The organism is Frankia alni ACN14a (genome assembly GCF_000058485.1).
GTDB classification, from domain to species: domain Bacteria; phylum Actinomycetota; class Actinomycetes; order Frankiales; family Frankiaceae; genus Frankia; species Frankia alni.
In genome coordinates, this window is sequence record NC_008278.1 from 4,820,124 (window position 1) to 4,877,794 (window position 57,671).

50 protein-coding genes, 3 pseudogenes and 1 riboswitch (1 of these 54 only partly in view) are annotated in these 57,671 nt (G+C 72.1%); of the genes and pseudogenes, 28 read left to right on the top strand and 25 right to left on the bottom strand.

What is annotated here, in order from left to right:
* The 9 genes from FRAAL_RS19375 to FRAAL_RS19415 all read right to left on the bottom strand — a co-directional run.
* On the bottom strand, positions 1-236 hold the beginning of the coding sequence (locus FRAAL_RS19375; protein WP_083867027.1) for a Clp protease N-terminal domain-containing protein. It extends 457 nt beyond the left edge of the window; 236 of the gene's 693 nt are visible here — the first part of the coding sequence; its start codon is at positions 234-236; the stop codon falls past the left edge of the window.
* Positions 237-475: 239 nt separating this feature from the next.
* On the bottom strand, positions 476-1,549 hold the full coding sequence (locus FRAAL_RS19380) for an LLM class flavin-dependent oxidoreductase (protein WP_011605554.1): 1,074 nt from the start codon (positions 1,547-1,549) through the stop codon (positions 476-478).
* The gene (locus tag FRAAL_RS19385) at positions 1,546-2,151 is read right to left on the bottom strand and encodes an OsmC family protein (protein WP_011605555.1); all 606 of its coding nucleotides are present in this window, start codon (positions 2,149-2,151) and stop codon (positions 1,546-1,548) included. Before FRAAL_RS19385 ends, FRAAL_RS19380 begins: the two co-directional genes overlap by 4 nt.
* Positions 2,152-2,436: 285 nt before the next feature.
* Complete coding sequence (locus FRAAL_RS19390; RefSeq protein ID WP_041939505.1) at positions 2,437-3,051, bottom strand: TMEM175 family protein; 615 nt, start codon at positions 3,049-3,051, stop codon at positions 2,437-2,439.
* 153 nt (positions 3,052-3,204) lie between these two features.
* The gene (locus tag FRAAL_RS19395; protein ID WP_041939506.1) at positions 3,205-3,912 is read right to left on the bottom strand and encodes a metal-dependent hydrolase; all 708 of its coding nucleotides are present in this window, start codon (positions 3,910-3,912) and stop codon (positions 3,205-3,207) included.
* Positions 3,913-3,985: 73 nt separating this feature from the next.
* Entirely contained in the window at positions 3,986-4,483 is a 498-nt protein-coding gene (locus FRAAL_RS19400; protein ID WP_231861108.1) for a hypothetical protein, read from the bottom strand.
* Between the two features lie 232 nt (positions 4,484-4,715).
* Positions 4,716-5,711, bottom strand: a complete 996-nt coding sequence (locus FRAAL_RS19405) for an aldo/keto reductase (protein WP_011605559.1) — start codon at positions 5,709-5,711, stop codon at positions 4,716-4,718.
* Between the two features lie 318 nt (positions 5,712-6,029).
* Positions 6,030-6,629: an NADPH-dependent F420 reductase gene (locus FRAAL_RS19410; protein ID WP_041939507.1), complete on the bottom strand. Its 600-nt coding sequence runs from the start codon at positions 6,627-6,629 to the stop codon at positions 6,030-6,032.
* Positions 6,630-6,804: 175 nt separating this feature from the next.
* Complete coding sequence (locus tag FRAAL_RS19415) at positions 6,805-7,536, bottom strand: SDR family oxidoreductase (RefSeq protein WP_011605561.1); 732 nt, start codon at positions 7,534-7,536, stop codon at positions 6,805-6,807.
* A gap of 95 nt (positions 7,537-7,631) precedes the next feature.
* Here FRAAL_RS19415 and FRAAL_RS19420 point away from each other — a divergent pair, with 95 nt between their 5' ends.
* Positions 7,632-8,480 carry a LysR family transcriptional regulator gene (locus tag FRAAL_RS19420; protein ID WP_011605562.1) on the top strand — a complete coding sequence of 283 codons (849 nt, stop codon included), beginning with the start codon at positions 7,632-7,634 and terminating at the stop codon, positions 8,478-8,480.
* A gap of 178 nt (positions 8,481-8,658) precedes the next feature.
* Entirely contained in the window at positions 8,659-9,108 is a 450-nt protein-coding gene (locus FRAAL_RS19425; protein ID WP_041939508.1) for a peroxiredoxin, read from the top strand.
* A 19-nt stretch (positions 9,109-9,127) separates the two neighbouring features.
* Here the strand turns inward: FRAAL_RS19425 and FRAAL_RS19430 are convergent, their stop codons facing one another.
* Positions 9,128-9,892: a class I SAM-dependent methyltransferase gene (locus FRAAL_RS19430; RefSeq protein WP_011605564.1), complete on the bottom strand. Its 765-nt coding sequence runs from the start codon at positions 9,890-9,892 to the stop codon at positions 9,128-9,130.
* A gap of 734 nt (positions 9,893-10,626) precedes the next feature.
* Positions 10,627-11,091 (bottom strand): flavodoxin family protein, encoded by a 465-nt coding sequence (locus tag FRAAL_RS19440; protein WP_041940762.1) that lies wholly within the window; start codon positions 11,089-11,091, stop codon positions 10,627-10,629.
* A 131-nt stretch (positions 11,092-11,222) separates the two neighbouring features.
* Positions 11,223-11,335: riboswitch (SAM riboswitch) on the top strand.
* Positions 11,336-11,934: 599 nt separating this feature from the next.
* On the opposite strand from FRAAL_RS19440, the gene FRAAL_RS19445 reads away from it, so the two are divergent.
* The 11 genes from FRAAL_RS19445 to FRAAL_RS19490 all read left to right on the top strand — a co-directional run bounded on the left by FRAAL_RS19445 (position 11,935) and on the right by FRAAL_RS19490 (position 23,434).
* Positions 11,935-13,599: an ABC transporter substrate-binding protein gene (locus FRAAL_RS19445; protein ID WP_011605567.1), complete on the top strand. Its 1,665-nt coding sequence runs from the start codon at positions 11,935-11,937 to the stop codon at positions 13,597-13,599.
* Entirely contained in the window at positions 13,596-14,684 is a 1,089-nt protein-coding gene (locus FRAAL_RS19450; protein ID WP_011605568.1) for an ABC transporter permease, read from the top strand. The genes FRAAL_RS19445 and FRAAL_RS19450 overlap by 4 nt, the downstream gene beginning before the upstream one ends.
* A complete protein-coding gene (locus FRAAL_RS19455; RefSeq protein ID WP_157892151.1) occupies positions 14,681-15,607 on the top strand; it encodes an ABC transporter permease in 927 nt (308 codons plus the stop codon). Before FRAAL_RS19450 ends, FRAAL_RS19455 begins: the two co-directional genes overlap by 4 nt.
* Positions 15,604-17,466: a dipeptide ABC transporter ATP-binding protein gene (locus tag FRAAL_RS19460; protein WP_157892152.1), complete on the top strand. Its 1,863-nt coding sequence runs from the start codon at positions 15,604-15,606 to the stop codon at positions 17,464-17,466. Before FRAAL_RS19455 ends, FRAAL_RS19460 begins: the two co-directional genes overlap by 4 nt.
* Positions 17,463-18,593 (top strand): N-methyl-L-tryptophan oxidase, encoded by a 1,131-nt coding sequence (solA, locus tag FRAAL_RS19465; protein WP_011605571.1) that lies wholly within the window; start codon positions 17,463-17,465, stop codon positions 18,591-18,593. Before FRAAL_RS19460 ends, solA begins: the two co-directional genes overlap by 4 nt.
* A gap of 23 nt (positions 18,594-18,616) precedes the next feature.
* Entirely contained in the window at positions 18,617-19,849 is a 1,233-nt protein-coding gene (locus FRAAL_RS19470; RefSeq protein WP_011605572.1) for an LLM class flavin-dependent oxidoreductase, read from the top strand.
* Entirely contained in the window at positions 19,846-21,222 is a 1,377-nt protein-coding gene (locus FRAAL_RS19475) for an NtaA/DmoA family FMN-dependent monooxygenase (RefSeq protein WP_011605573.1), read from the top strand. Before FRAAL_RS19470 ends, FRAAL_RS19475 begins: the two co-directional genes overlap by 4 nt.
* On the top strand, positions 21,219-22,070 hold the full coding sequence (locus FRAAL_RS19480; protein ID WP_011605574.1) for a GNAT family N-acetyltransferase: 852 nt from the start codon (positions 21,219-21,221) through the stop codon (positions 22,068-22,070). The genes FRAAL_RS19475 and FRAAL_RS19480 overlap by 4 nt, the downstream gene beginning before the upstream one ends.
* 351 nt (positions 22,071-22,421) lie before the next feature.
* Positions 22,422-22,730 carry a nucleotidyltransferase family protein gene (locus FRAAL_RS19485; RefSeq protein ID WP_041940763.1) on the top strand — a complete coding sequence of 103 codons (309 nt, stop codon included), beginning with the start codon at positions 22,422-22,424 and terminating at the stop codon, positions 22,728-22,730.
* Positions 22,720-22,953 (top strand): HepT-like ribonuclease domain-containing protein, encoded by a 234-nt coding sequence (locus FRAAL_RS36170; RefSeq protein ID WP_011605577.1) that lies wholly within the window; start codon positions 22,720-22,722, stop codon positions 22,951-22,953. Before FRAAL_RS19485 ends, FRAAL_RS36170 begins: the two co-directional genes overlap by 11 nt.
* Positions 22,943-23,434: a DDE-type integrase/transposase/recombinase gene (locus FRAAL_RS19490; protein ID WP_372667067.1), complete on the top strand. Its 492-nt coding sequence runs from the start codon at positions 22,943-22,945 to the stop codon at positions 23,432-23,434. Before FRAAL_RS36170 ends, FRAAL_RS19490 begins: the two co-directional genes overlap by 11 nt.
* 31 nt (positions 23,435-23,465) lie before the next feature.
* On the opposite strand, the gene FRAAL_RS30610 is transcribed toward FRAAL_RS19490, so the two are convergent.
* Positions 23,466-24,734, bottom strand: a complete 1,269-nt coding sequence (locus FRAAL_RS30610; protein WP_083866852.1) for a restriction endonuclease — start codon at positions 24,732-24,734, stop codon at positions 23,466-23,468.
* A gap of 188 nt (positions 24,735-24,922) precedes the next feature.
* Positions 24,923-25,159, bottom strand: a pseudogene (locus FRAAL_RS19500) (flavodoxin family protein); the annotation flags it as partial.
* A gap of 158 nt (positions 25,160-25,317) precedes the next feature.
* On the opposite strand from FRAAL_RS19500, the pseudogene FRAAL_RS35100 reads away from it, so the two are divergent.
* Positions 25,318-26,301 (top strand): annotated as a pseudogene (locus FRAAL_RS35100) (BTAD domain-containing putative transcriptional regulator); the annotation flags it as partial.
* 2,163 nt (positions 26,302-28,464) lie between these two features.
* On the opposite strand, the gene FRAAL_RS31920 reads toward FRAAL_RS35100, so the two are convergent.
* From FRAAL_RS31920 to FRAAL_RS19520, 3 genes are all read right to left on the bottom strand, one after another.
* Complete coding sequence (locus tag FRAAL_RS31920; RefSeq protein ID WP_011605583.1) at positions 28,465-29,322, bottom strand: ABC transporter permease; 858 nt, start codon at positions 29,320-29,322, stop codon at positions 28,465-28,467.
* Positions 29,319-30,368, bottom strand: coding sequence for a daunorubicin resistance protein DrrA family ABC transporter ATP-binding protein (locus FRAAL_RS19515; RefSeq protein ID WP_041939511.1), 1,050 nt, complete (start codon positions 30,366-30,368; stop codon positions 29,319-29,321). Before FRAAL_RS19515 ends, FRAAL_RS31920 begins: the two co-directional genes overlap by 4 nt.
* A 186-nt stretch (positions 30,369-30,554) precedes the next feature.
* Positions 30,555-31,550 carry a GlxA family transcriptional regulator gene (locus tag FRAAL_RS19520; RefSeq protein WP_011605585.1) on the bottom strand — a complete coding sequence of 332 codons (996 nt, stop codon included), beginning with the start codon at positions 31,548-31,550 and terminating at the stop codon, positions 30,555-30,557.
* A gap of 204 nt (positions 31,551-31,754) precedes the next feature.
* On the opposite strand from FRAAL_RS19520, the gene FRAAL_RS19525 reads away from it, so the two are divergent.
* The 6 genes from FRAAL_RS19525 (at position 31,755) to FRAAL_RS19550 (ending at position 35,700) form a co-directional block, all read left to right on the top strand.
* On the top strand, positions 31,755-32,408 hold the full coding sequence (locus tag FRAAL_RS19525; RefSeq protein ID WP_011605586.1) for a cysteine hydrolase family protein: 654 nt from the start codon (positions 31,755-31,757) through the stop codon (positions 32,406-32,408).
* Between the two features lie 73 nt (positions 32,409-32,481).
* Positions 32,482-32,967: a nuclear transport factor 2 family protein gene (locus tag FRAAL_RS19530; RefSeq protein WP_041939512.1), complete on the top strand. Its 486-nt coding sequence runs from the start codon at positions 32,482-32,484 to the stop codon at positions 32,965-32,967.
* Positions 32,964-33,401 (top strand): nuclear transport factor 2 family protein, encoded by a 438-nt coding sequence (locus FRAAL_RS19535; protein ID WP_231861110.1) that lies wholly within the window; start codon positions 32,964-32,966, stop codon positions 33,399-33,401. The genes FRAAL_RS19530 and FRAAL_RS19535 overlap by 4 nt, the downstream gene beginning before the upstream one ends.
* Positions 33,398-33,607, top strand: a complete 210-nt coding sequence (locus tag FRAAL_RS19540) for an ovoperoxidase (protein WP_011605589.1) — start codon at positions 33,398-33,400, stop codon at positions 33,605-33,607. Before FRAAL_RS19535 ends, FRAAL_RS19540 begins: the two co-directional genes overlap by 4 nt.
* Before the next feature lie 81 nt (positions 33,608-33,688).
* On the top strand, positions 33,689-34,672 hold the full coding sequence (locus FRAAL_RS19545; RefSeq protein WP_011605590.1) for a ferritin-like domain-containing protein: 984 nt from the start codon (positions 33,689-33,691) through the stop codon (positions 34,670-34,672).
* 515 nt (positions 34,673-35,187) lie between these two features.
* Complete coding sequence (locus FRAAL_RS19550) at positions 35,188-35,700, top strand: DUF4234 domain-containing protein (RefSeq protein WP_011605591.1); 513 nt, start codon at positions 35,188-35,190, stop codon at positions 35,698-35,700.
* A 21-nt stretch (positions 35,701-35,721) separates the two neighbouring features.
* On the opposite strand, the gene FRAAL_RS19555 is transcribed toward FRAAL_RS19550, so the two are convergent.
* Positions 35,722-36,393: a cyclase family protein gene (locus FRAAL_RS19555; RefSeq protein WP_011605592.1), complete on the bottom strand. Its 672-nt coding sequence runs from the start codon at positions 36,391-36,393 to the stop codon at positions 35,722-35,724.
* A gap of 72 nt (positions 36,394-36,465) precedes the next feature.
* On the opposite strand from FRAAL_RS19555, the gene FRAAL_RS19560 reads away from it, so the two are divergent.
* The gene (locus FRAAL_RS19560; RefSeq protein ID WP_157892153.1) at positions 36,466-37,200 is read left to right on the top strand and encodes a hypothetical protein; all 735 of its coding nucleotides are present in this window, start codon (positions 36,466-36,468) and stop codon (positions 37,198-37,200) included.
* A gap of 681 nt (positions 37,201-37,881) precedes the next feature.
* The gene (locus FRAAL_RS19565) at positions 37,882-38,772 is read left to right on the top strand and encodes a DMT family transporter (protein WP_011605595.1); all 891 of its coding nucleotides are present in this window, start codon (positions 37,882-37,884) and stop codon (positions 38,770-38,772) included.
* Between the two features lie 37 nt (positions 38,773-38,809).
* Here the strand turns inward: FRAAL_RS19565 and FRAAL_RS19570 are convergent, their stop codons facing one another.
* From FRAAL_RS19570 to FRAAL_RS19580, 3 genes are all read right to left on the bottom strand, one after another.
* Positions 38,810-39,946, bottom strand: coding sequence for an AIM24 family protein (locus tag FRAAL_RS19570; RefSeq protein WP_011605596.1), 1,137 nt, complete (start codon positions 39,944-39,946; stop codon positions 38,810-38,812).
* A gap of 95 nt (positions 39,947-40,041) precedes the next feature.
* On the bottom strand, positions 40,042-40,719 hold the full coding sequence (locus FRAAL_RS19575; RefSeq protein WP_011605597.1) for an AIM24 family protein: 678 nt from the start codon (positions 40,717-40,719) through the stop codon (positions 40,042-40,044).
* Between the two features lie 61 nt (positions 40,720-40,780).
* A complete protein-coding gene (locus FRAAL_RS19580; RefSeq protein ID WP_011605598.1) occupies positions 40,781-42,172 on the bottom strand; it encodes a TerD family protein in 1,392 nt (463 codons plus the stop codon).
* Between the two features lie 250 nt (positions 42,173-42,422).
* Between FRAAL_RS19580 and FRAAL_RS19585 the strand changes: the two genes are divergently transcribed.
* The 3 genes from FRAAL_RS19585 (at position 42,423) to FRAAL_RS19595 (ending at position 46,093) form a co-directional block, all read left to right on the top strand.
* Positions 42,423-43,412 (top strand): aldo/keto reductase, encoded by a 990-nt coding sequence (locus FRAAL_RS19585; RefSeq protein WP_041939514.1) that lies wholly within the window; start codon positions 42,423-42,425, stop codon positions 43,410-43,412.
* A 384-nt stretch (positions 43,413-43,796) separates the two neighbouring features.
* Positions 43,797-44,324: a TauD/TfdA dioxygenase family protein gene (locus FRAAL_RS19590; protein WP_041939515.1), complete on the top strand. Its 528-nt coding sequence runs from the start codon at positions 43,797-43,799 to the stop codon at positions 44,322-44,324.
* A 272-nt stretch (positions 44,325-44,596) separates the two neighbouring features.
* Positions 44,597-46,093: an HNH endonuclease gene (locus tag FRAAL_RS19595; protein ID WP_157892155.1), complete on the top strand. Its 1,497-nt coding sequence runs from the start codon at positions 44,597-44,599 to the stop codon at positions 46,091-46,093.
* Positions 46,094-46,122: 29 nt separating this feature from the next.
* Here the strand turns inward: FRAAL_RS19595 and FRAAL_RS19600 are convergent, their stop codons facing one another.
* The gene (locus FRAAL_RS19600; RefSeq protein WP_041939516.1) at positions 46,123-46,692 is read right to left on the bottom strand and encodes an Ntn hydrolase family protein; all 570 of its coding nucleotides are present in this window, start codon (positions 46,690-46,692) and stop codon (positions 46,123-46,125) included.
* A gap of 204 nt (positions 46,693-46,896) precedes the next feature.
* Here FRAAL_RS19600 and FRAAL_RS19605 point away from each other — a divergent pair, with 204 nt between their 5' ends.
* Positions 46,897-47,676: a sporulation protein gene (locus FRAAL_RS19605; RefSeq protein ID WP_041939517.1), complete on the top strand. Its 780-nt coding sequence runs from the start codon at positions 46,897-46,899 to the stop codon at positions 47,674-47,676.
* Between the two features lie 175 nt (positions 47,677-47,851).
* Complete coding sequence (locus tag FRAAL_RS19610) at positions 47,852-48,562, top strand: methyltransferase domain-containing protein (RefSeq protein WP_157892156.1); 711 nt, start codon at positions 47,852-47,854, stop codon at positions 48,560-48,562.
* A gap of 704 nt (positions 48,563-49,266) precedes the next feature.
* Here the strand turns inward: FRAAL_RS19610 and FRAAL_RS19615 are convergent.
* The gene (locus tag FRAAL_RS19615) at positions 49,267-49,692 is read right to left on the bottom strand and encodes a GNAT family N-acetyltransferase (RefSeq protein WP_041939518.1); all 426 of its coding nucleotides are present in this window, start codon (positions 49,690-49,692) and stop codon (positions 49,267-49,269) included.
* Between the two features lie 363 nt (positions 49,693-50,055).
* Here FRAAL_RS19615 and FRAAL_RS36175 point away from each other — a divergent pair, with 363 nt between their 5' ends.
* Positions 50,056-50,628: a GNAT family N-acetyltransferase gene (locus tag FRAAL_RS36175; protein WP_372667069.1), complete on the top strand. Its 573-nt coding sequence runs from the start codon at positions 50,056-50,058 to the stop codon at positions 50,626-50,628.
* A gap of 99 nt (positions 50,629-50,727) precedes the next feature.
* Here FRAAL_RS36175 and FRAAL_RS19620 read toward each other — a convergent pair.
* The 3 genes and pseudogenes from FRAAL_RS19620 to FRAAL_RS19630 form a co-directional block, all read right to left on the bottom strand.
* Positions 50,728-52,731 (bottom strand): annotated as a pseudogene (locus FRAAL_RS19620) (S9 family peptidase); the annotation flags it as partial.
* Positions 52,728-54,512 (bottom strand): N-acetylglutaminylglutamine amidotransferase, encoded by a 1,785-nt coding sequence (locus FRAAL_RS19625; RefSeq protein ID WP_041939519.1) that lies wholly within the window; start codon positions 54,510-54,512, stop codon positions 52,728-52,730. The pseudogene FRAAL_RS19620 and the gene FRAAL_RS19625, both read right to left, overlap by 4 nt.
* Before the next feature lie 280 nt (positions 54,513-54,792).
* Positions 54,793-57,369, bottom strand: coding sequence for a carboxylate--amine ligase/circularly permuted type 2 ATP-grasp protein (locus FRAAL_RS19630; RefSeq protein WP_011605610.1), 2,577 nt, complete (start codon positions 57,367-57,369; stop codon positions 54,793-54,795).
* Positions 57,370-57,671: the final 302 nt, after the last annotated feature.

Genomic DNA, 57,671 nt, shown 5'->3' on the forward strand with positions numbered 1-57,671 from the left:
GGGATCTGCCGTGCTGACGTGTGCTCGCTCGCACCCACGGCCGCCGCGACCGCCGACCGGCCCGCCGCCAGCGTGAGTCCGAACGCACCCAGGACGGCGTCCGCCGGCGCGCTGTCCTCGTGGAGCAGGCCGAGCAGGACATGCTCCACGCCGATCCGGTCGTGGCCGAGCGACCTGGACTCCTCCTGCGCGTGGACGACGGCCCGCCGGGCACCGTCGCTGAATCTCTCGAACATCGGACCCTCCTCGGGTTCCCGTCCGCTCGACACCGCCGCGGCCGACCCCATCATCGATCACCTCGGGCAGCAGCCGCAGGCGATTCAGCCGGCACGCCGTTCCGATCACCCAGGCAGGTAGGGCCGAGAGAGGGTGAGAGGTAGGTCGCGTCGGCGAGTGTCTCGTCGAGCCAGTGCCGATGTTGGGCGTGGTGCGGGTCGGCGCCCGTCAGCCGGTCGTCGGCGACGCCGCAGCCGGATCAGTCGGGCGACCTGAGCAGGGGCAACAGGTGGTCGCCCTGGCGCTCGATCTCCCGCAGGTAGGGCGTGTCCGACAGGACGAAGTGGCTGATCCCCAGGTCGGCGTACCGGCTCAGGGACTTCGCGACGTCCGCCGCCGAGCCGACCAGCCAGGTCGTGCCGGCGCCCTCGCCGCCGATCCGGCCCGGCGCGGTGTAGAGGTTGTCGTCCAGGACCTCACCGCGCGTCTGCAGGTCGAGCAGGCGCCGCTGCCCGACGGCGTCGAAGCGGCCGCGGCCTTCGGGGAGGTCATCCTGGCGGGCAGCCAGGTCGGCGACCTTGGCCTCGGCATCGGCCCAGGCCTGCGCGGTGGTGTCGCGGACGACCGTGGTGACGCGCAGCCCGAACTCCAGCGGCGGGTGCTCGCGGCCCAGCTTCTCGCTCAGCTCCCGCAGGCGCGCGACGCGTTCGGCGATGCCGTCGAGCGGCTCACCCCAGAAGAGCTGCACGTCCGCCTCCGCGGCCGCGACCCGCTCCGCCGCGTCGGAGGCCCCGCCGAAGTAGAGCTTCGGGTGCGGCCGGCCCGGGCGCGCCCGAACCCGGGGACCGAGGGTCGAGCCGGTCACCTGGAAGTACTCGCCGCGGTGGGTGACGTCCTGTTCGGTCCACAGCCGGCGGACCAGTCGCATGAACTCGCTCGTACGGGCGTAACGCTGCGCCTGGCCCGCGTCGCTGTCGCCGTACGCGGCGAGCTCGTCCCGGCCCGAGACGATGTTGACCCGCACCCGTCCGTCCGACAGATGGTCGAGGGTGGCCGCCGCGGCGGCGAAGTGCGCCGGCCCCCAGTAGCCGGGACGCACGGCGATGAGCGGCTCGAAGCTGGTCGTACGCGCCACCAGGGCCGTGGCGACGGTGAAGGTGTCCGGCCGGTTCCATCCGGCGCCGAGCAGCGCTCCCCGCCAGCCATGCCGCTCGATCGCGACCGCCTGCCGGGTCAGCGTGTCCAGGCTGTTGTGGCCCGCCGCCGCGTCGTCGCCGCGGTGCCCGGGCCGGACCTCGTTGGGGATGTACCAGAGGAACTCCGCCGCGGTCATCCGCGGTCCCCCGCCCTCGCCTCGGCCGACGGTTCGGGTGCCGGTCCCCCGCTCGGGGTGTGCACCAGCGAACCGGCAATCGTCTGGGGGTTCGTGAACAGGGCGAGGAGCGGGCACTCCGCCTCGACGGTCTGGTACAGGGTCTCGATCTCCTCGGCCGTGGCCGGGGAGGTGACGGAGGCCTGGTAGGTGATGTTGTGCGGTTCCCGGGGCACGCCCTCGAAGCCCGGCCGGCCGGCCCGGGGTTCCATCTGGCCCTCGACCTCCACCCTGATCTCGTCGAGCGGGATGTCCAGGCGGGCGGCGACGATCTCGAAGACGTGGGTCAGGCAGCTGGCGAACACGCCGAGGACGAGCTCGGGTGAGCTGGGCCCGAGATCGTCACCGGCGTAGTCGGGGGGCGAGTCGCTGAGGATCTGATGGTCACGGATCCGAATCCGGCGGACGCCGCTGCGCCCGTCGGCGACGGACTGCGCCCGCAGCACCGCCGGACCCGAGAGGGTGCCCGCGGCGATCGCGTCCTCCCGTGCCAGCACGGCCTCGCGCTTGTGGACGAGAAACTCCCGCAGGCCAGGGCGCGCAGCGGTATCGGTCGTCGGCATGACGTTTCCCTCCAGGAACAGCGGTGCCCTCATGCCACACCACGCGGCCGGGCCAATGCAACACCACGCCATGCATCCGTAACACATGAACAACAATCGGGGCGCCTTCTCGGCTGCGGGTTCCGGAAATCGGATGCGCCAGGCTGCTGTACGACGTGTCGGCGGGGGATTCGTACCAGGTCCGCGCATCCCACGTCATGGACGGGCGGGTCGCCCGCGGGCAGGAGTCTCGCAGCAACGCGCCCACCCCGCCCCACAGGACGGCCTTGAGCGCCACGTTCCGGATCAGTCCAGCGAGCCGACATCGCGGACGGCGCGGCCGATGCGGCGGTCAGGGATGATCCAGATCAGCGCGACGATGGTGTAGCAGGCGGTCGCGATGATGACGCCGATCCTGCCGTGGGTGTCGACGAACAGCACGGACAGGATTCCGGCGAGATAGAACAGCGGCGAGATCCTGCCCTTGAGATCCCAGCCGACGGCCTGCCTGAGCCGGGAGTCGGGCCCGTGCGCCCGGATGACCACCTGTTGGAGCACGACGTAGGCACAGGCCGCAGCCAGCAGGTTCACACCGAAGAGGACGACCGGGAAGCGCGCATAGCCCGTCTCGTCCATCCAGGCGGTCGTGAACGGAAACAGCGACAGAAAGAAGAGCAGGCCGAGGTTCGCCCAGAGCACCCCGCCGGTCACCTGGCGGGCCAGCTGGAACATGTGATGGTGGTTGTTCCAGTAGATCCCGACGTAGACGAAGCTGAGGAGGTAACTGAGCAGGCCCTTCCCGGTGGTGTGCCACAGGTCCGCGAACGTGTGCCCCTCGGGGAGCCTCAGCTCGAGAACCATGATCGTGATGATGATGGCCATCACACCGTCGCTGAAGGCCTCCAGGCGACTGGTCCTCATCGGACTGCCCCCTCGGCGCCACGACCGACCATCGTCGTGCGGGCAGCCGCACTCGTTACCCCTGTCCACATACCGCCATGAGAGCATCCCCCCCGGTCAGGGCGCGTGGCCGGGAGTGGTAGCGACTCTCCGGCCGGCCGTGACGGGCCCGCGTCAGCGCAACCAGTGCGACGGCAGGGCGCCGCCCAGGACGTGCACCGTCATGACGACGATGGCGCACGCCAACAGGGGTACCACCACCATGCGTTCGGCCCTGCCGTCGGTGCGGGGTACCAGGACGACCTCCATCCGCCAGTGCACCGGCCAGAGCAGCAGGCAGCCTCGGGGGGTCAGGCAGTCACCGATCAGGTGTCCGAGGCACCCCAGGACGACCGGGTAGGCGACGAAGCCCATGTCCAGGCCGTGCATCAGGTAGACGGCGATCCCGGCCGTCACGCAGTCCTTCAGACCGGACCAGAACTCGTGCCCCTCGAAGTCCAGGCCGAGGCCGCGCAGCCCGAAGCCGACGAGGACGAACAGTGCCGCCCACCAGCCATACCGTGAATGGTCCGCCAACAGGCTCATCGCCACGCCCATGGCGAGCGCGAAGACCAGGGAGTGGGTGGCGTGCCGATGGCCGCCGCTGGCCCGGCTCACCCACCGGCAGATCGTCCGAGAGACCGGGCCGAGGGTGTTCGCGATCCGGCCGTTGGGATGGTCGATGTCGGGCAGCAGGCCCGCACCCGCGGCCACCACCCCGCCGGCGATCACCTGATGGGACGACAACGACAGTGCGTAGGTCCCCAGCCAGTCCTCCCGGCCCAGGAAGGGCACGACGGCCAGCCAGAGCGCCGCACCGCTCAGCGCGTGCGTCCGCCCCATCACCGCGGACAAACCTCATTGATCGGCATTCGGCGGACTCTAGCCTGACGTTTCCACCGGCCACACCGGGCATTCAGTCAGCAGGGGTGGCCAGCCACGCGCCCAGGTGGTCACCGAGGTCGAGGCGGCGCGGTACCCGCACGAGCTCGGCCGGCGTGGCGACCACCCCGAATGCGCGTAGCCGTTGCGCATGCAGAACCCAGTCCTGTGCCCCGCCGCTGCCCTCGACCGCGGCGAGGTCCGGCGGCAGCGGGTGGTCGACGTCGGCCCAGTCCGGCAGCAGGACCATGTAGACCATGCGCGCGATCTCCTCGATCGTCAGCTCGGACAGGAGCGCGCCGGGGGTCCTGCCACCGCCCGACATGCCCCAGCCCCGGTCATCCAGGAGGGTGATCTCCCGGCCGTCCGACAGCTCCGCGAACTCGTGCACCGTGAAGGAGAGCCCGCTGGCGGTGTCGATGTGGCCCGCCGGTACTGGGGCCGGCGTCGGAACCAGCCCCGGAACCGCGGTCGGATCCGGCACCATCCCCGGAGCCGGGACGAGCACCGGGCAGAGCGGGCCACCGGTCACGGACCGACCGCCCCCGGTACCACTCTCGCCACCGGCTGCGTCGGTGGCGCCAGGCGGGCATCGACGGAGAGAAGCCGTTGGGCCGGCCGAAGCGAGCTCGCACCACATGCGGATTCCCACGACGACAGCACTCACAGGACCATCATGGAGTCCCCGCAGCGCCTCGGTGAGATCATCACGCCCGCCCTGCGCAGGGACGCGGCGCACTGGCTGACGCAGAGGGCGGTCCCTGCTACCAGGCGAAATGCTCGGGGGCCGTGCGGTAGCCCGGGAAGATCTCGTCCAGCCGGGCGAGCGCCTTGTCGTCCAGGTGGACGTCGAGCGCCCGCACGGCGTCGTCAAGGTGCTGCTGGACACGCGGTCCCACGATCGGCGCGGTGACGGCCGGCTGGTGCAGCAGCCAGGCGAGCGCGACGTCACCAGGCTCGTGGCCAAGCTCGGCGGCGAAGTCCTCGTAGGCCTCGATCTGGGGGCGCCTGGCCTCCAGGGACTGCGCGGCACGGCCCTCCAGACGCCGCCTGCCCTCGCGCTCCTTGCGCAGCACGCCACCGAGCAGCCCGCTCTGCAGCGGCGACCACGGCAGCAGGCCCACGCCGTAGTGCTGCGCGGCGGGCAGCACCTCCAGCTCGATCTCCCGGGTGAGGAGGTTGTAGATCGGCTGCTCGCTGACCAGGCCGAACGTCCCGCGCTGGGCCGCGGCGGCCTGCGCCTGGGCGATGTGCCAGCCCGCGAAGTTACTGCTGCCGACGTAGAGGATCTTGCCGGCCGTGACGGCGACGTCGACGGCCTGCCAGATCTCATCCCACGGGGTATCACGGTCGACGTGGTGGAACTGGTAAAGATCGATGTAGTCGGTCTGCAGGCGGCTCAGGCTCGCGTCCAGGGCACGGCGGATGTTGAGCGCCGACAGCTTGCCCTCGTTGGGCCACTCCCCCATCGCGCCGTAGACCTTGGTCGCCAGCACGGTGCGCTCCCGGCGCCCGCCGCCCTGCGCGAACCAGCGGCCGATGATCGACTCGGTATGGCCCCTGCCCTCGCCGAGGCCCGACACGCCGGCCGAACGCAGGCCGTAGGCGTTGGCCGTGTCGAAGAAGTTGATCCCGTACCCGTGCGCCGACTCCATGATCTTGTGGGAGTCGTCCTCGCTGGTCAGAGGGCCGAAGTTCATCGTGCCGAGGCACAGGCGCGAGACGGACAGACCGGATCGACCGAGGTGGGTGAACTGCATCGCGGGCGGAGTCCTCTCGGTGGGGGATCAGCCGGCACCCACGCTCGGGCAGGCGGTATGCCGGCTCCATCGAGTCTGCACCTTCGAGCGTGCTCCAGGTCAAGCCGGCCGAGCACTACCCGTGCCACCGCCACCTGTGCCACAGCCGGCCGCGCCACCGTGGTCTGCTCATGCGCCCAGCAGACTCACGTCCGTTGGGGAGTCCACCGCGGCAGGGCCACCGCCGGTCCGTTGTGTGCTCCAGGCTGCGCTTCACCGGATCGTGGCTACGGCGGGGACTTGCCAGGGAGCGGGCGGTACCGGCCGACGCGACTGCTGTCAGCGCGTGATGGCGATGTTGAACCGCATCGTCTGCAGGGCCAGGTAGGTCGCAAAGAACAACGGCGCGGCGTGTTCGGTGGCTGTCGCACTGGCCACGCCCCCGAGGTCGAGGATGCTCTCCGTGGTCCAGCCCAGGTCGGCCAGCAACCCCTTGACGGCCGCCTTGGCGTCCTGGTTCTCACCGCTGACGAACACCGTTGCCTGCGAGAGCGAGGCCAGCGGGTCCACCATGATCGAGACGTTCATGGTGTTCAGAGACTTGACGACCCGGGCCCGGGGGAAGCGCGTCTGCACCCGCCGGGCGACGCTGTCGTTGGGGTAGGCCAGCGCCATGTCCGGCGTGAAGGCGGCCGACACGTCCAGCACGATCCGATCGGCGAGGACATCCTCCCCGATCCCCTCCAGCGTGGAAAGGACAGCAGTGCCAGGGATGGCGATGATGACCAGCTCGGCGCCCTGGACGGCATCCGTCTGACTGACCGACCCGGTGCGGTCCTCGGGGGTACGTGAACCGTAGGCCACCTCGTGGCCGGCGGACGCGAGCCGTGCTCCCAGCGCAGAGCCCACTTTCCCCTTACCGATGATCGCGATACGCACAACAGTCTCCTGACAGTTCGGACCCAAACAACAAGAGCGACAGATGGGATTACCCACCCGCATTTCGGGATCTCCAGCTACCTGGGCCAGGTCCTGGCAGGACTGTTCATGAGCATGCTCGCTGGAGGACTCGTTTTGAGCCGCGGCGTCTTTACCTGCCGTGTCCAGCAGCTCATCACCAGGGCACCACGCCAGCGTCCTCGAAGAACGTGCCGGTCGGGCCGTCGTCGGGCAGGGTCGCGAGTCTGATGGCGATCGCCGCGCCCTGTTCGGGGGTGCGCACGCCGCGGAAGCCGTTGAGGTCGGTCGCGACGAAGCCGGGGCAGCCGGCGTTGACCAGGATGTTCGTACCGCTCAGCTCCCGGGCGTACTGGAGGGTGACGGCGTTCAGGAACGTCTTCGACGGCGCGTACGCCACGGCCACCGGACCCGTCGTCTGCTCACCAGCGGTTCCTGACTGCCGGGTAAGGGAGCCGACACTGCTGGACATGTTCACGATCCGCGGCGAGGCAGAGCGGCGCAGCAGCGGCATCATCGCGTTGGTGACGCGAATGACGCCGATCACGTTGGTCTCCACGACCGTCCGGATGGTGGCCGGATCGACCCGGGTGGGCTCCTGCGGCATACCACCAGTGATGCCGGCGTTGTTCACGAGCACGTCGAGGCGCCCGGCCTGCTCCTCGATCAGCCGTGCGGCGGCGGTCGCGCTCGCGTCGTCGGTCACGTCCAGCGGTACACCGAACGCGTCAACGCCGGCCGCGCGCAGCTTTTCCACCGCGGCCTCCCGGCGCTGATCGTCGCGGGCGCCGACGCCGACGCTCCAGCCGAGGGCGCCCAGGCCCGCGGCGATTTCGTACCCGATTCCCTTGTTCGCGCCGGTGACCAGCGCAGTCGTCGGTTCGCTCATAGGGTCAATGCTGACCCGGACCCTGGCGAGGGGTCCAACACCGATCAGGTGACCAACGATACCGCCCAGGTATCGATCCGGGATAGCGTGGCGGCGTGGAGACCCGGGAACTGCGATACTTCGTCGCTGTCGCTGAAGAGCTGCATTTCGGGCGCGCCGCGCAGCGGCTCGGGATCGCACAGCCGCCCTTGTCACGGGCGATCCAGCAGCTCGAACGCCGGCTCGGGGCCGCACTTCTGGACCGGACCAGCCGCACCGTCACGCTGACCGAGGCCGGCTCGGTGCTGTTGGCCGAAGGCCGGGCGGCCCTCGACGCGGTCGACGCCGCCGACCGCCGGACCCGCCGCGCCGCCCTCGCCGCGACCGGTCGTCCCGGCCTGGTCCTGGCCGCGAAAGCCGGCGCGTCCAGCGAACTGCTGGCGAAACTGCTCGACACCTACGCCGCCGAACCCGGCGCGGTCCCCGTCGACGTCACCCTGTGCGGCCCGGCCGAGCAGGAACGACTCCTGCGCGAGGGCCGGGCCGACGTGGCGCTCCTGCACCGGCCGTTCGACTCGACGGCCGGGTTCCACACCGCGGAGCTCAGCACGGAGAGCCAGGTCGTGATCCTGCCGGCCGGGCATCCGCTCACCGTCCGGGCCCACGTGCACATGGCCGACATCACCGCACTGCCAGGCCTGCCCCTGCCACGCTGGCCCGACCCCGACGGCGCCTACCCGCCCGGCCCCGGCCCGCAGGTCCGCGACCACGCGCAGTTGCTGCAGCTGATCGCGCTCGGCCGCGCCTGCACGATCTCACCGGAGTCGTGCCGAGCCCAACTGCACGGGGACCTCGCCGCCGTGCCCGTGCTGGACGCGCCGCCAGTCACCACCGTGATCGCCTGGCCACCGCACAGCCGGTCCAGAGCCGTCGCCGACCTCATCCGGACTGCGACCCGTCTCTAGCACCACCGCCCGACCACCACCTCGTCGGACACGCCCCAGCACCCGCCGCCCTTTCCCAAGCATCGCTCCTGGGCAGAGCGTCACCGGGTCGGGATAGCGTACGAAATCGGCCGTCGCTGCGACGGCCCTGGACGCCGGGCCGATGCCCGTCGCCCAGCCCGAGGTGAGGAGCGCACAGATGCTGCGTGTCGGCGACACCGCGCCGGACTTCGAGCTGCCGGACGAGGACAACACCCCTCGCAGGCTTTCCACTCTCCTGACGGACGGTCCGGTCGTCCTGTTCTTCTACCCGGCGGCGTTGACCAGGGGCTGCACAGCGGAGAGCTGTCATTTCCGGGACCTCGCGGCCGAGTTCGCCGCGGTCGGCGCCCAACGGGTCGGCATCAGCACCGACACCGTGGCCAAGCAGAAGAAGTTCTCCGACAAGCACTCCTTCGACTATCCGCTGCTCTCGGACGCCGACGGCAGCGTGTCGCGCGCCTTCGGCGTGAAGCGGCCGATCGACCTGCTGCGGGTCAGGCGGGCCACGTTCGTGATCGGTACGGACCAGGTCATCATCGAGGCCATCAGCAGTGAGCTGAACATGAACACCCACGCCGACCGGGCGCTGGCCGCGTTGGGCGGATAGGACGCGAGGCTGACCGGCGTCAGCGGGCAGTGGCCTCGATGGTCCACTGCCGGGCGTCGGCGCTCGCCGGGCGTCCAGCCTCGTAGTCGGCATGCACGGCGGTCACGGTGAACCCGGCTTCGCGCAGCAGGCCGGCCAGCTCGTCGAGCTGGTAGATCTGAAGGTCGAACTTCTGCAGCTCGGCGTCGACCAGGCGGCCGTCGCGCCACAGCTCGTAACGCAGCCACGTGGAACGGACGTCCTTCTCGGCGAGCGCCGCCGGGAGGGACGTGAGCGTCAGCAGGTCGTCGCCGTGCCACCAGTGCCGGAGTGGATCTACGGTGATGGCGGGTCCGAGCGGTTCAAGCGGCTCGGCATCCAGGATGAGGCGCCCGCCCGGCCGCAGGCACGTGTGGAAGTTGCGGAGCGTGCGCAGGGCACGGTCGCGCCCGGTTACCAGAGCGAACGACCCGGCCGGAATGATCACAGCGTCGAACGCGCTCGGATCGTTGAAGGTCGTCATGTCCGCCTCGAACAGCTCGGGGGCAAGCCCGCGGACGGCGCAGTTCTCCCGGCACACCGCCAGCATCGGTGCCGAGGTGTCGAATCCCCGTACCCGCAGACCCGCCTCGCACAGCGGGATGAGCACCCGCCCCGTCCCCACCGCCGGTTCCAGAATCTCCCCGGTGACGCCCGCCAGGAGATCACGATAGAGCTCGACGTCGCCGAACGACGTGCCGATCGGCTTGTCCACCTGGTAGACCAGCGACGACAACCGCCCGTATTCGGGCGCTCTCCCCGTCATGCGGCTCCTCCCCGGTTCCCCGCAACAGGCGGGCCCACATCAACCCGACCGGCGCCTTCCTCTGAGACCGGTACGGCGTCGAGGAGGCTCCGCAGGTCGAGTGGGCGGCCATCCCAGTGGTGGCCGGTCATCCCAGTAGGCGGTCCGGTCGTCGTCTGGCGCAAGCCGTTGGGAGTCCAGCGGGACCTGCTCCCACCCGAGCCGTTGCGGTGCGCTCGCTTCGAGCACGGGATAGTAGATCTGGTCGCGGCGCCCTTGCTAACGTATGGGTAGGAAAAACAAGCGAACAGCGCCCTGTCGGGACGCTAACCGGGCGGCGGCAGGAGAGCGGATGCGGGCTGGCGAAGTCTGGTGGGTGGATTTCGGCGAACGACGGCCGGTGGTTCTCCTCTCAGCTGAGGGCGAGTGCGGATTCTTGGCTATGCAAGTGGTCCTCCCAGCCGGCACCGACCTCGATGGCGTGGCCGCGGAGATTGCGATTGGAACTCCCGAAGGACTTCCCTTCGAGGGCGTCCTGCGCGTCGCGTTTCCGCGTCCAGGCGTAGTCCCCTGCACCTGGCTCCTTCCGGTGACCAGAGAGGACCTGGTCGAACGGGTCAGCACCCTGCCGCCAGCGAAGCTCGCCGAAATCGAGAACCTGGTCCGCCTCGGTAATCCAGCGTAGGCAGCGTCAACGGCTTCACAGGTTTCTCCGGCGACGGTACGCACAGCGGCGGCGCCCAGCGCCCGGTCGATCAGACCGGCATCAGGCTTGCGGCGGTAGTGGCGCCGAGCTCCCAGCAGGCTTCGCGGTCGGCGGCGGATATTTCGCCGAGGACGGTGAGCGGGTCGCGCAGGCGCCTCCACCTCAGGCCAGTGGTGATCGTCTCAACGCCGCGGACCGCGCCGGTCGTGTCACTGTTGCCGTGGACATAGAGGGTGTATGGCCGGCCGACGGTGAACTCGAGGACTGGGTAGTAAATTTGGTCAAAAAAATGTTTCAACGCCCCTGACATGTAGCCGATGTTGACCGGCGTCCCGAGCAGGTAACCGTCCGCGGCCAGCACGTCCACCGCGGAGGCGGCCAAGGCCGGCCGGACGACGACTTCCACGCCCTCTATCGCCTCATCCCTCGCGCCGGCGAGCACCGCCTCCAACATCGCTTGCATAGACGGCGACGGCGTGTGGTGGACGATCAAGAGGGTCGGCATCGCGGCCATGCTACGACCCGCGGCGGCCACCAGATCCTGACGGACCGTCGGCGCCAGCGAATACTCAACCTTTTGCCTGGACAAAGTCGACATGAGGGGCTACGTTCGTCCAGGTCAGCTGGCTGACTGAAGATCACAACTGTCACGAGTGCCAACGTCCAGCCCCGGCTTGTTGGCCGGCAACCCTCCACCGCGAAGGGGTGCCCCGGGTGAGGACACGGCCGCATCCAGTGGAGGCGGCAAAGCGCGGGCCCGGTCTCCTGGGCCTCGGCCGAGGGAGCAAAGACATGCTGGGAGCGACTCGCCACGCGGGTGGCCGCTCCACGACCGCCGGTCGCGGGCCGGGCACGATCACCGTGCCCGGCCCGCGGGCTCACCGGTCACCGCAGGTGCGGCTCACCCGCCGCCTACCGATCGACCTGCGTCGTTCATCCAGCTGTCTCTGTTCGCCGGCCTGACACCCGCTGCCGGCCGGCCTCCGGCGGTCCCGCCGCGCCCCACCCACCCGAGTTGAGCCGACCGTCGCCGTCCGTCGGCTGAGTATCCGGACCTGGCCGCCCGGGTTCGGGCGTGCGGCGGCCTCGCTCAGGTCGTGCCCGGACCGGCCGCTCCGGCCGCGTGCGGCGGGCCCACCGCACGCGGCCGGTCGGCTCATCCGGCGGGCCGGCCGGAATCCCGACACCGATCGCGGCAGCAGGCGCCGCCGGGCCGTCGGGCCGGTTCCGATCGCGATGACCAAGCGGCTACGTCCACCGACGCGGCCCCGTCCACCCGACGCGGCCCCGTCCTCTGGCGCGCCGCCAAGACCAACCCCAACCCCGTCGACCACTCGATCAGGAGAACGGAAACCCGATGTCCAGCAACGTCTTCGGCGTCAGCAAGCGAGTCTCGCTGACGCTCGCCGCCGGGTCCGCAGCGCTCGCGCTCGCGGCCTGCGGCTCCAGTGGCGGCTCCACGGGCGGCTCTGCCGGCGCGGCCGGCGCCCCGGTTCGTGGCGGTACGTTGACGTTCGCGATCAACTCCGACGGCACCTGCCTCGACCCGCACCAGAGCCCGGCCGACGTCGACGGGTTCTTCGCCCGGTCGATCGTCGACTCGCTCGTGGCCCTGAGCGACGACGGCACGATCTCCCCCTGGCTCGCCACGAGCTGGACCGTCTCGCCGGACCAGAAGACGTACTCGTTCGTTCTGCGCGACGACGTCACCTTCAGCAACGGCGAGAAGTTCGACGGCGCGGCCGTCAAGGCCAACCTCGACCACATCGTCGCCCCGGCGACCAAGTCGCAGCTGGCGGCCGGCACCATCGCGACCTACACCGGCACCACCGTGCAGGACCCGACCCACGTCGAGGTCCACTTCAGCACGCCGAACTCGGCGTTCCTGCCTTCGCTGGCCACGGCGTACCTGGGCATCGAGGCGCCGAGCACGTTGACGAAGCCGCCGTCCGAGCTCTGCACGAAGATCGTCGGGAGCGGTCCGTTCATCAGCGCGGGCGGCTACGTCAAGGGCAAGGGCATCGACTACGTCCGGAACGCGAAGTACAACTGGGCGGCGAAGAACGCCAAGCACACCGGCCCGGCCTACCTCGACGCGTTGTCGATCCGCAGCATCCCCGAGGACTCCTCCCGCTACGGGGCGCTGACCAGCGGGCAGATCGACGCGATCGCGAGCGTCCCGCCGGTGAACGTGGCGCAGCTCAAGTCGACGCCGGGATTCCGGATCCAGACCGCGGCCGCGCCGGGCGGCAACTACAACTACTACCCGAACACCGTCAAGGGGCCCTTCGCGGACGTCAAGGTCCGGGAGGCGTTCCGGGCGGGCATCGACTGGGCGACGATCGTCGACAAGCTGTACTTCGGCGTCTTCCCGCCCGGCAAGGGCCCGCTGTCCCCGGCGACCGTCGGCTACGACACGTCGATCGAATCCGCCTACCGCTACGACGCCGCCAAGGCCAACCAGCTGCTCGACCAGGCCGGCTGGACGGGTCGGGACGCGCAGGGCTACCGCACCAAGGACGGCAAGCGGCTCACCGTCGTCCATCCCTTCCTCAAGCAGTTCGCCCGGGAACAGCGCGACGTCGTCGCCGACCAGGTCCAGGCCGCGGCGAAGCAGATCGGCATCGAGGTCAAGACCACGAACCCCGAGTACACCTCGTACATCAAGGACGTCGCGGCCGGCAACTACGACCTCATCGACTTCAGCTGGCAGCGGGCCTCGCCCGACGCGCTGCGCACCCTGTTCGGCAGCGCGGCCATCCCGAAGGACGGCTTCGGCACCAACGGCTCGCGGCTGTCCGACCCGGCCCTCGACAAGGACTTCACCGACGCCCTGGGCACCACCGACCTGACGAAGCAGGGCGCGCTCTACGGCGACGCGCAGCAGCGGATCACCTCGGCCGCCGCGGTGTTCCCGATCTACGTGTTCAACTACGTCCTCGGATCGAGCACGAAGGTGCAGGGGCTGCGGTTCGAGCCCCAGGCGTTCCCGCTCTTCTACGACGCCTGGACCGGCAAGTGACCATCGCCCTCGCGGCGGACGAGCGGCGCGGAGGGGGCCGTGCGGCCTCCTCCGCCCGCTCGATCGGGCTCGCCGTCCTGCGGCGGGTCGGGTACGCGGTGGGTGTGCTCTGGGGTGCGGTCACCGTCACCTTCGCGGCGCTGCACCTGAAGTCCGGCGGCATCATCGACGCGATCATCGGGCAGGCAACCGTCTCCCCCGAGGTCAGGGCGCAGATCATCTCCGACTACGCCCTGGACAGGCCCTGGCTGGTCCAGTACTTCGACTACCTCGGGCACCTGCTGCGCGGTGATCTCGGCCATTCCTACAACCAGGGGATGGACGTCACGACCGCCATCGGCGACCAGCTTGCGCCCTCGTTCGAGCTGATGGCCGCCGGCGTCGTGCTCGCGCTGGTCGGGGCGATCGTGGTGGCGTTGCTGACCGCCAACCGGCCCCGCTGGATCCGCGGCCCGTTCGCCTTCCTGGAGATCGTCGGTGTCTCCGTGCCGGCGTTCTGGTTCGCGATCCTGCTGCTCACCGTCTTCTCCTTCCAGCTCCACTGGTTCCCGGCCATCGGAGCGAACAGCGTCCGGGGACTGGTGCTGCCGGCGATCGCCCTGGCCGTGGCCCCGGGCGGAACCCTCGCTCAGGTGCTGCGAGACGGGCTGGAGCGCGCGCTCGACGAGCCGTTCGTGACGACCGCCCGCAGCCGCGGCATCCGGGAGACGGCCGTGCTGGTCCGCCACGCCCTGCGACACGCCCTGATGCCGGCCATCACCATCGCCGGGTGGCTCGCGGGCGCGTTCCTGGGCGGCGCGATCGTGATCGAGAACGTGTTCTCCCGGCAGGGCCTCGGGACGCTGACGGTCGGCGGACTCGGCCGCCGGGACTTCCCGCTGGTCTCCGGGGTCGTGCTCATCGCGGCGGCGTTCTACGTCGTCATCAACCTGATCATCGACGCCGTCTACCCACTGCTGGACCCCCGGCTGCGTCCCGTCGCCCCGACCGCCTCCGGGCCCGCGAACGCGGCCGCCGCCGACATCACCTCGACAACGAACCCGTCCGTCTCGGCGACCGGGGCTGACCAGAAGGGCGACCGATGACCCTCACGCCGGTCGATCCGACCGGGCTCCCGCCCGGCGGCGCTTCACCGGGCCCGCCGGGCGGGACCGCGACCTCGACCGCGACCTCGACCCGCGGACGCTGGTCCGGGCCGCGCGTGTCGCGGCCAGGGGTGGTCCTGAGCTTCGCCTTCCTCCTGGTGTTGCTCCTGGCCTCGTTCTGGCCGCAGCTGTTCACCGGCACCGATCCGAACGCCGCCGACATCTCGCAGACGTTGCAGGGCCCTGGCTCCGGTCACCTGCTGGGCACGGATCAGAACGGCCGGGACATCTTCGCCCGGATCGTCCACGGCACCCGGCTCTCCCTCTGGATCGGTCTGAGCGCGTCGGCGCTCGCGCTCGTGGTGGGAGCGGCCGTCGGCGTCGCGGCGGCGCAGGGCGGCCGCGTGCTCGCAGCAGTGACGGACTGGCTGCTGAACGTGTTTCTGAGCATACCGGGGTTGCTGCTCGCGCTCCTGGTCATCGCCATGCTCGGCCCCGGCACCCGCAACTCGATCCTCGGTCTGAGCCTCATCTTCATCCCGGGCTTCGCCCGGGTGGTCCGCGGCGAGGTGATGCGCATCCGTGCCTCGGTGTACCTGGAGGCCGCGCGGGCGCTCGGCTGGCCGAAGCGACAGGTGATCATCAGACACCTGGTGCCGAACGCGTTGGGTCCGGTCCTGATCCTGGCCACGATCAACGTGGGCGGGGCCATCAGCCTCGGCTCCACCCTGAGCTTCCTCGGACTCGGCCCGCAGCCGCCCACCGCCGAGTGGGGCGCGATGCTGTCCAGCAGTCGCACCTACTTCTCGGTCGCCTGGTGGCCCGCGATCTTCCCCGGGATCGCGATCACGCTGGCCGTCCTGGCCATCACGGTCGCCGGACAGTTCCTACAGGCACGACTCGAAGGCCGAAACGCGCGATGACGTCCGACAGCGACACGACGACCGACAGCGACACGACAACCGACGGCGACACGACGACCGACAGCGACACGACAACCGACGGCGACACGACGACCGACAGCGACACGACGACCGACAGCGACACGGTGTTGGAGCCGGCGGTGCGGCCCGGCGAACCCCGAACCCTCGTCGACGTGGCGAACCTGCACGTGCGGTTTCGGCTGGGCCGGCGCGCGGTCGACGCCGTGCGCGGGGTGTCGTTCCGCATCGACGCCGGTCAGAGCATCGCCGTCGTCGGGGAGTCGGGCTCGGGCAAGAGCGTCACCGCCCGCAGCCTCGTCGGCCTGGCGGGACGCGGGGCCGAGGTGCGGGCCGACCGCCTGGTCATCGACGGCACGGACGCCCGGGCGCTGCCCGAACGCCGGTGGCGAACCCTGCGCGGCCGGCACATCGGCTTCGTCCTGCAGGACGCGCTCGTCTCACTCGATCCGGCCCGCCGGGTCGGCGCCGAGATCGCCGAGACGCTGCGGGCCCATCGGGTGGTCCCGCGGGCGGAGGTCGACGCGCGGGTGGTCGAGCTGTTGCGGGAGGTCGGCGTGCCGGAGCCGGCGGCCCGCGCGGGCCAGTACCCGCATCAGCTCTCCGGCGGGCTGCGGCAGCGGGCCCTGATCGCCTCGGCGATCGCGGCCGACCCGGCGCTGCTCATCGCCGACGAGCCGACCACCGCGCTGGACGTCACGGTGCAGGCCCAGATCCTCGAGATGCTCGCCGCGCGCCGGCGGGCCGGGACGGCGCTGCTGCTCATCAGCCACGACCTGGCGGTCGTGTCCCAGGTCGCCGACCACGTCTTCGTCATGAAGGACGGAGTCTTCGTCGAGCACGGCCCGACCCGGCAGGTGCTCGACGACCCGCGGCACCCCTACACCCGCCAGCTCCTCGCCGCCGTGCCGGTCGCGCACGCCCGCGGCACCCGACTGTCACCGCAGCCCGGTGGCCCGGTGGCGCAGCCTCGGGCGGTCGTCGGCGACGGGGTCGTGCTGGCGGCCAGGAACCTGGTCAGGACGTTCGCCCTGGACGGGCGCCGCACCCTGACCGCCGTGGACGACGTGTCGTTGGAACTGCGGGCCGGGGAGACGCTCGGCATCGTCGGCGAGTCCGGATCCGGCAAGACCACGACCGCCCGGCTGCTGCTGGACCTGGAGCGGGCAAACTCCGGCACGGTCGAGGTCGACGGCACGGCCTGGGGCGAGATCGACGTCCGGACCAGTGCGCGGCTGCGCCAGCACATCCAGGTGATCTATCAGGACCCGCTCAGCTCGTTCGATCCGCGCTACCCGGTCCGGAAGATCGTCGCCGAGCCGCTGGCCGTGGCCCGGGTCCCTCGCGCCGAGCGCCGGAGCCGGGTGCTGGAGCTGCTCGACCAGGTCGGGCTGGGGCGCGACGTGCTGGACAGGCGACCGCGCCAGCTCTCCGGCGGGCAGCGCCAGCGGGTGGCGATCGCCCGGGCACTGGCTCCCCGGCCGCGCGTCATCGTCTGCGACGAGCCGGTCTCGGCCCTCGACGTCTCCATCCAGGCCCAGATCCTCGACCTGCTCGCCGATCTGCAGGCCCGGCTCGGCATCGCCTACGTGTTCATCTCCCACCACCTCGGCGTGATCTACCACGTCAGCGACCGTGTGCTGGTCATGAAGGACGGCCGGATCGTCGAGTCCGGCGATGTCGAGCGGGTCTTCCGGGAGCCGCGGCACGAGTACACCCGTGGCCTGCTCGCCGCGGTGCCGACGCTGGACGGCGCCGCGCTGCGCCCCCCCGTGGAACCACGGGCGACGGTGGAACCACGGGCGACGAGCGTGGTGGACAGTGAAGGAGCGGTGGCGTGACCGTCCACAAGGTCGACGTCGTCGTGCTCGGCGGCGGGGCGATGGGGTCGGCGGCGGCCTGGCAGCTGGCCCGCCGCGGCGTCGACGTCGTGCTGCTCGAACGGTTCGCGGCCGGACACGTCCGGGGGGCCTCCCACGGCGCGTCCCGGATCTTCCGGCTCGCCTACCCGGACCTCGGCTACATCCGCCTCGCCCAGCAGGCCCGGGTGCTGTGGCGGGAGCTGGAGGATCTCACCGGCACCGAGCTTCTCACCGTCACCGGCGGGGTGGAGCACGGCGGCGACCCCGCGTTGGACCAGGTGGCCGACGCCACCGCCGCGGCCGGCGTGGCGTCGCAGTGGTTGACGCCGCGCCAGGCCGCGCGGCGCTGGCCCGGCCTGCGTTTCGACACCCGGGTGCTGGTCCACCCGGACTCCGGGCGGCTGCACGCCGACAACGCCGTCACCGCGTTGCAGGACAGCGCCGTCAAGCACGGCGGTGTGGTCCGCCACGAGGTGCCGGTGCGAACGCTGGCGGTGCGGGGGGACGACGCCGTCGAAATCCACACCGAGGACGACCGTTACCTCGCCCGCCGCGTCGTCGTCGCCGCCGGGGCCTGGACGGAGAAGCTGCTCGGCGGCCTCGTGCCGCTGCCGGCCCTGCGGGTCACCCAGGAGCAGCCCGCGCACTTCGCCCCGGTCGGCCCGCCCACGGCGGCCGATCAGGACCGCTGGCCCAGCTTCGGGCACCTGCTGACGGCCGGGACCCGGGAGGCCATCGCCTTCCACGGCGGTGTCTACGGGCTGGAGACCCCGGGCGAGGGCGTCAAGGTCGGCTTTCACGGGGTCGGGCCGGTGGTCGACCCGGACCGGCGGGACTTCGCGGCGGTGCCGGCCCAGCTCGCGGCGCTGCGGGAGTACGTGCGGCGCTGGATCCCCGGGGTGGACCCGGACCGTTTCGCCCCGATCAGCTGCACCTACACCACGACCCCGGACTCACACTTCGTCCTGGACCGGCACGGCCCGGTGGTCGTGGCGGCGGGATTCTCCGGCCACGGTTTCAAGTTCGTGCCCGCCATCGGCCGCATCCTCGCGGACCTGGCCGTCGACGGCACCCGTCCCGATCCCCGTTTCGCCTCCACCCGTTGACCCGCCAGAAAGCGAGGATCACCATGCCCGAACCCGATCCGCTGCACCTCGCCGTCGCCCTGGACGGTGCGGGGTGGCACCCGGCGGCCTGGCGGGAGCCGTCCGCTCGCCCGCGCGAGCTGTTCTCCCCGGGCTACTGGGTGGACCTGGTCACCGAGGCCGAACGCGGACTGCTCGACTTCGTGACCTTCGAGGACTCCCTGGCGTTGCAGTCCTCGCTGCTGGGCGGCGCGGACGACCGCACCGACGAGGTGCGGGGCCGGTTGGACGCGGTGCTGGTCGCCGCCCGGGTCGCCCCGCTGACCTCGCACATCGGCCTGGTGCCGGCCACCTCGGTCCTCCACACCGAGCCGTTCCACCTCTCGAAGGCCATCGCGACCCTGGACTACACCAGCGGCGGCCGGGCCGGCTGGCGGGTCCAGGCCGGCCGGCCCGCCGAAAGCCCGCACTTCGGCCGGCGCGAAGCCCCCGAGATCAGCTTCGACAACCTCGACACACCCGAGATCCAGGCCTTCGTCACCGCATCGTTCGACGAGGCCGCCGACTACGTCGAGGTCGTCCGCCGGCTGTGGGACAGCTGGGAGGACGACGCCGAGATCCGCGACGTCGCCACCGGCCGGTTCGTCGACCGCGACAAGCTGCACCACATCGACTTCGAGGGACGCTGGTTCAGCGTCCGCGGACCCTCCATCACCCCCCGCCCCCCGCAGGGCCAGCCGCCGGTCACCGCGCTGGCGCACGCCACCGTCACGTACCGGCTGGCGGCCCGTGCCGCCGACGTCGTCTACGTCACCCCCCACGACACCGACCAGGTGCGCGCCATCGTCGCCGAGGTCCGCGACGAGCAGGACCGCGCGGGGCGCGCCGGCGAGACCCTGCACGTCTTCGCCGACCTCGTGGTCGTCCTCGACGACACCGCCGAGGCGGCCGCGGACCGGCTCGGTCGACTCGACGGGCGCCTCGACGCGCCGGCCGGGTCCGACGCGAGGACCTTCGCCGGTACCCCCGCCGACCTCGCCGACCTCCTCCTCGACTGGCAGGCCGCGGGCCTCACCGGCTACCGGCTGCGCCCCGCCGTCCTGCCCGACGACCTGACCGTCATCACCCGCCGGCTCGCCCCCGAGCTCGCCCGCCGCGGTCGGTTCCGCACCGAATACCAGACCACCACCCTGCGCGGACACCTCGGCCTGCCCCGACCGGCCAGCCGTTACGCCGTCGCCAGCGCCGAGCAGCGAATCGAGGTCGCCTCCGCATGACCAGCCCGCGCAAGCAGATCATCCTCGGTCACTACATCGGCGGGGTCAATCACCACACGGTGTGGTCGGATCCGGCCGCCGGCAGCCAGATCGCGTTCTCGTCGTTCCGGCACGCGGCCCAGGCGGCGGAGCGCGGGAAGTTCGACTTCTTCTTCCTCGCCGAGGGGCTGATCCTGCGCGAGCGGCTCGGCCAGATCTTCGACCAGGACATCGTCGGGCGCCCGGACACCCTGCCGGTGCTCGCCTCGCTGGCCGCCGTCACCGAGCATCTCGGGCTCGTCGGCACCCTGAACGCCACCTTCAACGAGCCGTACGAGCTGGCCCGCCAGCTTGCCTCGCTGGACCATCTCTCCGGCGGCCGGGCCGGCTGGAACGTGGTGACCTCGTTCGACGCCTTCACCGGGCAGAACTTCCGCCGGGGCGGTTTCCTGCACCGCGACGACCGGTACGTGCGGGCCGAGGAGTTCGTCGCCCTCGCCCGCCAGCTGTGGGACTCCTGGGCCGCCGACGCGATCGCCGCCGACGCCGAGACCGGCCGGTTCCTGCGCGACGCCGCGGCCGGGACGTTCCGCCACTCCGGTCGCCAGTTCGACGTCGCCGGCCGGTTCACCGTGCCGCGCAGCCCGCAGGGACGGCCGGTGGTCCTGCAGGCCGGGGTCTCGCCGCAGGGCCGTGACTTCGCCGCCGCCACCGCCGACGCGATCTTCTCGCCGTACCACGAGCTCGGGCCGGCCCAGGAGTACTACCGCGACATCCAGGCCCGCCTCGCGCGGGCGGGCCGGCCGCCGGGCTCGGTGAAGCTGCTGCCCGGCGGGGCGTTCATCCTCGGCGACACCGAGGCCGACGCCGTCGAGCGGCAGCGGGAGGTCGCGCGCGCCCAGGTCAGCGGGCGGACCGCGCAGATCCTGCTGGAGACCGTCTGGAACCGGGACCTGTCCGGCTACGATCCGGACGGCCCGCTGCCCGACGTCGACCCGGACCCGGCCGGCCCGCCGGTGATCCAGGGCCGCGCCCGGCTCGCCGAGGACCCGTTCGAGACCGTGCGGACGTGGCGCGCGCTGGCCGAGGCCAACCGTTATTCGCTGCGGGACCTCGCGATCCGCGTGTTCAGCCACACCGAGTTCGTGGGCACGCCGACCCAGATCGCCGACCGGCTCGACCACTTCGTCCAGAACGACGGCTCGGACGGCTTCATCCTGGGCTCGCACGTGACCCCCGGGGGCATCGACGAGTTCGTCGACAAGGTCGTCCCGTTGCTGCAGGAACGCGGCTCGCTGCGCGCCGAGTACAGCGGGACGACGCTGCGGGAGAACCTCGGCCTCCCGCCGGTTCCGGTCGCTGCGGACCGGACGCCGCAGGGCGCGCCGGCGTGACCGCACGGCATCCGCTGGACAACCCGGCCTTCGCCTCCCTGCTGGGGCCGCACGCGCACCTCGCCGTCCGGCAGGGCGACGTGCTGCGCTACCCCGAGGACGTCGCACCGTTCATCGCCCTGCCGGACGATCCCGACGCCGACACCTGGCGCGACGCCGCGACGCTGCTCGGACCCGGGGCGGTCCTGCCGCTCGCCGGCTTCGACGGCGAGCCGCCGACCGGATGGGAGGTCATCGGACACGGTGCCGGTGTGCAGCTGGTGGACGACGGTGTCGCCGCGGCGCCCGACGACGAGGCCGTCCGACTCGGGCCGGACGACGTCGGGGACATCCTCGCGCTGATCGACCGCACCCGGCCCGGGCCGTTCCGGTCCCGGACCATCGAGCTCGGCACCTACCTCGGCATCCGGCGCGGCGGCGTGCTCGTCGCGATGGCCGGGGAGCGGCTGCACCCGCCGGGCTGGACGGAGATCAGCGCGGTGTGCACCGACGAGGCCCACCGCGGGCAGGGACTGGCCACCCGGCTCGTGCACGCCGTCGCCGCGATCATCCGGGCCCGGGGGGAGACGCCGTTCCTGCACGCCTCGGCGGACAACACCGGCGCGATCAGGCTCTACGAACAGCTCGGTTTCCGCCTGCGCCGGCGGGTGAGGTTCACCGTCGTCCGGGTGCCCGGTGAGCCCACGGGCGGTGTGCCAGCCCCGAACCCGTTCGCCGCCGTGCGCGACGCGGGCGCCCCGACCACCGGCATCCCGACCACCGGCGGCGCGACCACCGGCGGCGCCGCCGCCCCCGCGCCGCGCAGCGCGTCGGGGGCCGACGTGACGAGCGGAGATCCGGCCGGGTGACCGGAGTACGCCGGCTCGACTACGGGGCTCGCCGCCACGTGGCGCCGAGCGGGCCCAGCTCCTGCCCCGTGCCGTGGAGACTGGCGCGTCGACCGTGCCGACCGGGAGGTTCTGATGGCGGCTGACGAGATCCGCGATGCGCAGCCAGTCAGCCGTGTGAGTAGCGTTGGTCCGCGAGCCCATGCTTGCCCGGGGACACGCACGGCTGGGCCCGGTTGCGCCCACGTCGGCGGCTGCTTCCGTGATGGCGGCGCCCACTGTCGACGAGGTCGCGCTGCGCGAGCAGGTCGAGGCATCGCACTCAGGTGCACAGGCCACCGCATCGGGCACAATCACCGAAAGGAGGTGATCATGCGTCCGTTGATCGAGGCCAGGCGGACAGAGATCCAAGGACTCTGCCGTCGGCTCGGCATCCGCCGCCTCGACCTCTTCGGCTCCGCGACCAGCGAAGCCTTCGACCTCGACAGCAGCGACGTCGATGTCCTCGTCGAGTTCGACGATCGTGCCGAATTCGACTACTACAGCACCTACTTCGCCCTCAAGGAGGGACTCGAGCACCTGTTGGGCCGCGCCGTTGATGTCGTCAGCGTCACCAGCATTCGCAACCCCTACTTCCACGACCAGGTCATGCGCACCAGGCAGTCCCTGTATGCCGCCTGACCCGCGGAAGTACCTCTGGGATGCCGCGAACGCGGCTGGACTCGCCAGAAGTTTCGCCCATGGCCAGACCTTCACCGGCTATCAGGCGAACGCGATGCTCCGCGCCGCCGTCGAGCGCGAGTTCGAAATCATCGGCGAGGCACTCAACCAGCTCTCCAAGGTCGCCCCGGACGTCGTACCGGGACGTCGAGGAACTTCTGGCCGAACGCGGCATCGACGTTGACCACGCCACCGTCTACCGGTGGGTCCAACGCTTCACGCCCTCGCTCGTCGACGCGCGCGGCCCTGCCGGCACAGCCCTGGGGACAGGTGGTTCGTCGACGAGACCTGCCATCAAGGTCGCCGGCTACTGGACCTACCTGTACAGGGCGGTCAACCTGCACGGCCAGGTCATCGACGTCCTCGCCAGCACCCGCCGCGATCAGGCTGCGGCACGCCCGTTCTTCACCGCGGCGCTGTCTCACGGGCGCCGGCCGGTCGAGGTCACCACCGACAAGGCCGCCGTTTACCCACGGATCCTCGACGAGCTGCTCCCCAAGGCCTGCCACGCCGACGCCGCGCGGGAGAACAACCGGATCGAAGCCGATCACGGCCGCCTGAAAGCCCGACTGCGGCCGATGCGCGGCCTGAAACGGCTGCTCTCCCAGCAGGCCTGCTGGCTACGCATCGTGACGCCAGACCAAGCGCATCCCGTTACTGCCTGATCACATCCTCTGGTCAAATGCGACGAGCCCCTTATCCCATCCCATCCGTCAGCCGGCCTAGGTTTACTCGGCGCAGATCGCCAACGACCAAGACGTCGTGGCCTTGGTAAGCCATCGGGAACTCAGCCCGGATTTTTTCGCCGTCGATTCGAAATGTCCCCAGGGCGGTGCTCGGAGCACAGCTCGACGTGCTTGGTGTCACCGGGTGAGACGTGATTGACAGTACCGTCGGCGCACGCACAGAATTTAGTAGCACCTCCCCCACGCCCACACAGTTGGCTACTACCCATCTGGAGCTTCCGATCACGCTGTCGGCCTTTGCGACCCCAAAAAGCGTCAGTTCGATTTTCATCCGCGCTGAACCGACAATGGCCACTCCCTCCCAGCCGCCGACGAACGCGGCCGGCACGACCGTTGCCGAGGAGGAGCCGGGCGACGTCGCCGCCGTCGGGGGCGCTCCCGTGGGAAAGGCCGACGCGGTCGCGCCCAGTCCTGTGGGAGCAGGATTGACGGGCAGGACCAGAGTCGGGGTGGCGGTCGGAGTTGGAGCCGAGGTTGGGGCCGAAGCGGATCTCGCGTCCCCCGTGTCACGGATGCCGGGGAAGAAGGCGACGAGAAGCCCGACCGACAAGACGCCGATCACGACGAGAGCTGCCCGCGTCCGCCTCCGCGGCCTGCTCATGCCGGCAGCTCTCCGCCTTCCAGGCGCGGACTGCGCGTGGGACGGCCTTGGCTTCGCCCCACCCGTCAGTGAGCCACGCCTGAGCATCCGCAGCTCAGCCAGCGGGACGTAGAAACGCCCTTTGAAACTGGCCTCGTCCCGGGCGGCATCGATCAGTTCCTGGGCGGGAAACCGGCCGCGGACGATGGCTTCGACATGCTCACGGTCGAGCAACATCAAGCGCGGGCGGTCGCCGCTGCGCTTCAGGCTGGACAGTGCCTGCTCCGTGTAGCCGGACATGGAGACGAAGATTCCCAGCGTGCCCTCCTGCCGCTGTCGGACGCGGGCCGCGAGCTGGGCCAACGGGCCGAAGTCAATCGGCCTCCGGTGCCATTTTGCTTCCAGTATGAAGCGCGTCTGGCCCTGCCTGAAAGCAACATCGACCTCGCCGAGCTCTCCGCACGAGCTCACCACCGGATCGAGGCCCTCGGCATGAAGCGCCTTGGCAAGAAGTCGGTTGAACTCGACCCCTCTCGCCTGCTTGCTCATTCCTCCCTCGAGGTTCACCAGCGCGCGATAGTCCCGTTCCAGTTCAAGGCGGACAGCCTCGACTGGGGGAAGCGGGTCTTCTTGTCCCATCCGCTGATCACCTGATCCCGTAGGCGGACAACCGAGAGCCCTGAACCGTGGAGGTCCGGCTCCTGCGCGGGGCAGTCAGCCGGATGAGTCAGCCAGAACCGTCTCCATCGTCTCGCAGCGTGCCTATAGCTCCGACCCGGCCCCCCTTGTGCGATCAGCTGAGTTGTAGGGCTTTGGCTCGGCGGTGGCAGTGGCTCACGCAGGCGCTTCCACTTCAGCCCGGTGGTGATGGTCTCGACTCCCCGGACCGCGCCGGTGGTGTCGCTGTTGCCATGGACGTACAGGGCATACGGCCGGCCGACGGTGGCTTCCAGGCACGGATAGTAGATCTGGTCGAAGAAGTGCTTGAGCGCACCGCTCAGGTAGCCGATGTTGGCGGGCGTCCCCAGCAGGTAGCCGTCGGCGGCGAGCACGTCGAGCGCGGTCGGCCGACCCTAGACTGATCGGCGTGGTCGTGAGTCTCACCCTCCTGGACGGGGTGCGCTGGGAGGGCGCCCCGGTGGCGGGCGACCGGCCGCAGGCGCTGCTGGCGGCGCTGGCGTCCGAGTACGGGCGGCCGGTGCGGGCGGAGCGGCTGGTCGAGATGATCTGGTGCGGGGAGCCGTTGGCCAATCCGACCAAGGGGCTGCAGGTGGTCGTCTCCCGGACCAGGGCGGCCTGCGGTGCCGGCGCGGTGGTGCGCGACGGCGACGGCTACCGGCTCGGCCTCCCGCCGGCGCAGGTCGACAGCTGCCTGCTCGGCCAGCTGGTGGCCGAGGCCGCCGGACTCGTCGCGGCCGATCCGCGGGCCGCCGCCGCGCGGGCCCGCGCGGCGCTCGAACTCGGCGCGTCACTGCCGACGGTGCCCGCGGACGACCGGGGGACGCTCGCCGACGTCCGCCGGGCGGCCGGGCGCGACCTGGCGGCGGCCCGGCTGCTGCTGGCCCGGGTCGCGAGCCGGACTGGCCGGCACGCCGAGGCACTCCCGCTGTTGGAGACGGCCCACGCAGGGCGGCCCGACGACGAGGGCCTGCTGGCCGACCTGCTGCGCAGCGAGGCCGCGGTGCGCGGGCCCGGGGCGGCCCTGCACCGCTTCGAGGGCTACCGCCGGGACCTGCGGGAGCGGCTGGGCACCGGCCCCGGTGAGGCGCTCATCCGGATGCAACGCGAACTGCTCGCCCTCGACCGGCCGCCCGTCCGCGACGGGATCCAGTACGACGCCACCGCCCTGCTGGGCCGCCAGCACGACGTCGACCGGCTGCGGGCGCTGCTGGACCGGTCCCGGGTGGTGTCGATCGTCGGGCCGGGGGGTCTGGGCAAGACCCGCCTGGCGTACCTGCTCGCCCGGGACAGCGCGCTGCCGGCGGTGCATGTCGTCCCCCTCGCCGGGGTGACGGCGCCCGAGGACCTGCTCGGCGAGATCGGCGCCGCGCTCGGGGTCCGCGACTCCATCGGCGAGCGCCGGGTGCTGACCCCGGCGCGACGCGCCGACCTGCGCACCCGCATCGCCGCGCGGCTCGCCCGGGGGCCGACCCTGCTGCTGCTGGACAACTGCGAGCACCTCGTCGTCGCGGTCGCCGAGCTCGTCGCCTTCCTGGTCACGGCCACCGCCGACCTGCGGGTGCTCACGACGAGCCGCGCCCCGCTGGCGATCAGCGCCGAACGGGTCTACCTGCTCGGGGAACTGGCCCGCGCCGACGCGATCGAGCTGTTCTGCCAGCGCGCCGCCGCCGCCCGACCCACCGTCCGGCTCGACCATGCGGTGATCGGCCGGATCGTCGACCGGCTCGACGGGCTGCCGCTGGCGATCGAGCTGGCGGCGGCGCGGGTCCGGGCGATGTCGGTGGAGGACGTCGACCGGCGGCTGACGGACCGGTTCACCCTGTTGCGCGGCGGCGACCGGGCCGCACCGGATCGCCACCGCACGCTGCTCGCGGTGATCGACTGGTCGTGGAACCTGCTGGCGGAGCCGGAGCGGCGCTCGCTGCGCCGGCTGGCGGTCTTCCCGGACGGTTTCACCCTCGCCGCGGCGGAGGAGGTCCTCGCCGCCTCCACTGACGGCTCCGACCCCGGAGGCGGCTCCGACCCCGGAGGCGGCTCCGATCCCGTGGACGGCTCCGATCCCATGGAGACGGTGCAGAACCTCGTCGACCAGTCGTTGCTGAGCGTGCGCGAGTCAGCCGGCGGGGTGCGCTACCGGATGTTGGAGACGGTCCGGGAGTTCGGCTGGCTGCGGCTGGCCGAGTGCGGCGAGCAGGCGTCGGCCCGGCGGGCCCGGCGGGACTGGGCGGTCGGCCACGCGGCCCGACACAGCGCGCAGCTGTCGACCGAGCGGCAGTTCACGGCGATCGACGCGATCGCGGCCGAGGAGACGAACCTCGCCGACGAACTGCGGACCGCGCTGGCCGGCGACGACGCCGAGACGGTCGCGCGCCTGGTGACCGTGCTCGAACTGTTCTGGACGATCCGCGGCGAACACGTCCGGATGATGACGTTGATCGACGCGGTCACCACGGTGCTGTCCGGCTGGGCGCCGCCGCCCGGACTGGTGCCGGTGGCGTTGGCCGCCGGGACCGCCGTGGCGAGAACCGCGGTTTTCATGGGCGACGGGGCCCTCCCGCCGCAGCTGCGTGACCTGCTGGCACGGCTGGCCCCCCACGCGGGAGACGATCCGTCGCTGGTCGGCGGGGCCCGAGTGCTCCTCGCGCTCGCCCCGGCAGAGTCCGTCGAGTCCGTCGAGACGGCCGAGACGGCCGAGACGCGGCTCGCGCGGCTGGCGGACGCCTCCGACCGGCACACCCGCCTGCACGCCCTGGTGTGGCTGACCCATCTGCGGGAGAACGTCGGCGACGTGCGGGCCTCGGCCGCGACCGCCACCCGCGCGCTGGCACTCGCCGCGCCGCAGGACGGGCCGTGGCTGGCGGCCATGGTGCACACCCGGCTCACCGAACTGACGATGCAGCTCGGCGATCTGCCGGCCGCGCGTGCCCACGCCTCGGCGGCCCTGCCGGTCCTGGAGCGTCTCGGTGCCCACGACGATGTCGCGCAGCTGCGGGTGCTGCTGGCGCTCGACGCCGTCAACGACGGCCGGCTCGACGCGGCCGAGCGCCATCTCGCCCGGATCGGCTCGCCCAGCGACACGCTGCACAGCGGCCCGATGATGGCGGCGATCGGCCGGGCGGAGGTCGCGCTCGCCCGCGGCGACACCGCCGGCGGTCTGCGCCGCTACCTGGACGCGGCGCGGGCGCTGCGGGCGATGCGCTGGCCCGGCATCGAAGCGACCGGCGTCGAGCCCTGGGCGCTCGTCGCGGACGCGGTGACGCTGGCCGCGTTCACCTGGCACGCGACCGCCGACGACGACCTCGCCACCGGCCACGAGCTGTTCCGCTCCGGTCTGCTGCGGTGCGTCGGCGCGCTGCGGCGCGGCCACACCGCGATCGACTATCCGGCCTGCGGGACGCTGCTGTTCGCACTCGGAGCCTGGGGCCTTCGCGCCGCCCGGCCGACCGGGACGACGGCGCGGGAGGCGGTGGAGCTGCTCGCGCTGGCGCAGCGGTTCTCCTACGTGGCGACGATCCCGTCGCTGGCCTGGGCACGGGTCGAGGCGCTCGCGGAGCGCCGGGCGCCCGGCGCGCTCCCGGCGGCCCGGGCGGGCGACGACGATCGGCGCCCGGCGCAGCTGCTCGACGAGGCGCGTGTCCTCGTCGAGCGGCTGGCCGGACGGCTCGACGACGTGTCGCCGGGCCACGGGTCACAGGTGGCGCTTGTAGCTGGCGACCGACAGCGGCATGAAGATCACGACCACGGCGAACCCGGTGAGCAGCGTCCAGCCCACCTGCCCGGTGATCACGCCGTTGTTGGCCAGGTCCCGGGTGGCGGAGACGAGATGTGACACCGGGTTGACCTTGGTGAAGGTCTCCAACCAGCCCGGCATCGTCTTCGACGGCACGAACGCGTTGGACAGGAAGGTCAGCGGGAAGAGGATCATCATCGAGATGCCCTGCACGCCGCGGGCGCTGCGGGCGACCGTGCCGATCCAGGTGAACGCCCACGCGATCGCCCAGCCGGTGAGGACCGCCAGCACGATCGCGCCGAGCACACCGAGCACCCCGCCGCCGGGTCGGTAGCCGAGGATCAGGCCCATGATGTAGGTCAGGCTCGCCGCGATCAGGTACCGGACCAGGTCGGCGACCATCGGCCCGGCCAGTGGGGCGATCCGGGACATCGGCAGCGACCGGAACCGGTCGAAGACCCCCTTGTCCATGTCCTCCCGCAGCTGCGTCCCGGTGGCCATGCAGGTGGTGAGCACGGTCTGGGCGACGATGCCGGGAATCAGCAGCGGCAGGTAGCTGTGGACGTCGCCGGAGATCGCGCCGCCGAACACGTAGGCGAACATCGCGGTGAACAGCAGCGGTTGCAGCGCGACGTCGAAGAACTGCTCCGGGTTGCGGCGCATCTTCTTCAACGCCCGCCACGCCATCGCGAGGGTCTGGGTGAGGGTGTCCCCCACCCCGGCGCGGGCCCGCGTGCGGGCGACGGCGGCGGCCGGGTCGGCGGCCGGGGCCGGTCGCGGGCGCGCGGCGGTCGGATCGTCGAGGACGGTGGTCATCGGGCCATCTCCGTGGGGGTGTCGTCGAGGCTGGGCGTGTCCTGGCCGGGAACGGTTCCGACCGGGCCGCCGGCGTCGGTCGGGCCGCCGGCACCGGGGTCCGGCGCGGTGCCGTGGCCGGTGAGGGCGAAGAAGACCTCGTCGAGGGTCGGCTTGGCGACGCTGACCGAGGCGATTCCGACGCCGGCCTCGCGCAGCGCGATCAGCACGTCGGCGGCCCGGTCGGCGACGTCGAGCGGAACGTTGAGCCGGCCGGACTCCGGGGTGGTGACCGGCTCCTCGCCGAGCACGCGGTGCACCACCGCGCGGGCAAGCGCCTGGTCGGCCCCGGGAGCGAGCTGGAGTTGCAGGGTCGAGTCGCCGACCTGGGTCTTCAGTTCGTCCGGCGTGCCCTCGGCGACCTTGCGGCCGTGGTCGATCACGCAGACCCGGTCGGCGAGCTGGTCGGCCTCGTCCAGGTACTGCGTGGTGAGCAGGACGGTGCAGCCATCGTCGACGAGCTCCCGGATGGTGTCCCACATCTGGCCGCGGGTGCGCGGGTCGAGGCCGGTCGTCGGTTCGTCCAGGAAGATCAGCGGCGGCCGGGTGATGAGGGAGGCGGCGAGGTCGAGGCGGCGGCGCATCCCGCCGGAGAACGCCGAGATCCGCCGCTCGGCGGCCTCGCCCAGGCCGAACTGCTCCAGCAGCCGGCGCGCGGTGGCACGCGCGTCCGCCGAGCGCAGGCCCTGCAGCCGGCCGAACAGCCACAGGTTCTCCGCGGCGGTGAGGTCCTCGTCCACCGAGGCGTACTGGCCGGTCACGCCGATGAGCTGGCGGACCCGGTGGGGCTCGGCGGCGACGTCGACACCGAAGATCTCGGCCCGGCCGCCGTCGATCGGCAGCAGCGTGGCCAGCATCTTCAGCATCGTCGTCTTGCCGGCGCCGTTGGGCCCGAGGACCCCGAAGATCTCGCCGTGGTGCACCTCGAGATCGATCTCGTCGACGGCGCGGACATCGCCGAACTTTTTGACCAGGCCTCCGGCCTGGACAGCGGGCGTTGGTGTCACACGACTTCCTTCCACGGGATGCGGGCCTGCCACCACGGGACGCAGGCAGGGCACGACAGGGCGAGCGCGCTGAACAGGACGCTAGACAACGGCGGTATCACCGCCCCTACACGCCGGTTTCACCCGCCTTCGGCTGTGCCTCTGGCTCGGCCGACAGGCGTCTGGCTCGGCCGACAGGCGTCCGGCTCAGCCGACAGGCGTCCGGCCTGCGCCGTCCGGCGAGCGGGTGTCGGCGAACGTGGCCCGGTAGGCGGCCGGAGCGACGCCGAGGATGCGACGGAAGTGCGGGCGCAGGGCGACGGCGTCGGCGAAGCCGACTCGGCGGGCGAGGGCGTCCACGGACAGGCCGGGTGACTCCAGCAGTCGCTGCGCCCACAGGACCCGCTGGGTGAGCAGCCACTGCAGCGGCGAGCTGCCGGTGTGCGCGCGGAAGCGCCGGTCGAAGGTGCGCCGGCTCAGGTGAACGTGACGGGCCATCGCGTCGACATCCAGGTCGGCGTCGCCCAGCCGGTCCAGCGCGAAGACGATCGCGGCCGCGACCGGATTCCCCTGGGTGACGGGCGGCACCGGTCGTTCGATGTACTGGGCCTGACCGCCTGTCCGGTGCGGCGCGACGACGAGGGAACGCGCGACCGCGTTCGCGGCGGCGGACCCGCGGGCCCGGCGCAGCAGATGCAGGCACGCGTCGATCCCCGCGGCGCTGCCCGCGCTGGTCACGATGTCACCCTCGTCGACGTAGAGCACGTCCGCGTCGACCGTCGCCCGCGGATGATCGGCGGCGAGCCGGGCAGCGAACCGCCAGTGTGTGGTGACCCGCCGTCCGTCGAGCAGGCCGGCGGCGCCCAGGACGAACGCGCCGAGGCACAGGCCGGCGACGACGGCACCACCGTCGCGCGCCGCCACGAGGGCCGCGAGCAGCGCCTCCGGCGCAGGCGCGCCGCCCGGCACACGCCAGCCCGGCACGATCACCGTGCCGGCCGCGTCGAGCGCGTCGAGACCGTGCGGCGGATCGACGACGATCCCGGCCGAGGTGGTGAGCGGGCCCGGTTCGGCGGCGACCGCCAGCACCGTGTGGGCCGGCACCTCGGGGTGGACCGGGCCGAACACCCGGGTCGGGATCGACGCCTCGAAGATCGGCATGTCCTGTCCGAACACGACGGCGACGGTGTCAGCGTCTCGCACCAGAGCCTCGCTCCCCTCGCGCGCCGGCGCCCGATGGCTTGAATCTATCGAACGATGGCCTTCAGGTCACTCTCGCCGCGGCGGCGCAGCACGGACGCTGGTCTGCGTCGGCCGGACCGACTCCCAACGCGGGCAAAGCGGGTGGGCGCCGGGCCGGGAGCCGCCGGGCCTGCCGCCGCCTGGACCAGCAGGGAGGAACCACCGATGGTCAACCGCGCACTTGTCGTCATCGACGTCCAGCGGGAGTACGAGGAGGGAGCACTACCGATCGCCTACCCGCCGCTCACGGAATCGCTGGCCTCGATCGGCCGCGCGATGGACGCCGCCCGCCACCGCGGCGTGCCGATCGCCGTGATCCAGCAGGACGCCCCGGCCACATCCCCGATCTTCGCCGTCGGGACCACCGGCTGGCAGCTTCATCCCGTGGTCGCCGACCGCCCCAGCGACACGCTGTTCACCAAGCGGCTACCCGGGGCATTCACCGGCACCGGGCTGGAGAGGTGGTTGCGCGAGCGAGCGGTCGACACCGTCACGCTGGTCGGTTACATGACGCAACACTGCGTGGACACCACCGCACGGCAGGCCTCGCATGCCGGGTTCGCCGTCGAGGTCCTCGAGGACGCGACCGGCACGCTGGACTACCGCAACGAGGTGGGCGCGGTGGACGCGCGCACCCTGCACACCACCGTCCTCACGGTCCTGCACACCGGGTTCGCCGCCGTCGCCACCACGGACGCCTGGCTCGCCGCACTGGCCGCCGACCGCCGCCTCCCCGCCGGCTCGGTGCCCTCGTCCACCGGCGTCCCGGACTCCCCCCGATCCTCCTCCCCCCGATCCTCCTCCCCCCGATCCTCGTAGACGGGACGGCACGCCCCTGCCGTTCCCGGTTACGGGGTACACCGTGTCGGCAGGTGAACTAACGTCCCAGGCCATGACGACGGACCACATCGCCGGGCACCTGCGGGTCGGCGGCCACCCGCCCGGGGGCGTGCGGGACAGCGCCGACGTGCGGGTGGAGCAGCACCGCCTGCCGCAGACGTACGCCGCGTTCGCCGCGCTGCGCGACGCGACCGGCGAGCAGACCGCGGCGGTGCTTCAGGTCCTCGCGCTCTACGGCCACGCGGTCGACAACGGCGACGCGGAACTGCTGGCGCAGGTGTTCGTCGACCCGCCGGCCCTCGACGGCGCGACGTCCCCCGCGCACCACACCGTCAACACGGAGGTGAAGCAGGTCCCCGGCGGCCTGGCCGCCTGGAGTCGGCTGATCACGATCGCCGGCGACGGCAGCGTCGCGAGTGCCGACGTCGTCGACGTGCTCACCGAGACCCCCGCCGGCTGGCGGGTGGCCAGACGGGCCGTCCACCCGCGCCACGGCGGCCCGGCCGCCGTCGCCGACGGGCAGGCACCGTGGGCGTGAGGATCGTGCCGGTCGACGCGGCCACCTACGCCGAGGTGTCCAGTCTGCTCGCCAAGCATCCGTACCTGTTCGACAACATCGCGCTGGACGCGGCGCCGACGGCGTACACCGACGACGCGGTCATGGGCGGGGCGCCGCTGGCCCAGGTCACGAGCGGTCTTCCGTTCGGGCGGGTGATGTTCCCGCACCACACCACCGACATCGCCGTGCACCGGGTCGACGACGACACGCTGCGAGTCTGGGCGAAGTACTTCGTCATCCGCGGCGACGGCACCGCAGGATCGGGTGACTACCAGGACACCGTGGTCCGCACGCCGCAGGGCTGGCGAATCGCCGAACGGTCCGTCACCCGCGGCAACCGACCCGCCGACGACCCGGACGGCCCCTCCACACGGACCCTGTCCGTCACCACCTGGCTGCAGAACGAGAGTTGACCGGCCAGAAGGTCGGGGAAACACCGCTGACCGACCAGCAACTCGACTCCACCGGACCCGCCTATCTCTGGTACTACCTCCTCAAGGAGGCCGAGCTGCTGGGCGAGTCACGGCATCTCGGACCGGTCGGCACCCGGATCGTGGCCGAGACGCTGGTCGAATTGACAAAACACCGATCCGCTCTCCTACCGATCGGTCTACCCTAGATGACAGCCGACGCTCGGCGGGCGTCGCTCCGAGCCAGGACACGGCGACGGCTCGCCCAGAACACACAAGGGGACGTTTCCGTGTCACCTAGAAGGACGATTCGCGAGACCGTCAAGAACGGGATCAACAGTATCCCCGAACTGCAGGCCTCCCTGCTCACCGCCATCCAGCTGGAGTTCTCGACCATTCCGCCGTATCTGTGCGCCCAGTGGTCCGTCAACGACAGCGGCGCCCCGGGCAGCGTGAGCTACAGCATCGGGAACGTGGCGATCCAGGAAATGGGACATTTCGGCCAGGTCTGCAACCTGTACACCGCCACCGGCGCCTCGCTCAAGGGCGAGATCGCCACGCCGGATCTCGTTCCCGTCTATCCGACCGTAGGACTGCCCGGCGGCGTCCATCCCGGCCTGGTCGTCGCGCTGGCACCGCTGGGAGACCAGGCGCTGCGGACGTTTATGGCCATCGAGTATCCGGAGAAGGGCCCCGTTGTGCCGCCGCCCCCGGACGCGCCGCCGCCGCCCCCGCCGCCGGCAGAGCCGACGATCGGCCAGTTCTACGACGCGATCAGCACTGGCTTCGAGACCGTATTCCCCACGGGTTCACTGCCCCAGTACCCGGCGCCGAACCAGGTGAGTTATGCCGACCTGCTGTCCGCCGTCAACACGGTCGCGGATGCCGTGAATGCCATCAGCGAGATCACCGCGCAGGGCGAGGGCACCAGCGCATCGCCCGACGAGGGCACATTTGATCCAGACACGCTCGCACATTACTACACGTTCGCGGAGATCTACTACGGTAGGACGATAGTCGAGGTGGGATCTGGCTTCGAGTACTCGGGCGCCATCATACAAAGGCCGGCGGTCTATGATTTTTCGCCCCACCAGCCCGGCGCACCCGGTCAGGACGAGTTCATTGACACGTTCACGCAACTCCTGAGGAACCTGGAAGCCTGCTGGACCGACGGCTCCGACATCGGCGAACAACTCGCCGCGATGAATTCCCTGCAGTCCGCGGGCACCGTTCTGATCAAGAACGGGTTCGCCCCTCAGTTTACGTTCGCGTAGATTAGTTCGTTCAGCCGCCGGCAAGGATGGCGATGCCCTTGCAGAGCCGAACGCCGCGGGCAACTCGGCCGCACCCGGGCGTCTTGCAAAGCGGGGAGTTCCCCAGTTACCTTGTCGACCACGAGTTGACCGAGGACCCTCCGTGGCACCCAGGCGGGCTCCGGGCGTCGTTACGAGGTGACCGGCTTGGACATGGTCAGGGTGCGCGACGGCCATGGTCAGGAAACCGTCCAGTAGAGAGCGAATGAGCGGCGGGTGCGACGCCCCGGTTTACTTTCGCGTAGATCTCCGCCGACCTGGCGCGCGACGTTCCCGACGTCCATGGCGGCGTCGTTGACGGTGGCGGGCGGATGGCAGCGCACAGACGCGATGGTCTCGACACGGGGCGGACGGACGTCTGTGTCAGGCTCCGCGACTCCTCTGGCTATTTACAGTTCCACGGTTCGGACTACACTCCGGTCCCCCGGAGATCTTTGGTTTTCGGGAAGAACCATGATGATCCATAGGGGGGTCCGATGACCGAGGCAAACTATCCGACGGGCAGCGAACAGAGGGCTGCGCCGCGCGCCGACCTGTGGCCGGCTCAGACACCGAATGCGCCGCTGTCACCCCAGCCCGGCTGGGCGGCCGCCTCGGCTCAGCCGCCGTTCGGCGCGATTCCCCCCGTTCCGCGCAAGCAGGGCGCGTGGGGCCTGTGGTGGCTCTGCGTGATCACGTTCTCGATCTACTACTTCATCTGGTACGACAGGATCAACAGCGAGCTGTCCACGATCCTCGGCCAGCCGCGCACGGCGAACAGCCAGTGGTGGAACCAGATCATCCCGATCTGGGGCCTCGTCGGCCTCGGCGCCACAGCCAAGCGACTCAACGCCGCGCATGCGCTCGTCGGCTCACCGACCCGGGTCGGCGTCTTCACGTCCTGGTTCTGGGCGCCGGGCTGGTTCGGCTCGCAGACCCGCTATCTGCAGCGACGCGTCAACATTCTGCATGACGTGCTGGCCTCGCGGACCGCCCACCGGGGGTATTGATCCCCTGTTACCGGGCGGCGGTCAGGCCACGACGGCGACGGCGCGCACGGGGAAGGTGCCCATGCCGCGCACGGGCGCGGGCAGCACGGTCAGGCGGACCGGCTCGCCGTCAGGCAGCTCGTCCAGGGCGGTGAGGTGCTCGACGATCGGGATGCCGGCGCCGAGCAGACCCTGATGGGCGGGACGGGCCAGGTCGTCGACGTCGTCGATGTTCAGCGAGTCGATGCCGACCAGCAGCGCCCCGGCGGCGACGAGGGCCTCGACGGCCGCCCGGGTCAGGTGCGGCGCCGGGCCGAAGTACGCCTCGCTCCCCCAGTGCCGGGCATGGCCCGTGTGGACGAGCACGGCCCGCCCGGCGAGCTCGGCGGCGGCCGGCAGCCGCTCGGCGCCCACGGCCCGTGCCCCGCCCGCTCGGACCACCACGGCCGGCACGTCGACCAGCCGGGCCAGATCGAGCGCCGCGACGTCCGGGCCGTCGGCGTGGAAGTGGAACGGGGCGTCGAGGTAGGTCCCGGTGTTCGCGACGAGGTCGACGGCGGCGATGTGGAACGACACCCCGGGGGCGAGCCGCTCCCCCGAAGCGGCCCGGCTGGTCCACGTGGAGATCCGCGGACCGGGCAGGCCCGGGTAGGTCACCATGCCGTCGACGATGGGATGGGACAGGTCGACGATGCGGCGGTCCCCGACGGGCATGGCGCGCTCCTTGCGTCCACGGCACGGTTGCGGTGCCGCCACGCTACCGGTGCGGCCACAGCTACCGGGACCGTGCGCGCCGCGGCCGGCGAACCGTCCCTGCCCGGCGCGGGCGGCGGTGGGGTCGCGGGGGCGACCCGCTCCGCCCGCCCGCGCCGGGGGGTGCCCAGCGGTCAGCCGTCGGTGCCGGTCACCGGCGCGGGCGGCGGGCCGGCGGGCGACGAGCGCCCGCGCGGGACGAGCGTCGGCCGGGGGCATGGCGGCCGACGCGCGAGGGGTGGCCGCTGGGCCGGAACCCGCCTCGGGGCGGCGCCCGGCGGCGTGGACTCCGCCGGAAGCCGCGGAGGCGGAGCGGACGGCGACGGATGCCGCGGCCATCCCGCGGGGGCCGACGGATGGCGCGGCGCCGGCGCGGCCGGCGGGGTCCGTGGCTGCGGGAGCTGCGGGGGCGCCGCCGGCCGAGAGGACGGGGGCACGGTCCTCGGCGCGGGGGTTCTTTCGGGTTCGGCGGCGGGGCTCTCCCGCCCGGCGTCATCGGGGGCGTCGTCGCCCGTCGGGGCGGGCGCGCCCTCGTCCGGAGCGGGGGTGCTCGGCTCGCTCGTTCCCGCGTCGTCTCCGGACGCGGCGAGAGCCGGCGCCGCGGAGGCGGCCCTGGTTCCGGCGCTCGCGCTGTCTCCCGCGGCGACCGCAGCCGGCGCCGGCCCCGCCGAGACGCCGGCGGATGGGACGGCGACGGACGGGACCCCGGCGGGCGGTGACACGGCCGGGCGGGGTCGCGGGATGAGCGGGAACGTGGGCGTGGCTTGAGTGGCTTGAGTGGCTTGAGTCGCAGGAGTGGCAGTAGGCGCGGAGGCGGGCTCGTCGGCGTCGGGAAGGCCGGCACCGGCGTCCCTGCGGGTCCGCTCGGGCAGCGGTCCCCAGGCGTCGGCGTCGACGGTCGACGTCGCCCACTGCTCGTATGGATCTTGGTCGGGTGAGAACGTCTCGGGGTCGGGCGTGTGGCGGGTCAGTCCCACCGCCGCCGCGAGCACGAGTACTAGTCCCCCCAGAATCAGCACCGGCGTCAGCATCGCCGTCCTTCCCCCCCGAACAGGTCACCGCGGGCCCGCCCCCCTGCCTGGAAATCAAGGGCGGGAAGACCCGATCGGTCCCGCATTCCTGTCATGCGCGGGCAACTGACAACGTACGGGTGACCAGCCCGGACGGGGCCCATATCGATGACACGCTGCGAGGTAGCCGGTTCGGGTGGTAAGGCCGCTCGACCGGTGCCCCAGCCGCCGGTCCGGACCAGGCCGGACCGGTACATTACGGGCCATCGACTCCAACGTGCCCGGCCCGGATGATCATCCTCAGCCGGTCGATCCCGGGTGCAGCCACGGCCTGGGCGCAGGCGCCCACGACCGCAGCGGGGCCGCGACGCGACCGCTGTACCGTCCCGCGCCGGCTGCCGCCGGCCGGGGTCGCACCCACTGATCGCCTCCACCGCCCGTGCCGCTGTTCATTCCGCTCGCGTTGCTCGCCGCGTTCCTGTTGGCGTCGTCGGCCGCTCTCCAGCAGCGCGCCGCGGGCCGCAGCCGGTTCGTGGCCCGCGACGACCACGACCGGGCCGTGCCCGGCTTCGGGCACCTGCTCGACCTCGTCCGCGAGCCGTTGTGGCTGGTGGGCTGGCTGACGAACCTGGCCGGCTTCCTCACCCAGGCCCTCGCGCTGCACCTGGGATCGCTCGCCGAGGTGCAGCCGCTCATGGTCACCCAGCTGCTGTTCGCGCTCCCCCTCGGCCTGGTGGGCACCCGTCTGCGGATGGCCCGCACGGCCTGGTGGGCCATCGCGGCGATCTGCGCCGGGCTCGCGCTGCTGCTCGGCGTGCAGGATCGGCTACCCACCCGTCCGCCACTCGACCAGGTACGCCTGATGTGGGCGATCATCGCCATCGTCGCGTTGGCCGCGGTGTTGGTCGCCGCGTCGCGCGGGCGGCGGCCGGCGGCACGGGCGGCGCTGTTCGGCGTCGCCGCCGGTCTGTTCTTCGCGCTGAGCGCGCTGCTGCTCAAACAGGCGACCGACGAAACCCTCGACAACGGGTTCGACGCGACAGTGACGCACTGGTTCGCCTATGCCCTCTGCGGGGTGACACTGACGAGCCTGTGTCTAGGCCAGATGGCCTACGCGGTCGGTCCGCTGACCGCGGCGGTCACCGCCATGAACATCACCAACCCGACCGCCGCGTACGCACTTGGCGTCCTGGTGTTCGGGGTCCCCGCTCCGAGGGGGTCCGGGGTCATCGCCGGCGTCGCGGTCTCCGCCGTCCTGGTCGTGGGCGGGGTGTTCCTGCTCTCGCGGGCGAGCGCCCTGCCCCGCCCGCGTCGACCACCGCAGCCGTAGCTGCCTCCGCCGCCGGCCGGGCGGCCGACCGACGGCGTCAGCGGTTGCCGAACAGGCCGCCCATGCCGCCGCCGCCGAAACCGCCGAAGCCGCCGAGCCCACCGCCACCGAAGCCGCCGCCCGGCCCACCCTGGCCGCCCTGGCCGTGGTGGCCGCCGAGCTGGTTGCCGGCGAAGCCGCCCTGGCCGAGGCCGAAGTGGCCGGCCGCGCCGGCGCCGGCCAGCGCGTTGTACGGGGGCAGCAGCTCGCAGGGCTGCACGATGACGAAGCCCTCGCCGCTGAACTGCATCTGCCAGCTTTCCCCGGTGTTGCCGCGCGGCCGCCACACCGCCGAGGACGTCACCGCCGCCTGCATCGACACCTGCAGGTTGGTCGACCAGCCGACGACGGCGTCCGCGTCGGCGAAGTAGTAGTTCTGGTGGGTGACGTGCATGACCAGCGGCGCGCCCGACGTGCAGACCGCGACCTTGCCGTTGCCGCGCAGCTCCACCTGGTAGGAGCCGACGCCGGCGATGCCGACCTGGCTGTCGACCCGGACCAGGTCCCAGTTCAGGTCGGAGTTGAAGGCCAGTACGTTCTTGCCGTCGACGGTCAGCCCGTCGCCGGCCAGGTCGAGGATGTGGATGTCCTGCGCCTGGTTGGCGAGGAAGACCGAGCCGGAGCCGGAGACCTGCATGAGGTTCAGGCCCTCGCCGCCGCTGAAGAAGCTGCGGAACTGCCCTCCCCAGCCTTCCCAGTGGGCGTCGAAGTTCGCGGCGCCCTGGTAGGCGACCATCGCGCCCTTGCGGGCGTAGAACTCGCGCATCCCCCGGGCGCCGAGCGTCGCCCGCAGCATCTTGCTGTTCTGCAGGGAGAACGGCTCGTCGGAGGGCCGTTCGGGATTGTCGAGCAGGCTGCTGCGGATCCCGCCGGCCGGCCCACCAGGACCACCCGGACCACCCGGGTAGCCGCCGGGGCCGGGCTGACCGGGTGCCGGCGGGTAACCCTGGCCGGGATACCCGGGACCGGGCTGACCGGGCGCGGGCGGATATCCCTGACCCGGATAGCCCTGACCCGGATAGCCCGGACCCGGATAGCCCGGACCGGGAGGCGGGTAGCCGGGGCCGCCCGGACCACCGGGATAGCCGCCGCCGGGACCGCCCGGATGACCGCCGTACGCCCCGCCCTGCGTCATGCCGCAGTCCTCTCCGCCGTCCGCCGCGCCCGGCTCGCGCCGCCGCCGCCCATCCCGTCAACGAACCGCCCGCCGTCTTTGGATCCCATGGCGCGTCAGCCCCGCAGCGACATGGTCGGCCGCTCGTCCTCGCTCGGCTGGACGACGACGAAGCCCTGCCCGGAGAACCCGAGCTGGAAGGCCTCACCGGAGCCGCGGCCGATCAGGCCGCCGAGGCGCGCCGTGCGCCGAGGTTCGACGCGCAGGCCGTCGGTGTAGGCGACGAGGGCGTCGGTGTCGACGAACGTCGGCGCCTCCCGGGTGTCGAGCACGATCGGGTTGCCCTTCGCGGTCAGGGCGACCCAGCCGTGGCCCCGCAGCACCACGTTGAACATCCCCATCCCGGACAGCATCGTGACGCCGCGGACGCGTTCGATCTTCCACTCCAGCGCCGCGTCGAAGGCCAGGATGTTCTTGCCGTTGACCGACAGGCCCTCGCCGGCGAGCTGCGCGACGATGACCTCCTTGCCGTAGTCGGCGAGGTAGAGCAGGCCCTGGCCGGTCGCCGTCATCAGGGGCACGCCCTCGCCGGTCGCCCAGGACGACGCGATCCGGCCGAGCTGCGGCGGCTGCGGGTTGAAGTCGATCAGCCCCTCATAGGCGATCATGGACCCGACCCGGGCGAACAGGTCCTGGCCGGGGTTCAGGACCACCTTGACGATCTTGGAGCCGTGCTTGCTCATCCGTTCGAAGACGGGCGTCGGCCCGTAGTGCTCGATCAGGCTGCCCTGCACGGCCCGCTCCCTCCCGCCGGCGGGCGACCCGCCGGGCCCGCTCCCACGATCGTCGCCACGCTCAGACCTCGTACGGCTGGACGACGACGAAATGACCGGCGAATCCCATGAACTGCAGGGCCAGGGCCTCCCCGCTGCTGCCCGCGTAGATCTGCCGGGAGATCCGCACCTGCGTCGAGACGCTGACCCGCATCCCGGTCGTCCACGCGACCAGCGCGTTCATGTCCGCGAACGTCGGGCCCTGCACGGGCAGGGTCATCGGCGACCCCTTGGTCATGACGACCACCGAGCCCGGCCCGGAGACCTCGAAGTGGAACAGACCGCCGCCGGGAATGCCGGCGCTCTCGATCCGGCGCACCTCGGTGCGGACGGTGGCGTCCATCGCCAGCAGGTTCTTCGCGTTGATGCACAGCGACGAGCTGCCGAGCTCGACGATGTGCAGGTCCGCGGCGTCCTGGGCGAGGAAGACCTCGCCGGATCCCTTGCAGGTCATGAGCTTGAGGCTCTGGCCGGTCAGCTTGCCCTCGATGAGGCCGCGCAGCCCGCCGCCCTTGTAGTCGAACTCGACGTTGCCCTGGTAGGCGACCATCGACCCGCGCAGCGCCAGCGCGTCCGGACCGAGGGTGACCTTGACCAGTTTGCCGTTCTGCTGGGTCCAGCGCCCGGCCGTCGGCACCTCCCGGTACGGGGCGAGGCTGTTCATCGCCCCCGGCGGGGTCGGCTGGACCTGCGACGGCAGCGGCTCGGGACCCCCGAAGGCCCCCACCGGCGGCTGGGCGCCGGGCATGCCGGCGGGCACCGGCGCGCCGCCGTAGGCCGGCGCGGGTTGGCCACCGCCGTAGGCCGGCGCGGGTTGGCCCGGCGCAGCGGGCGGCGGGGTGGGCGCCTTGCGCTGATCATGGCGGGGCGGCGCGGGCGGCGGCTCCTCCTCGGCGACCTCGCCGCCGTAGGAGCGGATGAGCTCGGCGAGGCCGCCCTGGAAGCCCTGGCCGATCGCGGCGACGCGCCACACGCCCTTGCGGTAGACGTCCCCGATCATCACCGCCCGTTCGGTGGTGAAGTCGGCGCCGGTGAAGGAGTAACGCAGCACCTCGGCGCCGCCGACGACGATGCGCAGGTAGCCCGACGTGATCGCGGCGGCGCTGCCCGCGCCGTCGAGCGCCGCGCAGAACGACAGCCGGCCGATCGAGGCGGGCACCCGGTCGAGGCTGACCCGGAACGCCTGGGTGTCCCCGGACTGCGGGCCGAGGAGCTCGACGGACTTCTCCGGCGAGGCGGGCTGGTTGAAGAAGACGAAGTACCGGTCGTCGGAGAGGCGGTCGTCGCCGTCCAGGCCGAAGCAGGACACATCCCACTCCCCCGGCGCGTTGATCTGGATCCCGACGTACAGGTCGGTGCTCTGGGTGACCGCCGAGAGCTGCGCCTTCTGCCCGCGGCTGAACTGGGTGACCAACGCGCTCCCTCCACTCGCCTGCCGCCGCCCCGGCGCCTGCCACGACGGCCGGCGGCCCGGCCCACCACCTGCGCCCGCATCCGCACGAATCGGACTGCGGGCAAGGTAGCAGCTACCCACCTGCCCAGCCGAACACGCCGGGCACGCGGACGCTGTCGCCCACGGGACACCACGCGCGCGTCACCGTGGCAGGTCACCAGCGTGACACCTCCTGTCGCCTCCCGCGGGGAGGTTGGCGTTCACTGGGCGCATGCGCTACGTGGAGGGCTCCGTCACCACCAGCCCGAAGAGGATCTCCAAGATCGGCCTGGGCACCTGGCAGTTCGGCTCCGGGCAGTGGGGGTACGGCAGCCGCTACGCCGACACCGACGCCGCGCTCATCGTCCGCCGGGCGCTCGAGCTCGGGATCACCCTGTTCGACTCGGCCGAGGTCTACGGCCTGGGACGCAGCGAACGCATCCTCGGCGCAGCGCTGGCCGCGGTCCCCGGCGCGCTCGACCGGGCATACGTGGCGACCAAGCTCCTGCCGGTCGTGCCGGTGGGCCCGGTCGTCGAGCAGCGCGCGGTCGCCAGCGCGCACCGCCTCGGCGTGCGCCATCTCGACCTTTACCAGGTTCACCAGCCCAACCCGGCGATCCGGGACCGCTGGACGATGCGGGGCATGACCGCGCTGCGGTCCGTGGGCCTCGTCGGGGACGTCGGGGTCAGCAACTACTCGCTGGCCCGCTGGCAGGAGGCCGACGCGGCGCTCGGCGCGCCGGTGCTGTCCAACCAGGTGGAGTACAGCCTGGCCCGGCCGCGCCATGGCGCGGCGCTGCTCGACTTCGCCGCCCGCGAGTCCCGGATCGTCATCGCCTGGAGCCCGCTCGCCCAGGGCCTGCTGGCGGGTCGCTACGACGTGACCACCCGGCCGAGCGGCCGGGTCCGGGCCGCCAACACGCTGTTCGGGACCGAGAACCTCGCCCGGGCGACGCCGCTGCTCGACGTGCTGCGCGAGGTCGCGGCCGCGCACGGGGCGAGCCCCGCCCAGATCGCGCTGGCGTGGACGATCCGCCATCCGCAGGTCGTGGCGATCCCGGGGGCGTCCGGCGTCGACCAGGTGGAGAGCAACGCGGCGGCGGCCGACATCGACCTCGCCGCCGACGAGTACGCCGCGCTCAGCGCCGCCGCCGACCGCTTCACCCCGGTCGCCGGCCCCCGCGCACTCGCCGCACTGGCCGTGGAGCGCCTGCGTCGCTGACCCACTCACGCCCCCATGCCACCCCCGCCGCAGGGCCACCCGCCGCAGGGCCACCCGCCGCAGGCCCACCGTGCCGCCGACCAGCCGCACCCTCGATCGCACCTAGGTCGCGTCTGTGATTGTGATCAGGCGGCGTGTCGGCGCCACCCGACCCCGGACCGTCGAGGCATCGCCGTGGGAACGTCTGGTCATGGGCGCCGGGGTCGTCGGTGACGTCGGGCTCACCTCCGACGGCGCCGGCCCGGTTCCGCGGAACCGCCAGGACCATGCCAGCGTCGTCGCGGTGGCAGGTCGCGCCGCAGGGCACGGTCCCGCGGAAGTAACTACACGCCCTAGTGATCACGCAGCGTGACAGCGGATCGATACGGACATCGTCAGCCACGAGTGGCCGGCCCGCCCGGACCGATCGCCACGGCAGCCGACAGCCACGACAGCGCCAACAGCCACGGCAGCGCCAACAGCGCTGGTTCCAACGCGTTGCGCGTCCGCCCTCTGGGGCCGGTCCTCGGCGCCGAGATCGACGGACTCGATCTCGCGGCCCCGGTGCTGCTGTTCCACAGTCAGTCGATCGACGCCGTGCCGCAGCTCGCCCTGGGTCGCAGTCTCGGCTCGATCCTCGACTTGGCCGCCTCCAGCGACCCCGACCATCCCGGGGTCCGCCTCGCGAACACTCTGCGCCAGCCGGTCCGACGCGGCGACGACTGCCCGCTGCTGGCCCGCCCGGTGGTCCGGACCCATCCGGACCGTGTCCACGTCGGGGCAGGGTTCCACCGCGGCGCAGGCGCAGCGCACGGTGGTCGACGTGACCGGCCGGTCGGTCCGGATACCGGGCCAGATCACCCGGGTCGCGACTACTCCTACCAGCTCTCCGACGCCCAGATCCGCTCGATCCTGAACCCCGCCGCCACCTAGCGGAACAGCTCACAGCCGTAGATCGACTCCGTTTGGCTCGGGTTCCGCGGAACTCTACGATCGCCTGTTGCTCTCGATCCCCACATGGCCGCCGGGGCAGGGGCTCGGGTCCGCACGGTGGTGTGTGGCGGTGTTCCGCGGAACATCAGGGGCCTTCCCGGACCGCCGGGATCCAACCCGCCCCGGTTGATCCTGTGGTGGGTTCTTGTCGGTGCCGGGTGCGACGATGCCGGCGTCCGTTGACCGATGACATCTCTGGCCCGGTGATCCTGATGAGCACAGCGTCCACGTCCCCTCCTCCCCTGCCGTCCCTCCCGTCGTCGGAGGTGTCCGCGCTGATCGGCGTGGATGTCGAGGCGGTGCCGTTGGAGGAGGTGGAGGAGGTGATCTGCCGGTGGGCGGGGCGGATCTCGGCGGCGACGTGTGGGTGGCTGCTGGCGGTGGCGGCGTTCGATCGGCGTGAGGGCTGGTCGGGGGTCGGGATGGGTTCGTGTGCGCACTGGCTGGCGTGGCGGTGCGGCCTCGGCCTGCGCACCGCCCGCGAACAGGTCGCCACCGCCCGGGCGTTGGAGGGCCTTCCGCTGATCCGGGCGGCGTTCGCGGCGGGCATGCTGTCGTATGCGAAGGTCCGCGCGGTGACCCGGGTCGCCGATTCCGCGACCGAAGGCATGTGGCTGACCCGGGCTCGACGCTGCTCGGCGGGGCAGATGGAACGTCTCGTCCGTTCCTACCGGCAGGCCAACGGGGACCCGAAGACCCGTCAGGCGGCACGGCGGGTGACGTGGACGTTTGACGGCGACGGGATGCTGCGTCTGCGTGCGGTGTTGTCCGCGGACGAGGGTGCCCGGCTGATCGCGGCGTTGAACGCCGCCCGGACCAGCCTGGAGGACACCGCCCCCCTCGCCCCCGACCACCCCCCAGCCGACGGCGAAGCATCAGACGGCGAAGCCGCGGGCGGCACCGGCACCGGCACCGGCGATGCGGGTGCGGGTGATGCGGTGGGCGATGGGATGCCGGCGGACGGGGAGAGGGTCGGGGCGGGGCGGGATCGCCAGCGTGACGCCGACGCGCTGGTCGCGTTGGCTGACGGGTTCCTCGACCGGCCCGCTCCGGGCCTGATGAGCCCCGGGCACACCCTGACCGTGCACCTCACCACCCAGACCGCCGGCGACACCCCGACAGACGACGCCACCATGGCCGCCGATGATGCAGGAGAGGGGCTGTGGGGGGTGGCGCGGATCGGGACCGGGGCGTGGGCGCAGGTCGACGGGGGCGTCGGGCTGTCGCGGCACGTTCTGGAGCGTCTGGGTTGCGACGGGCTGATCCGCGCCCTGGTCACCGACCCTGACGGCAACCCGCTGCACCTTGGCCGGCGGCACCGTTTCCCCGGACAGCGCCTTCGTGACGCCGTCTACCTGCGCGACCAGGGCCACTGCCAGTACCCGGGCTGCGGGCACACCCGCTGGCTGCACCTGCACCACCTCACCTGGTGGGGCCGCGGAGGCGACACGGACATCGATCGGCTGCTGCTGCTCTGCTCGACCCATCATCGGGCGGTGCACGACGAGAACATCAGCCTCGGCCGGGACGCGGGTGGCACCGTCACCGCACGCACTGTCGACGGCCGGGTTCTCGTCGGAGCACCACCCATCGTTCCCGGGCCGCAGCCGGCGGGGATCCTCGCCCGCGCCACCCGCCACGTCGAGTCCATCCACGCACTCCGCCAACGCCGGAGGCGGCCCGCCAAGCCGGGGACAACGCCAGCATGACCGCGCACCGCTGATCCCACCGACGGTGGTCAGCCGGCGTTGACGGAGCCGTCGGGGGCGTAGACGTCGTCGGAGGAGACGATGTGGAACGGCGGGCAGACGCCCGTCGAATGGTGGGCGGCGGCCTCCAGCGCGAGCTGCACGCGCTGCTCCGCGTCGAGGCCGCGGGTGCTGTGCAGGGAGCCGCAGGCGTACTCGTCGCCGCTGCCGACGGCGTAGTAGTCGTCGACGCTGCGGCCGATCTGGTAGTCCGAGTCGATGCGGTAGAGGTGCCCGCGGATCCCGACGAGGAACAGCCCGCCGCTCTCGTTGCCGGAGTCGTTGCGCGCGAACCCGCCGTCACGCAGACAGTCACGCACGACCGCGATGAAGTCGGTCGCCATGAACCGGTCGAGGTCCCAGTCCTGGGGCACGGGCGGGACGAGGCTGTAGCGGAGCAGCTGGCCCATCCGGAACGAGTCGGTGAAACCCATGATGAACTCACCGTTACGGAACACCTTGGTGTCCGCGCGCACGGTGATGGACCAGCCGGCCACACCGGCGCTGTCCCCACCGATCACGACCCGGCCGTCCTGCTGAACCCCGACGATGCAGGTCACGAAGCGGAATGGTACCGGTTCGCCCCGCAGGCGGATGCCCCACCCCGTCGGCGTCCTCCACCTTCGTCACGGACTGTCCCGAGCGTCCCGACCGATGTCACCTTGCCGACCTGCGGCTGTTTCCCTTGGTCGGGCTGTCGTAGAGATGTGAGAGCGTGTCCGGCGACGGCGCCGGGATCAGTCGACGAAGGGGACGGACGCACGATGGGGATGAAGCGGTTCATGTCGCGGCTCGGCGTGGGGGCTGCCGAGGTCGAGACCGTGCTGGACCGTCCGGAGACGCTGCCGGGTCAGGTCGTGACCGGCACGACGACGATCTCCGGCGGCAAGGTCGACCAGGAGGTCGAGAAGGTCCTCGTCGCCCTGGAGGCGACCGTCGAGGTCGAGCGGGACGACTCGACCTGGTACGAGCAGGTCACCTTCGGCACCCAGCAGGTCGGCGGGGGCTTCACCATCCATCCGGGCCAGCAGATCAGCGGCCGGTTCGAGCTGCCCGTGCCGTGGCAGACGCCGATCACCGACGTCGGCGGCTGGCACCTGCACGGCATGAAGATCGGCGTGCGGACGAAGCTGTCGATCTCCGGCGCGGTCGACCCGGGCGACCTGGACCCGGTCGGCGTGCATCCCCTGCCGGTGCAGGAGGCGGTGCTGGCGGCGCTCGGCGACCTCGGTTTCCACTTCAGGTCCGCGGACGTCGAGAAGGGCCGGCTGCACGGCTCCGACCTGCCCTTCTACCAGGAGATCGAGCTCAAGCCGGCCGGCGAGTACGCCCGGCGGATCTCCGAGCTGGAGGTGACCTTCCTCGTCGACGGCGCCGGGATGGACGTCGTGCTCGAGGCCGACCGCCGCGGCGGGCTGCTGTCCTCCGGCCGCGACGAGCTCAGCCGCTTCCGCCTCGCCCACCACGACACCGACCGGCACGCCCTCGCCGGCCTGCTCCACCAGCAGCTCGAGCACCTCGGCCGCCGCCGCGGCTGGTTCTGATTCGGCCAACGGCCGGGGATCACGCCGACGGCCTGCTGCGCACCCTTCCACCAGCCGTGGTCGTCGACGATGAGCACGCCCTCGAATAGCCGGACATCGTCCCGTCTCGGGTGGTACCAATAGTGGCCGGCCCGACACGGTTACGACAACGCCGACGCGAGAGCGGGGGATGCGGGTGAACCTGGCGGGGTTTGTCCGGCGCGGCAAGGCGGCCGCCCGGGCGACGGTGCGGGGGGCGAACCGGCAGAGGCACCCGGTGCGGTGGGGGAATCTGCGCCGGACCAGCCCGTTCTCCGCCTGGTACGGCAGCGAGCGGGGGCGGCCGGTCGACCGGCACTACATCGACGGCTTCATGGCCGCCCACCGCGCCGACTACACCGGCAACCGGGTGATGGAGGTGAAGAACCCCCATTACAGCACCCTCTACGGGGCGCCGGCCGAGCTGACGATCGTCGACATCGACGCGGACAATCCGGATCTCACCCTGCACGCGGATCTGAACAAGGTGGGGAGCCTTCCCCCGCAGGCCTACGACTGCGCGATCGTCACCCAGGTCCTCCAGTACGTGGATCCTCAGGCGGCGTTGGCGAACCTCTGGCAGTCCCTTGCCCCCGGCGGCGTCCTGCTCCTCACCGTCCCCGCCCTCGCCCGGCTCGATCCCCACGACCGGGACTCGGATCTGCGCCGGTGGACCCCCGCGGGGCTGCACGCCGAACTCACCGCGGCCGGCCTGCCCGGTGATGACGTGCGCGGCCATGGCAACGTCCTGGCCGCCGTCTGCGCGCTGCAGGGTCTGACCGTGGAGGACGTGACGGTGGCGGAGTTGGACGTGGTGAACCTTGACTTTCCCCTCACCGTGTCCGCACGAGCGGTAAAGCCGTCCTGATCGACATCGCCTCAAGGGCAGGTTCCACGCAAGCCGCCGTTGACGTAAGACAACGCGATCGGCTCGCCGTGTCGGTGCCGCCCGCCCACCGTAACCGCCCCTGCTCCGTGAGCAGCTCAGTCCTTGGTGTCGTTCGTCCTCTTGCCCGACACATAGTTGATCCATCGACCGGCTTAATCAAGTTGTCGTCATACCGCGTCGCCGCGACCAGGCCATTCGGATACGTCTGCGACGTCAGCTTGCCATCGGCGTTGTAACCCGCCGTGAACGTCGACGACGCGCTACCAGCACCGACACCGAGACCCGTCAGCAGGCCACGATGCTCCCCCGAACCACCGTCGTCAATGTAGGTGTAGGTGTACGTGCCCTTGCGTCGTTCACCGTCGCGATGCGGCCGTCGATGTCGTACGTGGTCGCCGCGGTGTTGCCGTCGGCGTCGGCCTGCGAGGTCACCTGGCCCCACGAGTCGTAGCCCGTGGTGAGCGTGACGCTGTCCGCGGTGGTCGCCGCCGGCAGACCCGTCGACGCGTCGAAGGCGTAGGTGGCCGTCGGGATCGTGCTGCCACGCCGAACGCTCCCTGCCTCGACGCGGATCCGTGCCGACGGCCCCGACCGGGACAGCGCACCCCCTCGACGGTGCGCAGGCGATCCGGTCAGGACGCGTCCCGGTAGGTCACGGCGCCGTTTCGGACCTGCTCGGACGACTACACGCGGCGGGTGAGGTGGAAGGCGGAGATGGAGTAGCCGGCGCGCAGGGCGAGGCGGTGCGCCTCGTGGCGGTGGGTGTCGGCGTCGAGGTGGATGTGTTCGCAGCCGAGGCGGCGCGCCTCCCGCTCCGCCCAGGCGAGCAGTCGGGTGGCGTGGCCCCGGCCGCGCGCGGCGAGCAGGGTCGTGAGGTCGTCGACGGCCAGGTACCGCCCGGCGGCCAGCGAGTTCACCTGGCGGAAACCGAGCGCGGCGGCGACCCGGCCGAGCTCGCCGTCCCAGGACGCGACGAGTCGGTACCCCTCGGGCCGCTGCACCTCGTTGACGAGCCGGACGAACCCCGTCGACGTCAGATGCGGACGCAACTGGCGCATGGGGTCGAATGCCAACCAGGTCCGCTCCGCCTCCAACTCCTCGATTTTCACGGGCCGTATTGTGTCAGTGCCATCAGGTGATGTGTGTGCGGAGGTCCAGCCGGAACCGATGGAGTCGGTCACCGCGGCCCCGCCGCCGGTCCCGGCGGGCGCGTCACGCCCGGCCACCAGGGCCTGCGGATCCGTCCGATGCGGTCCTTCGCCGCCGCGGCGACGTCCGGAAAACGATTCGCCGCCGGGCGCCGCGGCGGGCTACTCTGCTGCGGCCATCGGTCCGCCGGTCGACGGTGAACGGTCGGCGGTTGCGGCCCGCGGCGCGCGAGTGACGCCCTGGTGACGCCGGCACGAGGTGGAGTCCGGGGCGGGGTCCTGGGCGGGGTCCGGGGCGGGGTGAGTGGCATGGAGGACAGCGGGATGGACGTCCGCGGTCGGTCGCCGGCCGGGATCGTCGCCGAGCCGGTGCTGCGCGGCCCGCGGCTGGTCCTGCGGCCGCTGACCGTGGCCGGCATCGGCGCGCTGCGCGACGGGCGGTGCGGCGAGCTGGAGTCGCTCACCGGCACCCGGATCACCGCCGGCATCCAGCCGCCGCCCCTGCTCGACGCCGCCCTCGGCCCGGTCCGCGGCCGGTCGCTGACCGAGTCGGCGGCCGCCGGTTGGTGGACGTGGCTGGCCGTCGAACGGTCCACGGGCACGGCCGTCGCCTCACCCGGCCTCGGTGGCCCACCCGACGCCGACGGCTGCGTCACCTTCGGCCAGGCGACGTTCGCCGGACACACCGGACGCGGCTACGCGGTCGAGAGCGGCTGCCTGCTGCTGGACTGGGCCTTCCGCGAACCTCGGGTGCGCCGGGCGCTGATGACCCTGCCACCCCACGCCGCAGTGGCGCTGGCGGTCGCCGCCCGCCTGGGCTTCGCCGCCATCGGCCGGGCCGACGACGACGAGGTGGGCGAGCTCGTCCTGCTCGAACGAACCTGCCGGACCACCTGAACCGTGCCCGGCGGGCGGGGCGGGCGGGGCGGGCGGGGTGGACGAGGCGGGCGGGGCGCTGCGCGGCTGCGGCAGCCGCGGGGCGAGCAGGTGCGCGGCCAGCCAGTCGACGGCGGTCCGGACGAACCGGACCCGGTTGGCAAGCTCGACCACCTCGTGCCCCTCGCCGGGGAACAGCAGGTAGCGGCAGTCGACGCCACGGGCGGTGGCCGCGGCCACCGTCTGCTCGGCCTCGATCAGCGGGACGTTGGTGTCGTTCTCACCGTGGACGACGAGCAGCGGCGCCGCCAGCGCGCTCATCCGATGCAGCGGCGACAGCGCGCGCAGCAGCGCGGGCTGCGTGGCCGGATCGCCGTACTTGGTCACCGCGGAGGCCGCGATCCACGGCTCGGTGTGCTGGTAGAACGTCTCCAGGTCGACCATGCCGCAGACGTCCACGCCCACGCGGAACAACTGCGGGAAGTGCACCAGGGCGGCCAGCGTCAGGTACCCGCCGTAGGAGCGCCCCGCGATCCCGACCCGCTCCGGGTCGGCCAGGCCGGTGTCGACGAGATCCCGCACGCAGCTCGCCACGTCCTCGATGCCGTCGAACCGGCGGTGGGCGTGATCGGCCTCCTCGAAGGCCCGCCCGTACCCGGTGGAGCCGCGCACGTTCGGCGCGAACACCGCGATCCCGCGGGCGAGCAGCGCGTGGAACAGCGGGTTGAACGTCGGGCGTTCCTGGGCCTCGGGTCCACCGTGCAGGTACACCAGGGTCGGCAGCGGGCCCGGGGGCACCGGCGGGCGGTACCACCAGCCGGCCAGCTCCCGACCGTCATGCGCGGTGAGGGTGTGCGGCACGGGGCGCACCAGTTCCGCCGGCCGGGTGGGAGCGTGCGAGACCAGACATCGGTAGCGGGCGAACTCGGGCGCGGGCTGGCCGGCGGCGGCCCGGGCGGTCAGATCGCAGGTCCACAGCTCCCCGGGGGTCGCGGCGCCGTCGAGGGCGAGGACCAGCTCCCGGCCGCCGGGACGGGCCAGCAGGGCGGTGACGACGTCGCGGGGCGGTGCCGGCAGCGGCCGGCTCCGGCCGCTCGGCAGGTCGACGAGCGTGAGCTCGCTGCGTCCCGCCACGTTCCAGACGACGACCGCCCGCTCGCCCCCGCCGAGCAGGGCGAACCGTTCCACGTCGGCGTCGGGACGCTCGGCGATCACCACCGTGGAGCCGGGGGCGTCCACGGGGACGTCGAGCAGGGCGGCCCGCTCCCGGCCGAGGTCGGTCACCAGCAGCACCCGGCGCCCGTCCGCGGTGAAGCGGCCGGTGAGGACGGTCGCGGTGCCGCCGGGCAGCTCCCACGACGAGTGGGCCGCACCGCCGCCCGCCGGCGGGGTGAGCCGGACGTCGACGACGATCGCGCGGCGAACGCCGCGCGGCCCCTCCCGCAGCAGCAGCCGGTAGGCGCCGACCAGCGGGTCGCCCCCGTGATCGAGGGCGACGAGGTCGACGAGGTCGCAGACCTGCAATGCGACGCCCTCGGCGAGCCGGGCCCGCCGGCCGTCGAGACCGACCAGCACGGCGGCGGTACGCCCGGTCCGGTCGGCGCGGTCGGACTCGGTGACGACGAGGGCGAGCCCGTCGGCGGTCCAGCGGGCCGGCACGGCGGCACGGCCGTCCCCGCCGGCCAGGCGGCGTGGGCCGCCGCCGTCGGCCAGGCTGCGCGGTCCGCCGCCGTCGGCAGCGACGACACGGACCTCGGTGAGCTCCCCGCCGCCGGGCGCCACGTGCACGGCGATCAGGTCCCCCGCGGGCGACCAGAGCGCGGCGCGGACATGCCCCGGGCCGGTGTCCACGCGACGTGGCCGACCGTCGGCGTCCTGGATCCACAGCGCGGGCCCGGCCGGGCCGTCCGCGACGTAGGCGAGCCGGCCGCCGGGGGCGAGGGCGGGCGCCCGCACCCCCTCGGCCGCCACCCAGGCCCGCACCAGATCCGACGCGCCGGCCCGACCGGCACGCCCGGGCCTGGGGATGCGGATCACGTTCCCCAAGGTCACATCGCCCCCTGACGTCACACCATCGCCCAACGTCACGTCACTGCCTAGCGTCACGTCACTGCCTAGCGTCATGTCACTCCCTGGGTCTGGAGCCACATCTCGAGCAGCGCGGCCTGCCAGAGGGCGTTCGCGCCGAGGGTCGTGCGGTTGTCGTTCGGGGCCGCCAGCATCGCCTGGATCCACGCCGGGCGGAACAGGCCGCGGGACTTCGCCGCCGGGTCGGTGAGCGCATCGCGGACCCGGTCGAGGAACGGGCCGTCCAGGTGGCGGATCGCCGGCACCGGGAAGTACCCCTTGGGCCGGTCGATGACGTCGACGGGCATGAGCGGACGGCCGATGTCCTTGAGCACGCCCTTGCCCCCGGAGGCGAGCTTGAGCTCGGGCGGGCAGGCCGCGGCGAGCTCGACCAGCTCGTGGTCGAGGAAGGGAGTGCGCGCCTCCAGGCCCGCGGCCATCGTCATGTTGTCGACCCGCTTCACCGGGTCGTCGACGAGCATGACCGTCGAGTCGAGGCGAAGGGCGGCGTCGACGGAGGTCTCGGCGCCCGGTCGGGCCATGTGGGAGGCGACGAAGTGCCGGCTGGCGTCGGCCTCGATGAGGTGGTGCGGCTCGACCATCGCGGGCATGTCGCGGTGCGGCCGGTCGGCGAAGACCCGCAGGTAGGCGTCGACGGTCTGGTCGCGTGGGACGCCGGCCAGCGGCGGATACCAGGAGTAGCCGGCGAAGACCTCGTCGGCGCCCTGCCCGGACTGCACGACCTTGACGTGCCGGGAGACCTCCTGCGAGAGCAGGTAGAACGCGACGCAGTCGTGGCTCACCATCGGCTCGCTCATCGCGGCGACGGCGGCGTCGACGGCGGGCAGCAGCCGGTTGCCGGGCACCCGGATCTGGTGGTGGTCGGTCTCGAAGTGCCGGGCGATGATGTCCGAGTAGGCGAACTCGTCGCCGGACTCGCCGCCGGCGGCCTCGAAGCCGACGCTGAACGTCGCCAGGCCGTGCTGGCCGGCCTCGGCGAGCAGCGCGACGATCAGGCTGGAGTCCAGCCCGCCGGACAGCAGCACCCCGACGGGCACGTCGGCGACCATCCGCCGGCGCACCGCCAGGCGCAGCCTCTCGGCGATGGCGTCCTGCCAGTCGCGGGCGGTCCAGTCGGCGCGCGCCGGGTCGCGGGTGAAGTCCGGGCTCCAGTACACCTCGTCGGTCCAGGTCCCGTCGGGCTCGACGACCCGCACGGTGGCGGCGGGCAGCTTGCGCACCCCGGCGAGGATGGTGTGCGGCGCCGGCACCACCGAGTGGAACGACAGGTAGTGGTGGAAGGCGACGAGGTCGATGTCCGAGGAGACGCCGCCCCCGGCGAGCAGCGCGGGCAGGGTGGAGGCGAAGCGCAGCCGTTCGGCGTCGGCGGCGAGGTACAGCGGCTTGATGCCGAGCCGGTCGCGGGCGAGGACGAGCCGGCCGGTGTCGCGCTCGGCGACCGCGAAGGCGAACATGCCGGCGAAGTGATCCACGCACCGGGTGCCCCAGTGGTGGTAGGCCTTGGCGATCACCTCGGTGTCCGAGGTGGAGAAGAAGCGGTAGCCGGCGGCGGCCAGCTCGTCGCGCAGCTCCCGGTAGTTGTAGATGCACCCGTTGAACACGAGGGTCAGGCCCAGCTCGCTGTCGACCATCGGCTGGGCGCCACACTCGGACAGATCGATGATCTTCAGGCGACGGTGGCCGAACGCGACCGGCCCCGACGACCACACCCCGGCGCCGTCCGGGCCCCGCGGCACCATGGTGGCCGTCATCCGTACCACCGCGTCGACGTCCGCTCCCCGGCCGTCGAACCTCAGCTCACCACTCAGCCCGCACATGTGCACTCCCGTCGATCTGTCAGAACAGGCGAGATCCATTCCCCGAGCAGTCCTGCCCGGCATGAGGGTGCACGATCGTCCGTCCACCTTCGACGCCGGAGATTTCAGCCTCGTGTCCCCGCGGTTGCGACCGAGGACCGCTTCGCCCGCCCGGAACTCCCGCCCGCCGGCACTGGCCCGCCGGCACGTCGTCATGCCCCGCCGAGAACCTCGGCGGGGTACGACGGCGGTCGTGGGTCAGCTCAGCGGTCGTGGGTCAGCTCAGCGGCCGTGGATCAGCTCAGCGGCGCGGGATCCAGGTGTCCTTGGAGCCACCGCCCTGGGACGAGTTGACGATGAGGCTGCCGGGCGGGGCCACCCGACTCAGCGCCGCGGGCACGACGACCGGCTCGACGCCGGCGTAGACGAACACCCGCAGGTCCACCGCGCAGGGCTCCAGGTGGCTGTCGTGCCAGGTCGGATGGGTGGACAGGGCGACCACCTCCTGGCCGATCCAGCGCCGCGGGTCGGCCAGGATCTGCTCCCGGACGGCGGTGAGCTGGTACGGCTCGGCGTGCGGGCCGATCACGACGCCGGAGCCGCCGAAACCGTCGACCGGCTTGACGACGAGCTGGTCGAGGTTGGCCAGCACGTGCTCGCACTGCTCCGGATCGCCGCAGACGTAGGTCGGCACGTCGTCGAGGACGGGCTGCTCCCCGAGGTAGTAGGTGACCATCCGGGGCACGTAGGCATAGACGACCTTGTCGTCGCCGATGCCGTTGCCCGGTGCGTTCGCGACGCTCACCTGTCCGGCGCGGACCGCACGCAGCAGCGCCGGGCCGAGCGGGGCGCCGTCCGCGCCCGGCGCGGCGAACAGCTCGTCCTCGTCGATGCGCCGGTAGAGGACGTCGACGCGGCGGCGGCGGCCGTCGTCGACCCGGTAGGCGACGTCGTCGTCGACGAGCAGCGCCCCCGGTTCGACCAGCGGTACCCCCATCTCCTCGGCGAGCATGGCGTGCTCGAAGTAGGCGGAGTCGGCCGGCCCGCTGGTCAGCACGGCGACGGCGGGCTCGCCGGTGACGGCGGGCGGCGCCGCGGCGACGAGTGCGTCGTGCAGCAGCGCGGGCACGGTGCCCAGCCGCAGGATGCCCGGCGGCGGCCCGAGCTCGGGCAGCACCGACTCGGCGAGCCGGCGGCCCTCGACGGCGTAGGCGATCCCCGACGGCACCCGCAGGTTGTCCTCGAGCACCAGCCAGCCGCCGTCCCCGCCGCGGACGAGGTCGATGCCGGCGGTGGTGATCCGGATCGCGTCGCGGCCGGGGGCTCGGCCGCCGTGGCGCAGCCCCGGGGCGTCGTTGACCACCCAGGGCGGGACGATGCCGTCCGCGACGGCGGCCCGTTCGCCGTAGACGTCGTGCAGGAACGCCTCCAGCGCGCGGACCCGCTGGCCGAGCCCCCGGCCGAGCACGGCCCAGTCGTCGGCGGCGACGATGCGCGGCACGATGTCGAAGGGGAACGGCCGGCTCGCCGAGTCCCCGTTGACCCGGAACGTGATGCCCCGGTCGGTCTGCTCGGCCTCGCGGGCGCCGACGCGTTCGTCGAGGGTGTCCGGGCCGAGCCGCTCCAGGGTGCGCATCACCGCCCGGTACTGGGGGCGCACGGCGCCGTGCTCGTCGACGACCTCGTCGTAGCCGGCCGGCTGATAACGCTCCAGCAGGATCGGCGCGATCTGGTCGGGCGCCGACACCGCGGGCGCGACCCCGAGCGACGCGCCGGCCGGCGGCACGTCGCGGGTCTCGGCGAGGATCAGGTCGGCGACGTCGGTGAGCAGGCCGCGGCGGGCGAACGCCCGGCGCTGGCGCAGCGCCGAGCTGCCCCGACCGGCCGCCTGCTCGGCGAGGTTGTCGATGAGCTCCCAGTCGTCGTAGCGCTCGAGCTGGGGGCGCACCTCCTCCAGCATCCGGCGCAGCATGGCCCGCGCGGGCACGGGGCCCGCGCCGAAGATGTCGACGAGGTCGCCCTCCAGCCCGGAGCGGGCCGCCCGCCAGGTCGCCGCCCGCAGCAGCTCGGCGCGCGGGGGCGGGGCCTGGCCGCCGGCCTCGATCTCCTCGATCGCCCGGCCCACCAGGGCCCGGAACAGCCCGGCGATGAGGATGACGTTGTCCACGTCCGGGCAGGCGTCGCAGATACGCAGCTCGACGGTGGGCAGGTGGGCCGAGGGGCGGACGTCGAAGTACACCATGCCCGGGTCGCTGATCACCCCGGACTTGATCAGATCCGCGATGAGCTGGTCGTACTCGGCGGCGGTCTGGAACGACCCGGCGACGCCCGCGGTGGGCCAGCGCTGCCAGACCAGCGTGCGCATGCTCGCGTAGCCGCTGTCGGCGCCGAGCCAGTACGGCGAGCTGGCCGACAGCGCCAGCAGCATCGGCAGCCAGGGGGCGGTCCAGGCGACGACGGCCATGGCCAGGTCGCGGTCGGCGACGTCGACGTGCACCTGGGCGCCGCAGATGAGCTGCTCCCGGGCGACGATCTGGTAGTCCTCGGTCATCTGCTCGTAGCGGGCGTCGCGGGAGACGTCGAGCAGGTCCATGTCGAGGATCGGCACGGTGCCCGACGCCGCCGGCCCGAGACCCAGCTCGCCCGCCGCCTCGGCCAGCCGGCGGCGCAGGTCCAGCAGGTTGGATCGCAGGGCCAGCAGATCGACCGTCGGCTGACTGTTCGTCTCGACGACGGATTTCAACAGTTCCGGTGAGAAGGAGTCCTTGTCCAGCCGCTGCAGTATTTCCTCGGCCCGGGGAACAAGTTGGCGGGTGGTGAGATCGAGGATGTGAAACTCCTCCTCGACGCCGACGGCCACGTTCCGTGCGTCGCTCATGGCGGCCTACGCTACGGCCGGCCGGTTACGCATGCATGACACGGACGTATCTCGCATACCGGCGATCGGGGCATACCTCGGCACGGGCACGTGCACCACCTTTGTCTGGTCGGCGTCCCGACCCCAGCCAGCCGTGGCGCCGCGACCCACCTGTGTGATCGCCCCGGTCCGACCCGTCGGCCGGACGCCGGCGGCAGCCGGTCGCGGACGTTGTCTTGTTGTCCCGTCGGCCGTCAATAAAACGTGACGAAGCCCGCAGCATTGCTCCGGGGAGGAGCGGGGACGAAGAGAAGCCGAGCGCT

Coding starts and splice junctions, on each gene's coding strand:
- FRAAL_RS19380 (WP_011605554.1), bottom strand. CDS start 1,549: ATGACCGCGGCGGAGTTCCTCTGGTACATCCCCAACGAGGTCCGGCCC.
- FRAAL_RS19385 (WP_011605555.1), bottom strand. CDS start 2,151: ATGCCGACGACCGATACCGCTGCGCGCCCTGGCCTGCGGGAGTTTCTC.
- FRAAL_RS19390 (WP_041939505.1), bottom strand. CDS start 3,051: ATGAGGACCAGTCGCCTGGAGGCCTTCAGCGACGGTGTGATGGCCATC.
- FRAAL_RS19395 (WP_041939506.1), bottom strand. CDS start 3,912: ATGGGGCGGACGCACGCGCTGAGCGGTGCGGCGCTCTGGCTGGCCGTC.
- FRAAL_RS19405 (WP_011605559.1), bottom strand. CDS start 5,711: ATGCAGTTCACCCACCTCGGTCGATCCGGTCTGTCCGTCTCGCGCCTG.
- FRAAL_RS19415 (WP_011605561.1), bottom strand. CDS start 7,536: ATGAGCGAACCGACGACTGCGCTGGTCACCGGCGCGAACAAGGGAATC.
- FRAAL_RS19425 (WP_041939508.1), top strand. CDS start 8,659: ATGCTGCGTGTCGGCGACACCGCGCCGGACTTCGAGCTGCCGGACGAG.
- FRAAL_RS19430 (WP_011605564.1), bottom strand. CDS start 9,892: ATGACGGGGAGAGCGCCCGAATACGGGCGGTTGTCGTCGCTGGTCTAC.
- FRAAL_RS19440 (WP_041940762.1), bottom strand. CDS start 11,091: ATGGCCGCGATGCCGACCCTCTTGATCGTCCACCACACGCCGTCGCCG.
- FRAAL_RS19445 (WP_011605567.1), top strand. CDS start 11,935: ATGTCCAGCAACGTCTTCGGCGTCAGCAAGCGAGTCTCGCTGACGCTC.
- FRAAL_RS19455 (WP_157892151.1), top strand. CDS start 14,681: ATGACCCTCACGCCGGTCGATCCGACCGGGCTCCCGCCCGGCGGCGCT.
- FRAAL_RS19460 (WP_157892152.1), top strand. CDS start 15,604: ATGACGTCCGACAGCGACACGACGACCGACAGCGACACGACAACCGAC.
- FRAAL_RS19470 (WP_011605572.1), top strand. CDS start 18,617: ATGCCCGAACCCGATCCGCTGCACCTCGCCGTCGCCCTGGACGGTGCG.
- FRAAL_RS19475 (WP_011605573.1), top strand. CDS start 19,846: ATGACCAGCCCGCGCAAGCAGATCATCCTCGGTCACTACATCGGCGGG.
- FRAAL_RS19485 (WP_041940763.1), top strand. CDS start 22,422: ATGCGTCCGTTGATCGAGGCCAGGCGGACAGAGATCCAAGGACTCTGC.
- FRAAL_RS36170 (WP_011605577.1), top strand. CDS start 22,720: ATGCCGCCTGACCCGCGGAAGTACCTCTGGGATGCCGCGAACGCGGCT.
- FRAAL_RS30610 (WP_083866852.1), bottom strand. CDS start 24,734: ATGGGACAAGAAGACCCGCTTCCCCCAGTCGAGGCTGTCCGCCTTGAA.
- FRAAL_RS31920 (WP_011605583.1), bottom strand. CDS start 29,322: ATGACCACCGTCCTCGACGATCCGACCGCCGCGCGCCCGCGACCGGCC.
- FRAAL_RS19525 (WP_011605586.1), top strand. CDS start 31,755: ATGGTCAACCGCGCACTTGTCGTCATCGACGTCCAGCGGGAGTACGAG.
- FRAAL_RS19530 (WP_041939512.1), top strand. CDS start 32,482: ATGACGACGGACCACATCGCCGGGCACCTGCGGGTCGGCGGCCACCCG.
- FRAAL_RS19550 (WP_011605591.1), top strand. CDS start 35,188: ATGACCGAGGCAAACTATCCGACGGGCAGCGAACAGAGGGCTGCGCCG.
- FRAAL_RS19555 (WP_011605592.1), bottom strand. CDS start 36,393: ATGCCCGTCGGGGACCGCCGCATCGTCGACCTGTCCCATCCCATCGTC.
- FRAAL_RS19570 (WP_011605596.1), bottom strand. CDS start 39,946: ATGACGCAGGGCGGGGCGTACGGCGGTCATCCGGGCGGTCCCGGCGGC.
- FRAAL_RS19585 (WP_041939514.1), top strand. CDS start 42,423: ATGCGCTACGTGGAGGGCTCCGTCACCACCAGCCCGAAGAGGATCTCC.
- FRAAL_RS19595 (WP_157892155.1), top strand. CDS start 44,597: ATGAGCACAGCGTCCACGTCCCCTCCTCCCCTGCCGTCCCTCCCGTCG.
- FRAAL_RS19605 (WP_041939517.1), top strand. CDS start 46,897: ATGGGGATGAAGCGGTTCATGTCGCGGCTCGGCGTGGGGGCTGCCGAG.
- FRAAL_RS36175 (WP_372667069.1), top strand. CDS start 50,056: ATGGACGTCCGCGGTCGGTCGCCGGCCGGGATCGTCGCCGAGCCGGTG.
- FRAAL_RS19625 (WP_041939519.1), bottom strand. CDS start 54,512: ATGTGCGGGCTGAGTGGTGAGCTGAGGTTCGACGGCCGGGGAGCGGAC.
- FRAAL_RS19630 (WP_011605610.1), bottom strand. CDS start 57,369: ATGAGCGACGCACGGAACGTGGCCGTCGGCGTCGAGGAGGAGTTTCAC.